This is a genomic window from Stutzerimonas frequens, from assembly GCF_024448335.1.
In the GTDB taxonomy this organism is placed as follows: Bacteria; Pseudomonadota; Gammaproteobacteria; order Pseudomonadales; family Pseudomonadaceae; genus Stutzerimonas; species Stutzerimonas frequens.
The window spans coordinates 1-55449 of the sequence record NZ_JAMOHM010000007.1 but is presented as its reverse complement, the minus strand read 5'-3'; the positions used below and the strand labels follow the sequence as shown (position 1 = coordinate 55449).

At 65.2% G+C, this 55449-nt stretch carries 54 protein-coding genes and 1 riboswitch; of the genes, 41 read left to right on the top strand and 13 right to left on the bottom strand.

The genetic code is table 11. From position 1 onward, the window contains the following. Positions 1-352 precede the first annotated feature (352 nt). From NAO55_RS11665 to NAO55_RS11545, 25 genes are all read left to right on the top strand, one after another. On the top strand, positions 353-1132 hold the full coding sequence (locus NAO55_RS11665; RefSeq protein ID WP_180981606.1) for a substrate-binding periplasmic protein: 780 nt from the start codon (positions 353-355) through the stop codon (positions 1130-1132). Positions 1133-1290: 158 nt separating this feature from the next. Next, positions 1291-1770 carry a thermonuclease family protein gene (locus NAO55_RS11660; protein WP_102839662.1) on the top strand — a complete coding sequence of 160 codons (480 nt, stop codon included), beginning with the start codon at positions 1291-1293 and terminating at the stop codon, positions 1768-1770. Between the two features lie 149 nt (positions 1771-1919). Then, entirely contained in the window at positions 1920-2684 is a 765-nt protein-coding gene (locus tag NAO55_RS11655; protein ID WP_102839002.1) for a substrate-binding periplasmic protein, read from the top strand. Positions 2685-2837: 153 nt separating this feature from the next. Next, the gene (locus NAO55_RS11650) at positions 2838-4895 is read left to right on the top strand and encodes a BCCT family transporter (protein ID WP_102839003.1); all 2058 of its coding nucleotides are present in this window, start codon (positions 2838-2840) and stop codon (positions 4893-4895) included. Between the two features lie 289 nt (positions 4896-5184). Then, positions 5185-5958: an ABC transporter ATP-binding protein gene (locus NAO55_RS11645; RefSeq protein WP_102839004.1), complete on the top strand. Its 774-nt coding sequence runs from the start codon at positions 5185-5187 to the stop codon at positions 5956-5958. A 14-nt stretch (positions 5959-5972) separates the two neighbouring features. Continuing rightward, positions 5973-6728 (top strand): ABC transporter substrate-binding protein, encoded by a 756-nt coding sequence (locus NAO55_RS11640; protein ID WP_102839005.1) that lies wholly within the window; start codon positions 5973-5975, stop codon positions 6726-6728. 63 nt (positions 6729-6791) lie between these two features. Then, positions 6792-7487, top strand: a complete 696-nt coding sequence (locus NAO55_RS11635) for an ABC transporter permease (RefSeq protein WP_063540140.1) — start codon at positions 6792-6794, stop codon at positions 7485-7487. Next, complete coding sequence (locus tag NAO55_RS11630) at positions 7484-8173, top strand: ABC transporter permease (RefSeq protein ID WP_102839006.1); 690 nt, start codon at positions 7484-7486, stop codon at positions 8171-8173. The genes NAO55_RS11635 and NAO55_RS11630 overlap by 4 nt, the downstream gene beginning before the upstream one ends. Before the next feature lie 114 nt (positions 8174-8287). After that, positions 8288-9190: a D-hexose-6-phosphate mutarotase gene (locus tag NAO55_RS11625; RefSeq protein WP_102839007.1), complete on the top strand. Its 903-nt coding sequence runs from the start codon at positions 8288-8290 to the stop codon at positions 9188-9190. Positions 9191-9570: 380 nt separating this feature from the next. Continuing rightward, the gene (tssA, locus tag NAO55_RS11620) at positions 9571-11133 is read left to right on the top strand and encodes a type VI secretion system protein TssA (RefSeq protein ID WP_102839008.1); all 1563 of its coding nucleotides are present in this window, start codon (positions 9571-9573) and stop codon (positions 11131-11133) included. A 17-nt stretch (positions 11134-11150) separates the two neighbouring features. Further along, a complete protein-coding gene (gene tssB, locus NAO55_RS11615) occupies positions 11151-11657 on the top strand; it encodes a type VI secretion system contractile sheath small subunit (protein ID WP_003303355.1) in 507 nt (168 codons plus the stop codon). 26 nt (positions 11658-11683) lie between these two features. Then, positions 11684-13162, top strand: coding sequence for a type VI secretion system contractile sheath large subunit (gene tssC / locus NAO55_RS11610; protein ID WP_102839009.1), 1479 nt, complete (start codon positions 11684-11686; stop codon positions 13160-13162). A gap of 4 nt (positions 13163-13166) precedes the next feature. Further along, entirely contained in the window at positions 13167-13574 is a 408-nt protein-coding gene (tssE, locus tag NAO55_RS11605; protein ID WP_003303358.1) for a type VI secretion system baseplate subunit TssE, read from the top strand. A gap of 11 nt (positions 13575-13585) precedes the next feature. After that, on the top strand, positions 13586-15502 hold the full coding sequence (locus tag NAO55_RS11600; RefSeq protein WP_102839010.1) for a PAAR domain-containing protein: 1917 nt from the start codon (positions 13586-13588) through the stop codon (positions 15500-15502). Beyond that, entirely contained in the window at positions 15499-16134 is a 636-nt protein-coding gene (locus tag NAO55_RS11595) for a DUF2931 family protein (protein ID WP_102839011.1), read from the top strand. Before NAO55_RS11600 ends, NAO55_RS11595 begins: the two co-directional genes overlap by 4 nt. Then, complete coding sequence (locus tag NAO55_RS11590) at positions 16121-16483, top strand: hypothetical protein (RefSeq protein ID WP_102839012.1); 363 nt, start codon at positions 16121-16123, stop codon at positions 16481-16483. Before NAO55_RS11595 ends, NAO55_RS11590 begins: the two co-directional genes overlap by 14 nt. 55 nt (positions 16484-16538) lie before the next feature. Continuing rightward, positions 16539-18329: a type VI secretion system baseplate subunit TssF gene (tssF, locus tag NAO55_RS11585; RefSeq protein WP_102839013.1), complete on the top strand. Its 1791-nt coding sequence runs from the start codon at positions 16539-16541 to the stop codon at positions 18327-18329. Continuing rightward, complete coding sequence (tssG, locus tag NAO55_RS11580; protein WP_102839014.1) at positions 18293-19300, top strand: type VI secretion system baseplate subunit TssG; 1008 nt, start codon at positions 18293-18295, stop codon at positions 19298-19300. The genes tssF and tssG overlap by 37 nt, the downstream gene beginning before the upstream one ends. Before the next feature lie 11 nt (positions 19301-19311). After that, positions 19312-21903: a type VI secretion system ATPase TssH gene (gene tssH, locus NAO55_RS11575; protein WP_102839015.1), complete on the top strand. Its 2592-nt coding sequence runs from the start codon at positions 19312-19314 to the stop codon at positions 21901-21903. Between the two features lie 10 nt (positions 21904-21913). Beyond that, a complete protein-coding gene (locus tag NAO55_RS11570) occupies positions 21914-23422 on the top strand; it encodes a sigma-54 interaction domain-containing protein (protein WP_102839663.1) in 1509 nt (502 codons plus the stop codon). A 15-nt stretch (positions 23423-23437) separates the two neighbouring features. Continuing rightward, positions 23438-25573 carry a type VI secretion system Vgr family protein gene (locus NAO55_RS11565; RefSeq protein ID WP_102839016.1) on the top strand — a complete coding sequence of 712 codons (2136 nt, stop codon included), beginning with the start codon at positions 23438-23440 and terminating at the stop codon, positions 25571-25573. Then, on the top strand, positions 25546-26400 hold the full coding sequence (locus NAO55_RS11560; RefSeq protein WP_003303899.1) for a DUF4123 domain-containing protein: 855 nt from the start codon (positions 25546-25548) through the stop codon (positions 26398-26400). Before NAO55_RS11565 ends, NAO55_RS11560 begins: the two co-directional genes overlap by 28 nt. Before the next feature lie 5 nt (positions 26401-26405). Further along, positions 26406-27653 carry a LysM peptidoglycan-binding domain-containing protein gene (locus tag NAO55_RS11555; protein WP_102839017.1) on the top strand — a complete coding sequence of 416 codons (1248 nt, stop codon included), beginning with the start codon at positions 26406-26408 and terminating at the stop codon, positions 27651-27653. Between the two features lie 496 nt (positions 27654-28149). Next, on the top strand, positions 28150-28356 hold the full coding sequence (locus tag NAO55_RS11550) for a hypothetical protein (RefSeq protein WP_013984451.1): 207 nt from the start codon (positions 28150-28152) through the stop codon (positions 28354-28356). 80 nt (positions 28357-28436) lie between these two features. Further along, complete coding sequence (locus NAO55_RS11545) at positions 28437-29384, top strand: LysR family transcriptional regulator (protein ID WP_102839018.1); 948 nt, start codon at positions 28437-28439, stop codon at positions 29382-29384. A gap of 116 nt (positions 29385-29500) precedes the next feature. Here the strand turns inward: NAO55_RS11545 and NAO55_RS11540 are convergent, their stop codons facing one another. The 11 genes from NAO55_RS11540 to NAO55_RS11490 form a co-directional block, all read right to left on the bottom strand. Beyond that, positions 29501-30760 (bottom strand): D-amino acid dehydrogenase, encoded by a 1260-nt coding sequence (locus tag NAO55_RS11540; RefSeq protein ID WP_102839019.1) that lies wholly within the window; start codon positions 30758-30760, stop codon positions 29501-29503. 160 nt (positions 30761-30920) lie between these two features. Then, a riboswitch (glycine riboswitch) is annotated at positions 30921-31008 on the bottom strand. Positions 31009-31269: 261 nt separating this feature from the next. Continuing rightward, on the bottom strand, positions 31270-32034 hold the full coding sequence (madM, locus tag NAO55_RS11535; protein WP_014818590.1) for a malonate transporter subunit MadM: 765 nt from the start codon (positions 32032-32034) through the stop codon (positions 31270-31272). 3 nt (positions 32035-32037) lie between these two features. Further along, positions 32038-32436, bottom strand: coding sequence for a malonate transporter subunit MadL (gene madL / locus NAO55_RS11530; RefSeq protein WP_102839020.1), 399 nt, complete (start codon positions 32434-32436; stop codon positions 32038-32040). A 120-nt stretch (positions 32437-32556) separates the two neighbouring features. Then, on the bottom strand, positions 32557-33483 hold the full coding sequence (gene mdcH, locus NAO55_RS11525; protein ID WP_102839021.1) for a malonate decarboxylase subunit epsilon: 927 nt from the start codon (positions 33481-33483) through the stop codon (positions 32557-32559). Beyond that, positions 33480-34097, bottom strand: coding sequence for a malonate decarboxylase holo-ACP synthase (locus tag NAO55_RS11520; RefSeq protein ID WP_102839022.1), 618 nt, complete (start codon positions 34095-34097; stop codon positions 33480-33482). The genes mdcH and NAO55_RS11520 overlap by 4 nt, the downstream gene beginning before the upstream one ends. Before the next feature lie 72 nt (positions 34098-34169). Further along, positions 34170-34955 (bottom strand): biotin-independent malonate decarboxylase subunit gamma, encoded by a 786-nt coding sequence (mdcE, locus tag NAO55_RS11515; RefSeq protein WP_102839023.1) that lies wholly within the window; start codon positions 34953-34955, stop codon positions 34170-34172. Then, positions 34952-35818, bottom strand: coding sequence for a biotin-independent malonate decarboxylase subunit beta (locus tag NAO55_RS11510; RefSeq protein WP_102839024.1), 867 nt, complete (start codon positions 35816-35818; stop codon positions 34952-34954). Before NAO55_RS11510 ends, mdcE begins: the two co-directional genes overlap by 4 nt. Continuing rightward, the gene (locus tag NAO55_RS11505; RefSeq protein ID WP_102839025.1) at positions 35811-36110 is read right to left on the bottom strand and encodes a malonate decarboxylase subunit delta; all 300 of its coding nucleotides are present in this window, start codon (positions 36108-36110) and stop codon (positions 35811-35813) included. Before NAO55_RS11505 ends, NAO55_RS11510 begins: the two co-directional genes overlap by 8 nt. Positions 36111-36112: 2 nt before the next feature. Beyond that, on the bottom strand, positions 36113-36985 hold the full coding sequence (locus NAO55_RS11500; RefSeq protein ID WP_102839026.1) for a triphosphoribosyl-dephospho-CoA synthase: 873 nt from the start codon (positions 36983-36985) through the stop codon (positions 36113-36115). After that, positions 36985-38652, bottom strand: a complete 1668-nt coding sequence (gene mdcA, locus NAO55_RS11495) for a malonate decarboxylase subunit alpha (protein WP_102839027.1) — start codon at positions 38650-38652, stop codon at positions 36985-36987. The genes NAO55_RS11500 and mdcA overlap by 1 nt, the downstream gene beginning before the upstream one ends. 174 nt (positions 38653-38826) lie before the next feature. Next, on the bottom strand, positions 38827-39591 hold the full coding sequence (locus NAO55_RS11490; RefSeq protein WP_046617401.1) for an SDR family oxidoreductase: 765 nt from the start codon (positions 39589-39591) through the stop codon (positions 38827-38829). A gap of 250 nt (positions 39592-39841) precedes the next feature. Between NAO55_RS11490 and phnC the strand changes: the two genes are divergently transcribed. The 13 genes from phnC (at position 39842) to phnP (ending at position 50416) form a co-directional block, all read left to right on the top strand. Next, on the top strand, positions 39842-40672 hold the full coding sequence (phnC, locus tag NAO55_RS11485) for a phosphonate ABC transporter ATP-binding protein (RefSeq protein ID WP_102839028.1): 831 nt from the start codon (positions 39842-39844) through the stop codon (positions 40670-40672). 48 nt (positions 40673-40720) lie between these two features. Then, complete coding sequence (gene phnD / locus NAO55_RS11480) at positions 40721-41725, top strand: phosphonate ABC transporter substrate-binding protein (RefSeq protein WP_102839029.1); 1005 nt, start codon at positions 40721-40723, stop codon at positions 41723-41725. Positions 41726-41787: 62 nt separating this feature from the next. Next, positions 41788-42582 carry a phosphonate ABC transporter, permease protein PhnE gene (gene phnE, locus NAO55_RS11475; RefSeq protein ID WP_102839030.1) on the top strand — a complete coding sequence of 265 codons (795 nt, stop codon included), beginning with the start codon at positions 41788-41790 and terminating at the stop codon, positions 42580-42582. Positions 42583-42616: 34 nt separating this feature from the next. Beyond that, positions 42617-43324, top strand: coding sequence for a phosphonate metabolism transcriptional regulator PhnF (gene phnF / locus NAO55_RS11470; RefSeq protein WP_102833585.1), 708 nt, complete (start codon positions 42617-42619; stop codon positions 43322-43324). A gap of 11 nt (positions 43325-43335) precedes the next feature. After that, positions 43336-43782: a phosphonate C-P lyase system protein PhnG gene (phnG, locus tag NAO55_RS11465; protein WP_102839031.1), complete on the top strand. Its 447-nt coding sequence runs from the start codon at positions 43336-43338 to the stop codon at positions 43780-43782. Continuing rightward, the gene (phnH, locus tag NAO55_RS11460) at positions 43782-44390 is read left to right on the top strand and encodes a phosphonate C-P lyase system protein PhnH (protein ID WP_102839032.1); all 609 of its coding nucleotides are present in this window, start codon (positions 43782-43784) and stop codon (positions 44388-44390) included. Before phnG ends, phnH begins: the two co-directional genes overlap by 1 nt. Continuing rightward, positions 44390-45499 carry a carbon-phosphorus lyase complex subunit gene (locus tag NAO55_RS11455; RefSeq protein ID WP_102839033.1) on the top strand — a complete coding sequence of 370 codons (1110 nt, stop codon included), beginning with the start codon at positions 44390-44392 and terminating at the stop codon, positions 45497-45499. The genes phnH and NAO55_RS11455 overlap by 1 nt, the downstream gene beginning before the upstream one ends. Then, the gene (locus tag NAO55_RS11450) at positions 45496-46365 is read left to right on the top strand and encodes an alpha-D-ribose 1-methylphosphonate 5-phosphate C-P-lyase PhnJ (protein WP_102839034.1); all 870 of its coding nucleotides are present in this window, start codon (positions 45496-45498) and stop codon (positions 46363-46365) included. Before NAO55_RS11455 ends, NAO55_RS11450 begins: the two co-directional genes overlap by 4 nt. After that, a complete protein-coding gene (gene phnK / locus NAO55_RS11445) occupies positions 46362-47174 on the top strand; it encodes a phosphonate C-P lyase system protein PhnK (protein ID WP_102839035.1) in 813 nt (270 codons plus the stop codon). The genes NAO55_RS11450 and phnK overlap by 4 nt, the downstream gene beginning before the upstream one ends. Before the next feature lie 11 nt (positions 47175-47185). After that, a complete protein-coding gene (gene phnL, locus NAO55_RS11440) occupies positions 47186-47890 on the top strand; it encodes a phosphonate C-P lyase system protein PhnL (protein WP_102839036.1) in 705 nt (234 codons plus the stop codon). Continuing rightward, positions 47880-49025 carry an alpha-D-ribose 1-methylphosphonate 5-triphosphate diphosphatase gene (locus NAO55_RS11435; RefSeq protein WP_102839037.1) on the top strand — a complete coding sequence of 382 codons (1146 nt, stop codon included), beginning with the start codon at positions 47880-47882 and terminating at the stop codon, positions 49023-49025. The genes phnL and NAO55_RS11435 overlap by 11 nt, the downstream gene beginning before the upstream one ends. Positions 49026-49121: 96 nt before the next feature. Continuing rightward, complete coding sequence (gene phnN / locus NAO55_RS11430) at positions 49122-49676, top strand: phosphonate metabolism protein/1,5-bisphosphokinase (PRPP-forming) PhnN (protein ID WP_102839038.1); 555 nt, start codon at positions 49122-49124, stop codon at positions 49674-49676. Continuing rightward, a complete protein-coding gene (gene phnP, locus NAO55_RS11425) occupies positions 49667-50416 on the top strand; it encodes a phosphonate metabolism protein PhnP (protein WP_102839039.1) in 750 nt (249 codons plus the stop codon). Before phnN ends, phnP begins: the two co-directional genes overlap by 10 nt. Before the next feature lie 135 nt (positions 50417-50551). Here phnP and NAO55_RS11420 read toward each other — a convergent pair whose 3' ends face one another. After that, the gene (locus NAO55_RS11420; RefSeq protein WP_102839040.1) at positions 50552-50788 is read right to left on the bottom strand and encodes a hypothetical protein; all 237 of its coding nucleotides are present in this window, start codon (positions 50786-50788) and stop codon (positions 50552-50554) included. Between the two features lie 71 nt (positions 50789-50859). Next, positions 50860-51288, bottom strand: coding sequence for a DNA methylase (locus NAO55_RS11415; RefSeq protein ID WP_102839041.1), 429 nt, complete (start codon positions 51286-51288; stop codon positions 50860-50862). Positions 51289-51659: 371 nt separating this feature from the next. On the opposite strand from NAO55_RS11415, the gene NAO55_RS11410 reads away from it, so the two are divergent. The 3 genes from NAO55_RS11410 (at position 51660) to NAO55_RS11400 (ending at position 55178) form a co-directional block, all read left to right on the top strand. Beyond that, a complete protein-coding gene (locus tag NAO55_RS11410; protein WP_102839042.1) occupies positions 51660-52613 on the top strand; it encodes a TAXI family TRAP transporter solute-binding subunit in 954 nt (317 codons plus the stop codon). Between the two features lie 136 nt (positions 52614-52749). Next, positions 52750-54774, top strand: a complete 2025-nt coding sequence (locus NAO55_RS11405) for a TRAP transporter permease (protein ID WP_102839043.1) — start codon at positions 52750-52752, stop codon at positions 54772-54774. Beyond that, the gene (locus NAO55_RS11400) at positions 54771-55178 is read left to right on the top strand and encodes a DUF1850 domain-containing protein (RefSeq protein WP_044313714.1); all 408 of its coding nucleotides are present in this window, start codon (positions 54771-54773) and stop codon (positions 55176-55178) included. Before NAO55_RS11405 ends, NAO55_RS11400 begins: the two co-directional genes overlap by 4 nt. Positions 55179-55449 lie beyond the last annotated feature (271 nt).

Genomic DNA, 55449 nt, shown 5'->3' with positions numbered 1-55449 from the left:
CGAAATTAATTTCCTTGGGGTTTTTTATTGCCTGTGATTTTTGCCGGCGGCGCGCGACGCTCGCCGGAACGGCCTTGACGGGATCACACGGAAGCACCCGCCCAGCATCGGCTGCATCCTGTGATCTCCCCCAAGCCACCCGCTGACTGAAGCTCCGATACCGAACGGCACCTACGCCGCAGCACGAGGACATAGCCGCAGGCAAGCTGCGCAGGGCCAGCAGTCCTTCATTCCCTTCATTGCTCCGACTTCATGCTGCGCTAGGCTGGTGTTAACCGGGCGGGCCTGAGCGGGATGTTGCCTGGCCGCGTCGAACTGCCAAGGGATGCTGCACAGCGCAAGGAGCCGGACGGTGCACAGGATTCTCTCGATTCTGCTGATATTGCTATTGTCGAACGCCGGCCCGGCCGGCGCGGCGCAGTGGCGTTTCGTGACCGAGGACTTCCCGCCGTTCACCTACCCGGCTGACGCCCCGGCCAGCGAAACCACAGGTGTTGGCGCAGCCGGCCCGTTCGTGGAGGTGGTACATACGATCTGCGCACGCCTGCAGCACCACTGCACGATCACCCTGTACCCCTGGCAGCGCGCATTCCGCCTGGCCGAGCACGGGCAGGTGGACGGAATATTCACGCTCACACCTTCACCGCAACGCGAGCAGATGTTCCACATCAGCCGGATGCTGGTCACTTCTCGCTACAGTGTTTTCGCCCAGACCGAGAGCAGCTTCGTCTTCAACCAGCCAAGCGATATGGCAGGACGACTGGTTGGCGTCTATGGTCCGTCCGGCACCTCCTATGTGCTGTCCGAGCGCCTCAAGTCGGTGCCAGACGTACGCCTACACCTGACTACCGACAACCGACGACTCTTACGCATGCTGCAGTCCGGACGCTTCGGCGTGGACGGCCTGGCAGTGCTCAATCAGGATGTCGCCTGGCACCTGATCGAACAAGAGCGCCTCGCCGGAGTGCGTGAGGCCGGCGAGATGGGTCCGATCCGCTATGGCATCGGCCTCTCGCGCAAGACGGTGAGCGAGGCACAGTTCGAGGCGTTCGAGCAAGCGCTGGACGCGGCGATAGCCGATGGCACGGTGCCGAGGATCCTGCACCGGCACCAACTCGAAGCCGCCTTCTGAGCGTTGCGCACGCCCGGCAAGCGGCGGCTCGGCGCATTTCTCGCCATGCGTGACCGGCCGCCATTTCGACAACGCAGACGGATCATCTGAGACCTGGCGCCGATTAGCGCAGCGACCAGCCTGTTACCCTCGCCCGCCCGAACCGCATGGACGCCCTCATGCTGCGCTACCTGCTTGCCGCCCTGCTCGCCACTGCCATGCCTGCCTCTGCCGAGTCGTTCGATTGCCGGGTGATCGGCATCGCCGACGGCAACACGTTCAGCTGCCGGACCAACGTGGGCGAACGGCTCCGGGTTCGGCTGGCGGAGATCGATGCCCCGGAACTCAAGCAACCCTACGGCAGCCAGGCCCGGCAAGCGCTCTCCGACCATATCTTCGGCAAGAACGTGACGCTCGAGGTCAAGGGCCGCGATGGCCTTGGGCGGACCCTGGCGCGAGTCGGCGTTGGCAATATCGACGTCAATTCGGAAATGGTCAGGGCGGGCGCCGCCTGGGCGTATCGCGCTCGCCTGGACGACCGCAGGCTGCTCGACCTGGAGGCTGTCGCCCGAGAGTTCCGGCGTGGCCTGTGGTCGTTGCACAAGACCGAACAGCAACCACCATGGGAATGGCGCGAGCAGATGCGCAAGAGCCGCTAGCTGGGGCACGCTCATCGGTCGACGTCACTAGCCGGGCGCCAGACCTGAGCTGACTGCCCTGATTCGGGGTCGCGCCGAGGACGGCGACAAGCTAGCCTGCAAGGGCGTGGAGCGTATTGCCGCTCTGCCGATCGCCTGGAGCTTGCAGCATGCCCACTCGATGGATTGCGATAGTCGCCGGCCTGACACTCATGGGCAATTGCCAGGCCGATGAGCTGCGCTTCGTTACCGAGGATTTTCCGCCGTTCACCTATGCATCAGCCACAGCGACCGCAGACCGTGCGGCCGGGCCTTTCGTCGAGATCGTCGAAGCCGTCTGTGCGCGGATGGGAGTCGACTGCCCGGTGCAGCTGCTGCCGTGGCGCCGTGCACTGGCGCTGGCCGAAATGGGCGAGGTGGACGGTATATTCACCGTGATTCGCTCGCCGGAGCGCGAGCGCGCCTTTCACCTCACCCGCATGCTGGTCACCTCACGCTATGGCGTCTATGCCCGCTCGAGCAGCCGCTTCGTTTTCCACCGCCCGCAGGACCTGGCCGGGCGCAGCGTCGCCGTCTACGGGCCGTCAGGTACCTCGTTCGTGCTCGGCCAGCACCTGGCCGAGGTCAGCGACGTGACACTGATCCTGAAGGCCGACAATCGGCGGCTGCTGCGCATGCTGGAAGCCGGCAGGTTCGGCGAACAGGGCGTCGCAGTGGTCAATCAGGACGTCGCCTGGCACCTGATCGACCAGGAAAGGCTGCTCGACATCCACGAAGCCGGCGAGCTGCAGGCCGTCTCCTACGCTATCGGGCTGTCTCGAGCGGCGGTCAGCGAAGCCGAGTTTGCCCGCTTCAACGATGCGCTGGAGGTGCTGATCGACGAGGGGAGCATCGCCACGATTCTGCGCCATCACGGGCTGGAGCCGGCTTTCTAGACGCTTCGCTACACCGGAGCAGAATCCTTCCTCACATTTTGCTGAATCATTCGGCGCTTCGAGCCGTCTACCAGAAGGCAGCGTTCGGGCAAATCCGAAGTCTCGCCGCATACATCCCGCTCATCACCCGCTCATAACGGAGGCTGACCGCCCATGGATGCCGCCAGGAAATTGCCCAAGGCCATCATTCTCTTCCCCGTGTTCATCCCAGCCGTGGTCGTCACGCTCCTGCTGGTGATCGGTACGATCAGCAATCCGGACCTGGCCGGTGAGGTGTTCAGCTCGACGCTGGCCTTCATCACTGCCAATTTCGGCTGGTTCTACATGCTCTCGGTGGCCTTTTTCCTGGTGTTCATCGTCGGCATCGCCATGACACCCTGGGGCAACATCAAGCTGGGTCCGGATCACGCCGAGCCGCAGTACAGCTTCCCGGCCTGGTTCGCGATGCTCTTCTCCGCCGGCTACGGCATCGCCCTGTTGTTCTTCGGCGTGGCCGAACCCGTACTGCACTACGCCTCGCCGCCCGCCGGAGCCGCGGAGACGGTCGACGCGGCCAAGCAGGCCATGCAGATCGCCTTCTTCCACTGGGGCTTTCATATCTGGGCCATCTACGGCCTGACCGGTCTGGTACTGGCGTACTTCTCGTTCCGCCACGGCCTGCCGCTGTCGATGCGCTCGGCGCTGTACCCGATCATCGGCGAGCGCATCCACGGGCCGATCGGCCATGTGGTGGATGTCTTCGCGATTCTCGGCACGCTGTTCGGTATCGCCACCACCCTGGGCCTGTCCGTTACCCAGATCAACGCGGGCATCAACTACCTCTGGCCGTCGATACCGATCAGCATCAACGTGCAGATCATCGCCATCGCGATCATTACCGCAATGGCGATCTGTTCGGTGGTTGCCGGGCTGGACAAGGGTGTGAAGAACCTGTCGCTGCTGAACATGATCCTGGCGATCGGTCTGATGCTCTTCGTGTTTCTGGCCGGCCCGAGCATCTTCATTCTCGAAACCTTCCTGCAGAACACCGGCAGCTACCTGAACAACATCATCGAGCGCACCTTCAACCTGCAGGCCTACAGCCGCAGCGACTGGATCGGCAACTGGACCCTGTTCATCTTCGGTTGGACCATCGCCTGGTCGCCGTTCGTCGGGCTGTTCATCGCCAAGATCAGCCGTGGTCGGACCATCCGCCAGTTCGTCTTCGGCGTGATGTTCGTGCCGACCATCTTCACCTTTCTCTGGTTCTCGGTGTTCGGTGATACCGCACTGCACATGATCATGGTCGAGGGCTACACCTCGCTGATCGGCGATGTGCAGGCGGACAACGCCATCGCGCTGTTCAAACTGTTCGAACTGCTGCCGATGACGTCCATCGCCTCGTTCCTGGCGGTTGTGCTTATCATCACCTTCTTCGTCACCTCGTCGGATTCCGGCTCCCTTGTCATCGACTCGCTGGCCGCAGGCGGCGCGCTACACACGCCGGTATGGCAACGGGTGTTCTGGGCCAGCATCGAGGGCGTAGTCGCATCCACCCTGCTGCTGGCCGGCGGCCTCAGTGCGCTGCAGACCATGACCATCGCCAGCGCGCTGCCCTTCGCGATCATCATGATGATCGCCGCGCTGGGCATGTGGCGCGCACTGGTGATCGAAGGCCACCACGAAACCAGTCTGCAAAGCCATATGCAGAGCAGTCGACTGGCGAGCAACGCCGGCCCTGGGCTGTGGAAGAAGCGCCTGGCCGGTTTGGTCAGCTTTCCCAACCGGGAGGAGGTCGACGGCTTCATGAACACCACGGTGCTCAAGGCCATGCGCCGGGTGCAGCGGGAACTCAGTGGCCAGGACTGGGCAGCCGAAGTGCACACCGATGAAGCCCATTCGCGGCTCTACCTGGAGGTCATCAAGGATGACCAGGTGGACTTCATCTACGAGATCCGTGCGGTCGGTTACGCCATGCCGGCGTTCGCCCTGACCGAGGGGCCGGAGGCGGACGAGCAGTATTACCGCGCCGAAGTGTTCCTGCGCCGCGGCGGCCAGCACTACGACGTCTACGGATACGACCAGGCGGACATCATCAGCGACATACTCGATCAGTTCGAGAAGTACCTGCATTTCCTGCACATCTCGCCGGGGAGCTTGCCGTGGAAGATGGCCGAACACGACGAAATGCTCTCCGACGATCAGGACGCACCCAAGCCGGAAGCGAGTTGAGAGCGAGGCCGCCTCGGGCCGCACGGAAGCGGGCCGAGCCTGCCGTTCGCGCAAGGCGTCGGAGTGCGCCTGCGCGTGCAGCGCCGATTTCATCTATATAGATAGGGGCGCATCGGTGGCCAGCGAAACATGACCGATCGGTCACAACGCTCAACGCCGCATCGCGCTTGGCGCATGCCGCATCGCATGCTAGGTTTGCGCCTCGCCAGGACGGCGAGCAGCTCGCGCGGAGCGCACCATCAGATATCTAGACCATGGCGGCCTTCGCCGGTCTGTAAGAGGACCCCTCATGGCCGAGGCCATCCCTGCACTGGAAATCCGCAACCTGCACAAGCGCTACGGCGATCTGGAAGTTCTCAAAGGCATTTCGCTGACCGCCCGCGATGGCGATGTGATTTCCATCCTCGGCTCTTCAGGCTCCGGCAAGTCAACCTTCCTGCGCTGCATCAACCTCTTGGAAAACCCCAATGAGGGTGAAATCCTGGTGGCCGGCGAGCAGCTCAAGCTCAAGCGCGACAAGCAGGGTGATCTGATTGCCGCTGACGGCAAGCAGCTCAACCGGGTTCGCAGCGAGCTGGGCTTCGTGTTCCAGAACTTCAACCTCTGGCCGCACATGACCATCCTCGACAACATCATCGAGGCACCGCGCCGCGTGCTCGGCCAGAGCAAGGCCGAAGCCACCGAGGTGGCCGAGGCGCTGCTGGCCAAGGTCGGCATCGCCGACAAACGCCACGTCTACCCCAACCAGCTTTCCGGCGGTCAGCAGCAGCGCGCGGCGATCGCTCGCACGCTGGCGATGCAGCCCAAGGTAATCCTGTTCGACGAACCCACCTCGGCGCTCGATCCGGAAATGGTACAAGAAGTGCTTGCAGTGATCCGGTCGCTCGCCGAGGAAGGCCGGACTATGCTGCTCGTCACCCACGAAATGAATTTCGCCAAGCAGGTTTCCAGCGAAGTGGTGTTCCTCCACCAGGGCCTGGTCGAGGAGCAGGGGACGCCCGAGCAGGTATTTGACAACCCTCAATCGGCGCGCTGTAAACAATTCATGTCCAGCCATCGCTAATGGAGCAACACCGCATGAAGAGCTATAAAAAGATCCTGCTGACCGCTGCTGCCTCGCTGATCATCGGCACCCAGGCATTCGCCGCGGAAAAACTACGGATTGGTACCGAAGGCGCCTACCCGCCCTTCAACCTGATCGATGCCAGCGGCAAGGTGGTCGGCTTCGACCTCGACATCGCCCACGCCCTCTGCGCCAAGATGAAAACCGAATGCGAAGTGGTCACCTCCGACTGGGACGGCATCATCCCGGCCCTGAATGCCGGCAAGTTCGATTTCCTCGCCGCCTCGATGTCGGTGACCGAAGAGCGCAAGAACGCCGTCGATTTCACCGATCACTACTACACCAACAAGCTGCAGTTCGTGGCGCCGAAGAGCGTCGAGTTCAAGACCGACAAGGACTATCTGGACGGCAAGGTCATCGGCGCGCAGCGCGCAACCATCGCTGGCACCTGGCTGGAAGACAACCTGGACGGCGTAGTCGATATCAAGCTCTATGACACTCAGGAGAACGCCTACCTGGACCTGGCCTCCGGCCGCGTCGACGGCATCCTGGCCGACACCTTCGTGCAGTGGGAATGGCTCAAGAGCGATGCCGGCAAGGACTTCGAGTTCAAGGGCGAGCCGGTGTTCGATGACGACAAGATCGCCATCGCCGTGCGCAAGGGCAACGACGAGCTGCGTGAGAAGCTGAACAAGGCGCTGGCCGAGATCATCGCTGACGGCACCTACAAGCAGATCAACGACAAGTATTTCCCGTTCAGCATTTACTGATCCAACCGAGCCGAAGCCCGGTCGCCTGAAACTGGCCGACCGGGCTTTGGTGTTTGAGCTTCTATGATTCCTGACCTTCACGGATTCGGTCCGGCGCTCATTGCCGGCACCTGGATGACCATCCAACTGGCCCTCGCCTCCCTGGCGCTGGGGCTGGTGCTCGGTCTGCTCGGCGCGCTCGCCAAGACCTCGCCCTACAGCGCGCTGCGCTGGCTCGGCGGCACCTACTCGACCATCGTGCGCGGTGTCCCTGAACTGCTCTGGGTGCTGCTGATCTACTTCGGCACCATCAGCCTGATTCGCGGTATCGGCGAGTTGTTCGGCATCGAGAACCTGGCGCTCAGTCCGTTCGCCGCCGGCACCATCGCCCTCGGCCTGTGCTTTGGCGCCTATGCGACCGAGGTCTTCCGCGGCGCGCTGCTGGCCATTCCCAAGGGTCACCGCGAGGCTGGCCTGGCCCTGGGCCTGGGCAAGCGGCGCATCTTCCTGCGGCTGATCCTGCCGCAGATGTGGCGCCTGGCCCTGCCGGGTCTGGGCAACCTGTTCATGATCCTGATGAAGGACACCGCGCTGGTTTCGGTGATCGGCCTGGAGGAAATCATGCGCCGCTCGCAGATCGCGGTGACCGCCAGCAAGGAGCCTTTCACCTTCTTCCTCGTGGCCGCCTTCATCTACCTGTGCCTGACCATCGTCGCCATGATCGGTATGCACTTCCTCGAAAAACGTGCCGGCCGCGGCTTCGTGCGGAGCGCAGCATGACCTGGGAAATCTTCATCAAGTGGCTGCCGAGCTTCATCGAGGGCGCCTGGCTGACCCTTCAGCTGGTCGGCGTTTCGGTCGTCGCCGGGCTGATCTTCGCCGTACCGCTGGGCATCGCCCGCTCCTCCCGACATCTAGCGGTGCGCGCGCTGCCTTATGGCTACATCTTCTTCTTCCGTGGCACACCACTGCTGGTGCAACTGTTCCTGGTCTACTACGGCATGGCGCAGTTCGAGGTGGTGCGCCAGAGTGCGCTCTGGCCGTATCTGCGTGACCCGTACTGGTGCGCCATCATCACCATGACCCTGCACACCGCCGCCTATATCGCCGAGATCATCCGCGGCGCGATCCAGAACGTGCCTCACGGTGAAGTCGAAGCCGCCCGCGCGCTGGGCATGTCACGCGCGCAGGCGCTGCTGCACATCATCCTGCCGCGTGCGACACGCATCGGCCTGCCGGCCTACAGCAACGAAGTGATCCTGATGCTCAAGGCCAGCGCCCTGGCCAGCACCATCACCCTGCTGGAACTGACCGGAATGGCACGCAAGATCGCCGCACGCACCTACCTGCACGAGGAAATGTTCCTCACCGCCGGCCTTATCTACCTGCTGATCGCCTTCATCCTGATGCAGGGCTTCAAGCTGCTGGAACGCTGGCTACGGGTCGACGCCTGCCAGGGCCGCTAAGCCCTGGCTGCCTCCTCGGCTCAGCGAGGAGGCATGCTCTGCCTGGCCACTTTGGCTGAATCCCGCCTCCGCTCCGCGGTCAGACGCAAACCCGAGCCCATCACGAGATTGCCCATGCCTGTCGATATTCAACGCATCGAAATGGACCAGCTCGCCTGCTGGCGAGTCCGCCGCGGTGAGGACGAACTGCTGATCGCCGAACAGGGCGCGCAGATCCTCAGCTATCGCCAGGGCGATGCGCCGCCGATCATCTGGCTCAGCGAGGAGGCCGCCTATCAGCAAGGGCAGTCGGTTCGCGGTGGCGTACCCGTGTGCTGGCCATGGTTCGGCGACCTGGCGCGCAACCCGCAAGGGGTCCAGGCAAGCTACCACGGCGAGCAACCCGCCCCGTTCCACGGCCTGGTGCGCGCCCTGCCCTGGCAACTGCGCGAACAGCGCAGCGAAGGCGATACGGCAGTTCTCGAATTCCATTGCCCGCAGGCGCTCGGCCAATTGCCGGGCTGGCCGCACCGGGTCGAACTGGCGCTGCAGATCCGCCTGGCCGACGAGCTGGAGCTCAGGCTCAGCAGCCGCAACGTCGGCACGGAGGCAGTCACCATCAGCCAGGCCCTGCACAGCTATTTCGCCGTCAGCGACATCCGTCAGGTGCGTGTGGAAGGCCTGGCCGGCTGCCCCTACATCGATACGCTGCTGGATTGGCAGCAGCGCCAGCAGCAGAACGGCGACCTGGCGTTCAACGGCGAAACCGACCGCATCTACTTGCAGCTCCCGACAACGCTGAGACTCGTCGACCCGGCATGGAAACGCAGCATCCAGCTGACCACCCGTGGCTCGCGATCAGCGGTGCTGTGGAACCCCTGGATCGACAAGGCCAAGCGCCTGTCCAGCTTCGCCGACGACGCCTGGCAGCGCATGGCCTGCATCGAGACGGCCAACGTGCTGGACGACGTGGTGGTATTGCAGCCCGGCCAGCAGCACCTGTTGGGCGTGTCAGTCACCGCAATCCCCGCGCTCTGAATTGCCGAATACGATCGGCTATAACAGCGCCAATCATCTTTCTGTGATCGAGTAGATAGTTGCATGTAAGTGATGACTTACATGCAACTGGACTATTTCGCACAAGTTCAAATAGATCGCAGAAGCAAATTTCCCGACAGTTTTGAATTAGTTCCGTCGGCCGCCGGCTAATATTTCCCACTGCAACAGAGATCACACTTCTCGCCTTGAATGAGGCATACCCCCCGTCTAGGATGCCCACCCCATAAGGCCCTGTGCAATTTGTTGCGCAGGGAAAGTGCGCAAAAAGTTGCACACCTCCTTTCTCGGAAACATGCCGCTCTTAAATATTCGGCAGTTTCAAAGTTCACGGATCGAACTTGAGCGTCACGGAAGACCCAATGCACGCCAGCGCACTCAGCAAGCATTATCTGGAACTTGCCAGAAAGCCGGTCAATGACAGCAATTTCGCTGGCGACGATATTCGCTACAGCAGCGAATTCGAATTGCTCGAGGCTGAACTGGCCAAGGCCGGAGCACTGCACCAAACCACCGGTATCGACTGGCAGAAGGTCCGCGAGGGCAGCGAGATGCTGCTCGCCTCGCTGTCCAAGGACCTGCGCGCCGCCGCCTGGCTGACCTGGAGCCTGTTCCAGCGCGAGTCTTTCGCTGGACTACAGGCCGGGCTGAATCTGCTGCAGTACCTGTGCAGCAATCACTGGGCCGAACTGCACCCACGCAAACCACGCACCCGCGCCGCCGCGATCAACTGGCTGCTGCCGCGCCTGGAACAGACCTTTTCCGAAGACGTCCCGGTCGGCGAACAGCTGCCGCTGTTCCGCAGCCTGGCCGAGCAACTGCATGCGCTGGAGCAGTGCCTATCCGGTCATCTCGGCGAAGACGCACCGCTGCTGTTGCCGCTTTGCCGCCAACTCGACGGCATGGTCAAACGCGCCAGCTCGGGGCAACCGCAGCCCGGGACAGTCGGCGCAGCCATCGCCCAGGTGAAGCAGGTCGCCAGCCAGGTCTTCGCCCCCGGCTCACCGATCGAGAACGACAAGGAAGCGCTCAAGGCCCTGCGCAACCTGCAGGAGCAGGCGCGCCCATTGACCGCCTGGTGGCTGAAGCAACGAACCAGCGATCTGCGGCCGCTGCGCCTGTCACGCACGCTCCTGTGGCTGAGCATCGACAGCCTGCCGGAGCACAACGGCGAGCAGGTCACCGCCCTGCGTGGGATACCTGCCGACAAGCTGGCCAACTACCGCGAGCGTTTCGCCCAGGGCCTGTACGCCGACCTGCTGGTGGACCTGGAGAACAGCACCGCGCGTGCCCCGTTCTGGCTGGACGGTCAGCGCCTGGCCTGGGAGTGCCTGCAGGAGCTGGACGCCGCGCAGGCCATGCGCGAAGTGGAGATCCAGCTCGCGCTTTTCCTGCAACGCGTACCGCGTCTGGAAGAGCTGTGCTTTCACGACGGCACCCCGTTCGCCGACGCCGAAACCCGCGCCTGGATCAGCGGCCAGGTCATGCCCCATGTACAGCCGGCCACGGCCGCCAGACAGGAAGAACCGCCTGTCACCGGCACCGCACAACCGAGCTGGGAGCTCGCGCTGCAAGAGGCCGTTCCGCTGTTGCGCAAAGAAGGCCTCAAGCCTGCCGTGCAACAGCTCAAGCAGGGCCTGGCTCGCGCCCGCGGCGGCCGCGAGCGCTTCTTCTGGCAGCTGAGCCTCGCCCGCCTGTGCTACCAGGCCAAGAAATACGAGCTGGCCAAAACCCAGCTCGAAGCACTCGACCAGCAGCTCGAGGCCAGTGGCCTGGGCAGCTGGGAGCCCGATCTCGCCCTCGAGGTACTGCGCCTGCTGCACAGCTGTTGCGAGCTGCTGCCGCAGAACCACGCCGTGCGTGAAAGCAAGGATGAGATTTACCGCAGGCTGTGCCACCTCGATCTCGAAGTGGTGCTGGACTAACCGCAAAGGAGAACACCATGGCCAAAGAAGGCTCGGTTGCACCCAAGGAACGCATCAACGTCACGTTCAAGCCGGCCACCGGCAATGCTCAGGAAGAGGTCGAGCTGCCCCTCAAGCTGATGGTGCTGGGCGATTTCACCCAGCGCGCCGACGACCGCAAGATCGAAGACCGCAAGCCCATCGCCATCGACAAGAACAGCTTCGACGAGGTCCTGGCCAAGCAGGAGCTGAGCCTGACCTTCGGCGTGCCGAACCGTCTGCAGGACGAGCAGACCGATGACGAACTGGCCGTGCAGCTGCGCATCAATTCGATGAAGGACTTCAACCCGGCCAATCTGGTCGAGCAGGTCCCGGAGCTGAAGAAACTGATGGAACTGCGCGACGCCCTGGTCGCCCTGAAGGGCCCGCTGGGCAACGCGCCGGCCTTCCGCAAGGCCATCGAAAGCGTACTCGCCGACGACGATTCGCGTGACCGCGTACTCGGCGAACTGGGCCTGGCGGCCAAAGAGAAGCTGGACGCCTGATATCACCGACAAGGAAGCACATCTACATGACCACTAGCGCAGCCGCCGTCGAGCACGGCAACCACCTCGCCGAAGGCGGCATCCTCGACCGCATCATCGCCGAAACCCGCCTGACCCCGGATGACGAGGCCTACGACATCGCCAAGCGCGGCGTCTCGGCCTTCATCGAAGAACTGCTCAAGCCGCATAACGAAAACGAGCCGGTGAAGAAGGCCATGGTCGACCGCATGATCGCGGAGATCGACGCCAAGCTCAGCCAGCAGATGGACGAAATCCTTCACCACCCGCAGTTCCAGGCCCTGGAGTCCTCCTGGCGCGGCCTGAAGCTGCTGGTGGATCGCACCAACTTCCGCGAGAACATCAAGCTCGAACTGCTCAACGCCTCCAAGCAGGATCTGCTGGATGACTTCGAGGACAGCCCGGAGATCGTCCAGTCCGGCCTGTACAAGCACATCTACACCGCCGAATACGGCCAGTTCGGCGGCCAGCCGGTCGGCGCACTGATCGCCAACTACTTCTTCGACCCCAGCGCGCCCGACGTGAAGACCATGCAGTACGTCGCCAGCGTCGCGAGCATGTCTCACGCGCCCTTCATCGCCGCTGCCGGCCCGAAATTCTTCGGCCTGGAGAGCTTCACCGGCCTGCCGGACCTGAAGGATCTCAAGGATCACTTCGAGGGCCCGCAGTTCACCAAGTGGCAGAGCTTCCGCGAGCAGGAAGATGCCCGCTACGTCGGCCTGACCGTTCCGCGCTTCCTGCTGCGCAACCCCTACGATCCGGAAGACAACCCGGTGAAGAGCTTCGTCTACAAGGAAAACGTCGCCGGCAGCCACGAGCACTACCTGTGGGGCAACACCGCCTACGCCTTCGCCAGCCGCCTGACCGACAGCTTCGCCAAGTTCCGCTGGTGTCCGAACATCATCGGCCCGCAGAGCGGTGGCGCGGTCGAGGATCTGCCGCTGCACCACTTCGAGAGCATGGGCGAGATCGAAACCAAGATCCCGACCGAGGTGCTGGTTTCCGACCGTCGCGAGTACGAGCTGGCCGAGGAAGGCTTTATCGCCCTGACCATGCGCAAGGGCAGCGACAACGCCGCGTTCTTCTCCGCCAACTCGGCGCAGAAGCCCAAGTTCTTCGGCAACAGCGAGGAAGGCAAGACCGCCGAGCTGAACTACAAGCTCGGCACCCAGCTGCCCTACCTGTTCATCGTCAACCGCCTGGCGCACTACCTGAAGGTGCTGCAGCGCGAGCAGATCGGTGCATGGAAGGAGCGCACCGACCTCGAGCTGGAACTGAACAAGTGGATCCGCCAGTTCGTCGCCGACCAGGAGAACCCCAGCGCCGAAGTCCGCAGCCGTCGCCCGCTGCGCGCCGCCCAGGTCAATGTCAGCGACGTCGAGGGCGAGCCGGGCTGGTACCGCGTCAGCCTCAGCGTGCGTCCGCACTTCAAGTACATGGGCGCGGATTTCACCCTGTCGCTGGTCGGCAAGCTGGACAAGGAATAAGCACTTGAACGGATACGGCAGCCTCTTCGAGCGCCTCGGCGGTGACGCCGCGCGACGTTCCGGCTGGAGCCGCGAAGTCGCGGCGATGGCCTCGGTGGCTGCCCATCTGGCCAAGATGCTCAGCACCCGAGCGGGCAGCGTGCAGACGCTGCCCGACTACGGGTTGCCCGATCTCAACGATATGCGCCTGTCGCTGCACGACTCGCTGCAGCAGGCGCGTATCGCCATCGAGCGCTTCATCGAAGCGTACGAACCCAGGTTGACCCAGGTGCGCGTGCTGTCGCTGCCGCGAACCCACGACCCGCTGACCCTCGCCTTCACCATCGAAGGCCTGCTGGAAGTGGATGGCCTCAAGCGCCAGGTCAGCTTTTCCGCCAGCCTGGATGGCAGCGGACAGGTCAAGGTCCAGTAAGGAGACAACGGATGTCCGGCAAACCTGCAGCCCGCCTCGGCGATCCTACCGCCTGCCCGAAGACCGGCCACGGCACCAACCCCATCGCCGCCGGCTCACCCGACGTGCTGTTCGACGGCCTGCCGGCCGCGCGCATGGGCGACGCTTCCGCCTGCGGCGGCGCAATGGCCAGCGCAGTGATCCCCAACGTGCTGATCGATGGCAAGCCGGCGGCGGTGGTGGGCAGTGTGGGGAGTCATGGCAATGTCGTGACCGCGGGTTCGGGGACGGTGGTCATCGGCAGCACCCACAACGCGGCCCCCTTCCTCGCGCCTACAGCCCTTGGAATTGCCAAGGCAGTTACTGCGGCGGCCGCCGCCGAGGCCTTTCGCTCATCTGAACCGATAGCCCGGGCCTGGCAGGAAGAGCCGGGTGACCTCGCGCCGTTGGGCCTGGAAGAGGAAGACGAAGAAGAGGAGCTGGCCGATCAGCCGCAGCAACAGGCGCGCCAGGGCATCACCCTGCGAATCGGCGTGTTCTTCGATGGCACCGGCAACAACCTGGCTAATGCTGCCGTGACCGAAAAGTGTCGTCAGGACGACCTGACCCTGCTGGACGAGCGCACCCTCGGGGAGGTCGTCGAGTATTGTAGGGCGCATGGTTTCGGCGGTAGCGAAGGCAACGGCTTCTTTACCCAGACACCGGACAACAGCTACGGCAACGCGCCGAGCAACGTAGCGCGGCTGTTCGACCTGTACAAGGACGATGCGACCCGGAGCCTGGCTAAGGACGAGCGTAGCGCCAGCATCAAGGCGTATCTCGAAGGCATCGGCACCAGCAGCGGGGAAGAAGACTCGGTGTACGGGCAGGGGACTGGTATGGGCGATACCGGCGTAGTGGCCCGGGTGATGCAAAGTCCGCAGAAGATCCAAGAGTCGCTGGGTCGCCTGCTGGGTAATAACCCCAATCTGGAAATCGAAGGGTTGGAACTCGACATCTTTGGATTCAGTCGCGGGGCTGCTGCGGCCCGTCACTTCGCCAACGAAATACTCAAATCGGAAAGCGGCATCCTGGCGAGTTTATTCAATGCGCAGGCGCCGGGGTTTAACGCGAAATTCGACTGGGCCACCAACGTTCAGATTAACTTCATCGGTCTGTTCGATACGGTGGCGGCCGTGGCCGACCCGTTGAGCTGGGACTTCAGCCCTGCGGACCACCACAATCCAGGTGTCAACCTGTACCTCCCACCAAATTGCGCGCGCAAAGTGCTTCAGCTGAAGGCTCGCGACGAGATGCGCTGGAACTTCGCGCTCAATAGCGTGGCCCCACATCATCAAGAGATAACCCTCCCCGGCGCGCACTCAGATATCGGTGGCGGCTATCTTCCGGTTGTGCAGGAAAAGCTGATCCTCAGTCGTCCGGTCAGCTCCACGGTGCCCGCGGACACACCAACTGAACGTACTCACGCCTGGCGCGAAACCGAGCGCCAATACGAAAAGTGGAAGGCTTTTGGGCTGCCGGAGGATCAGCTTAAAAAAGACGTTCGCCGCATCCGCAAACTCCACCCCCGCGGCGTCAACCATCCGCCGGAGGATTGGGTGTTAGGCCTGGTAGCCATTGAGCGCCCAATACGCAGTGAACTTGCGCTGGTGTATTTGCGTGTGATGCGAAACCTCGCTTCGCATCATGGAGTACCGTTACGGCCTATACAGGACAGAGATCCCGTATTGGCTCTCCCTTCCGAACTCCAGCAGATCCACTCCAAGTTAATGACTTATGCCGAGGGCGGCCGGTACGAGCTTGATGTACATGAGGAGCATCTGCTTCGGTCGCGCTATATCCACTTATCCGCGCACTGGAAACCCACCAGCGGACTGCTTATTAGCAAGCCGGCACCCAATGTACGGCTGGTCTACAACAATAAGCCACAGCAAGGCTATCCCGAATGAAGAAACTCCTTCTCGCCTGCATACTCGCTCTGCTCAGCGGCTGCACCAACAGCCACGCCCAGCCGAAACTCCCCTATAACGCCTGGTTTGTGGGTGTCTTTGCGCCTGAGCATATGGAAATCTGGGTGGAAAGCGTGGATGTGATCGACCGCAGGGGGCTGGCCTACGAGCGCGTCAGTGGCGGGATCCCTTCCTACTCCGGCAAGGTCAGCGGCTGGCCTGAACATCCAGCAGGAGGCGCAGGCAAGGACCTGCCAGGTATTGATCTGCCGGAGATCATTTTCGTGCGTTGGCAATCGCTGGTCGAACCGCAGACCTACAACGTACGCATCAATATTCCCGAGTGGGTGCGCGAGGAAATGCTCAAGCCTCAACGCGGCTATTGCCACTTTCAGGGCAAGTGGCTGGATAGACAATTTCGCAAAGACATCACCATTGGGCTGGCCCCCGGCGGTGTCGCCAAGGCCTGGGTCGGCGGTCCCTGCGTCCGGTCCATCGAAATCGGTCGGTTCCACGCCGCGATCAGCAAAGTCGGACCTTATGGCGGGAAATCCGATGGGCACTACTACTTCATCTCGGACGAGGCCAAGGCCTATGTCGAGCAACACGGGGTGCCCTATGGCTCGTGGTAAACCCTCCTCACGCTGCGCCCGCCTGGCGCTCGCCGCCCTCGCTCTGACATTGGCCGCCTGCACCAACACTTCCCCGCCGCCGCGCGAACTGGCCGGGCGCTACGAACTGGTCGGCGTGGTGGAAATGGGCTCACAGCTGCTGCTCCATGAACAGGGCACGTTCGAGGCGGCGCTCTACTACGGCAGCCTCGACATCCAGGGTCGAGGGCGCTGGGCAATGGTGGACGGGCAGATCGAGTTGCGCGAACGCGGGCCGAGGGCCTTCTTCGACAAGATGAGGCTGAAGCCACACGGCAACTGCCTGCTCGTGAACATGGACACCTCCACGGGATGCTACCGCCGACGCTAGGAGCCCTGCCGCGCAAGCGCGCCGGACACGAAACGACAAGGATGAATCGTTAGACATGTCTTTCAACCATTACTACCAGAGCGAGCTCACCGCCCTGCGCCAGCTCGGCAAGCGCTTCGCCGAGCGGAGTCCGGCACTGGCGCCGTTCCTCGGGCAGGCCGGACGCGACCCGGATGTCGAGCGTCTGCTCGAAGGCTTCGCCTTTCTCACCGGGCGGCTGCGGCAGAAGCTCGATGACGAGCTGCCGGAACTGACCCACTCGCTGATGCATCTGCTGTGGCCGAACTACATGCGTCCGCTGCCGGCTTTCAGCATGCTGCAGTTCGATCCGCTGAAGCGCCCTGGCCCGGCGCTGACAGTGCCGCGCAACACGCCAGTCGAATCCAATCCGGTGCAGGGCGTCAGCTGCTGCTTTCGTACCGCCTACGCCACCGAGGTGCTGCCTCTGGCGTTGCAGACGCTGGAGTATTCGGTCAAGGGCACCGGTGCGCTGCTCAGCCTGCGCCTGCAGATGAGCGCCGATGGCCATCTCGGCGAGATCGGCCTCAGTCATCTGCGCCTGCACCTGGCGGGCGAGCCCTATATCAGCCAGCTGCTCTACCTCAGCCTGTTGCGCCACCTGGGCGGCATCGAGCTGGTGCCGCTGGACGAGCAGGGCCACCCACTGACCAGCTCCGATGGCAGCCCGCTGACGCCCTTGCAGCTCACCGCCAAGCAGGTCGAACCGGTGGGATTCGCCGAGGATGAGGCGCTGATCCCTTACCCGCTCAATACCTTCCGCGGCTATCGCTACCTGCAGGAATATTTCGCCTTCCCGGACAAGTTTCTCTTCGTCGACCTCAAGGGCCTGGAGATCATTCAGCGCATTCCGGACGACCTGCTCAAGCAGGCCCGCGGCCTGGAGCTGCGCTTCGATATTCACAAGGCCGGCGTGCAGCGCATCCGCCCGACGCTGGACAACGTGCGCCTGTACTGTACGCCGGTGGTCAACCTGTTCCCGCACGATGCCATCCCGATCCGCCTGGACGGCAAGCAGGACCAGTACCTGCTGCTGCCGGCCGAGTACGATGCGCAGCAATGCGGTGTGTTTTCGGTGGATCGGGTCACCGGTTGGAAACCCGGCGGCATGGGCTACGAAGAGTACGTGCCGTTCGAATCCTTCGAGCATGACCCCAGCTTCGATGTGCCGGTGGCGCGCCCGCACTACAGTGTGCGCCAGCAGCCTTCACTGCTGGGCGAAGGCCAGGAAACCTGGCTCAGCTTCGGCCTGCGCAACCTCGACCAGCACGAGACGCTGTCCATCGAGCTGACCTGCACCAACCAGAACCTGCCGCGCCAGCTTAAGCTCGGCGACATCTGCAAGCCCTGCGAAGACACTCCCGAATTTCTCAGCTTCCGCAATATCTCGGCGGTCACCCCGAGCTACGCACCGCCGCTGCAGCGCGACTATCTGTGGAAGCTGATCAGCAACATGTCGCTGAACTACCTGTCATTGGCCAACGTCGAGGCGCTCAAGGTGATCCTCGAGACCTACGACCTACCACGCTATTACGACAAGCACGCCGAGAACGTCAGCCGGCGGCGCCTCGGCGGCCTGACTCACATCGCCCACCAGCACGTCGATCGCCTGCATCGCGGGCTGCCGGTGCGCGGCGTACGTACCGAACTGACCATGAATCAGGACGGCTTCATTGGTGAGGGCGATCTGTTCCTCTTCGCCTCGGTGCTCAACGAATTCTTCGCCCTCTACGCCAGCCTCAACTCGTATCACGAGCTGCGCGTGCAGAGCACACAGGGAGAGGTGTACCAATGGACGCCGCGCATGGGTCAGCAACCGCTGCTCTGAAACCGCTCAACCGCGGCATCCGCGAGTACAGCCTGTTCCAGGGTGTGCTGCTGGTGCTTGATCGCCTGCGCCAGCTCAATCCCGGTCTGGATGACGAGGCGCTCTATGAACGCCTGGAATTCCAGGCCAACCCGAGCCTGGGCTTTCCCGGCAGCGATATCGAGCAGGTGCAGTTCTTCCAGGAGCACGCCGAGTGGCGCGCGCGCCTGCGCATCAACCTGGTCAGCCTGTTCGGCGCCGGCTCGCCACTGCCGGCCTTCTACGGCGAACAGGCGCTTGGCGACAGCGAGGACGGCAACCCGACCCGCGACTTTCTCGACCTGTTCAACAACCGCCTGCAGCGCCTGCTGCTGCCGATCTGGCAGAAGTACCGCTACCGCGCCCGCTTCACCAGCGGCGCCCATGACCCCTTCTCGGAGCAGCTATTCGCCCTGGTCGGGCTCAGCGGTGAGGCCATCCGCAGCGCGCCGGAGCTGAACTGGAAGCGCCTGCTGCCCTATCTCGGCCTGCTCAGCCTGCGCGCGCACTCGGCAGCACTGATCGAGTCGGTGCTGCGCTACTACTTCAAGCACGCCGAGTTGAACATCGAGCAATGCCTGGAGCGCCAGGTGGAAATCCTTGACGAGCAACGCAACCGTCTCGGTATGGCCAACAGCCAGCTGGGCGAGAGCCTGGTGCTCGGCGAGCGGGTCCGCGACCGCGGCGGCAAGTTCCGCATCCATATCCGCCAGCTGGACTGGAATCGTTTTCACGAATTCCTGCCCATCGGCAGCGGCTACCAGCCGCTCTGTGCGCTGGTGCGCTTCACCCTGCGCGATCCGCTGGATTACGACCTGCGCCTGGAGCTTCGCCCGGACGAGATCCGTGAACTGCGCATCGGCGCCGACAACAACTGCCGCCTCGGCTGGACCAGCTGGCTCGGACGCGAACGCGCCGACGGCCTGGTCACCCTGGGCAGCAAGACTCATTAAGGAAGATGGACATGATCAACGTCGACTTACAGCAACTGGTGCTAGCCCTGGATGCCACCAGTAAACAGGATCTGGAAGGCGCAGCCGAACGCTGCGTGGTACGTGGCGGCAGCAAGATTCTCGTCGAGGATCTGCTGCTCGGCCTGCTCGAGCGTCCCGATGGACTGCTCAAGCGAGCCTTGCTGGATGCCGAAGTGGATGCCGGCGCACTGGCGCAGGCGCTGCAACCGCGAGGCGAGCACAGCGAGTCGCGTAACCCGGTGTTTTCCACCGAACTGGTGCAATGGCTGCAGGATGCCTTGCTGGTGGCCAGCCTGGAACTCGGCCAGAGCCAGATCGACCAGGCCGCGCTGATTCTCGCGCTGCTGCGCAATCCGCTGCGCTATGCCGGCAGTCATTACCAGCCATTGCTGGCCCGGCTGGACGCCGAGCGCCTGCGCGACTTCACCCTCAGCCAGCAGCCGCAGGCCGCGAACGGCAAGCCGACAGCCAGTGGCGAGTCGAATCTGGCGCGCTTTACCCACAACTTCACCCAGCAGGCCCGCGATGGCAAGCTCGATCCGGTGCTCTGCCGCGACTCGGCGATCCGCCAGATGATCGACATCCTCGCCCGGCGGCGGAAGAACAATCCGATCGTGGTCGGCGAGGCCGGGGTCGGCAAGACCGCCATCGTCGAAGGCCTGGCCCTGCGCATCGCCAGCGGGGAAGTGCCTGCGGCACTCAAGGGCGTCGAGCTGCTCTGCCTGGACCTCGGTCTGCTGCAGGCCGGCGCCAGTGTGAAGGGCGAATTCGAACGCCGTCTGCAGGGGGTGATCGACGAGGTGAAGGCCTCAGCCAAGCCGATCATCCTGTTCATCGACGAGGCGCACACCCTGATTGGCGCCGGCGGCCAGGCCGGCAGCGGCGATGCGGCCAATCTGCTCAAGCCGGCCCTGGCGCGCGGCGAGCTGCGCACCATCGCGGCGACGACCTGGAGCGAGTACAAGAAGTACTTCGAGAAGGACCCGGCCCTGGCCCGCCGTTTCCAGCCGGTGCAACTGCACGAGCCGAGCGTTCCGGAAGCCGTCACCATCCTGCGCGGGCTGGCGCCGGTCTACGAAAAGAGCCACGGCATCTACCTGCGCGACGATGCGGTCACGGCCGCCGCCGAACTGTCGGCGCGCTACCTGGCCGGCCGGCAGCTGCCGGACAAGGCCGTCGACGTGCTGGATACCGCCTGCGCGCGGGTGCGCATCAGCCTCGCCACCGCACCCGAGGCGCTGGAACGCCTGCGTGGCGAGGTCGCCGAAGGCGAGCGTCAACGTGAAGCCGTGCGCCGCGATCTGGCCGCTGGCCTGCCGGTCGACGCGGCTGTCCTCGAGCGGCTGGAGCAACGTCTGATCGCGGCGGGGGACGAGATCGAGCAGCTCGAATTCCGCTGGGCCAAGCAGCGCCAGCTCGCCGAGCGTCTGCTCGAGCTGCGCAAGCGCACGGCCGAAGCGCGCAGCGATGCAAACGAGGACGGCGAGGCTCCATCGTTCGCTGAGCTGGAGGCCGAGCTGCGCACCGTGCAGGCCGAACTCGCCGCCGCCCAGACCGAGCAACGACTGGTCAGCCATGAGGTCTGCCCGCGCCTGGTGGCCGAGGTGATCAGCCACTGGACCGGCGTGCCCCTGACGCAGCTGGCCCGGGAGCACAACGCCCAGGTCGCCAACTTCGCCACAGATCTGCGCGCCCGGGTGCGCGGTCAGGAGCAGGCCGTGGAAGCGCTGGATCGTGCCATGCGCGCAGCAGCGGCCGGGCTGAACAAACCCGACGCTCCGGTGGGCGTGTTCCTGCTGGTCGGCCCCAGCGGCGTCGGCAAGACCGAAACCGCCCTGGCGCTGGCCGACCTGCTGTACGGCGGTGAGCGCTTCCTCACCGTGATCAACATGTCCGAGTTCCAGGAGAGGCACAGCGTTTCCCGCCTGATCGGCGCGCCTCCAGGCTATGTCGGCTACGGCGAAGGCGGCATGCTCACCGAAGCGGTGCGGCAGAAACCCTACTCGGTGATCCTGCTCGACGAGGTGGAGAAGGCCGATCCGGATGTGATGAATGTCTTCTATCAGATCTTCGACAAGGGCGTGGCGAATGACGGCGAAGGCCGCGAGATCAACTTCCGCAACACCCTGATCCTGATGACCAGCAACCTCGCCAGCGAGCGCATCGCCAGTTTCTGCACCGCCGGGCAGCGACCGGCGGCCGAGGATCTGGAACTGGCCATCCGTCCGCAACTGTCGCAGCACTTCAAGCCGGCCCTGCTCGGGCGCATGCGCGTGGTGCCCTATTACCCGATCGCCGGCGAAGTGCTCGACGAGCTGGTCATACTCAAGCTGGCACGCTTCGGTGAGCGGCTGCAGCGTCGCCAGCTGCAGTTCAGCCACTGCCCGGCGCTGGTCACGCACCTCTCCGAGCGCTGCGGCGACAGCGACAGCGGTGCACGGCTGATCGACCATCTGATCGAGCAGCACCTGCAACCGCTGGTGGTGGACCGCCTGCTCGATGCCATGGCCAGTGGCGAGCCGCTGCAGCGGGTGCATGCCACGCTGGATGGCGACGGCGCGCTGATCTGTGAGTTCGCCTGAGATGTCCGCGATGTTCAATCAGGTGCCACAGCCACTGCGCTATGCCGAGGCCCTGCTGGGCCGCTTCGCCGGGCTGGCGCGCGCGGCGAATGCCGACAGCCTGCTCGGTGGGCTGGTGGAAACCGCGGCGCAGCTGAGCGATTGCCAGCTCAGCCAGCTCTATCTGCTGGACGCCACCCACACCCGCCTGACGCTCTCGGCCGAGTGGCACAACGGCCTGTTGCAGCCACGCGAAGCCACCAGCCTGCCGAGCGATTACGACGGCGAGCAGCTGCTGCAATACTGCCTGTGCCAGAACCAGACCCTCTGTCTCAGCGAACTGGACAGCAGCCTGCACGCATCGGGCTTTCTGCCGGACAGCCCGATTCCCTGGCGCAGCCTGCTCTGCCTGCCACTACAGGACGAGCAGCAGCGCGTCGCCGGCCTGCTGCTCACAGCCAGTACCGAGTCGCGCGAGCTGCACGGCTTCAGCGGCTCGCTGGCCCAGCTCGGCGCCTTCGGCCTCGCCCAGCTGCATCTGCTCCAACGCCTGCGCGCGCCCGGCAGCACCACGCCTCCTGCCGCGCCAGTCAGTCCCTGCGCCAGCGGTTACGGCCTGATCGGCGACAGTCCGCGCATGCGCGCGGTCTACCAACTGATCGGCAAGGTACTGCACAGCCCGGTCAACGTGCTGCTCACGGGAGAAACCGGCACTGGCAAGGAACTGGTGGCGCGCGCCATTCACGACTGCGGGTTTCGCCGCAGCAAGCCCTTCGTCGTGCAGAACTGCGCCTCGCTGCCTGAGCAGCTGCTGGAAAGCGAACTGTTCGGCTACCGCAAAGGCGCCTTCACCGGCGCCGACCGCGACCGCAGTGGCCTGCTCGACGCGGCGAACGGCGGCACGCTGTTTCTCGACGAGATCGGCGACATGCCGCTGCTGCTGCAGGCCAAGCTGTTGCGCGTGCTGCAGGAAGGCGAAGTACGCCCGCTGGGCTCCACCGAAACCCACAAGGTCGACGTGCGCATCGTCGCCGCTACCCATCGCGACCTGCGCAGCCAGGTGGAAAACGGCCTGTTTCGCGAGGACCTGTTCTACCGCCTCTCGCACTTCCCCATCGAACTGCCGCCGCTGCGCGAGCGTGACGAGGACATCCTGCGCCTGGCCCGGCATTTCGCCGACAAGGCCTGCGCCTTCCTCCAGCGCGATCTGTGTCGCTGGTCCGACGCCGCGCTCGAACGTCTGGCAGGCTATGCCTTCCCCGGCAACGTGCGGGAGTTGAAGGGTCTGGTGGAGCGCGCCGTGCTGCTCTGCGAGGGCGGTGAGCTGCTGCCGGAACACTTCAATCTGCATGTGGAAGCAAGCCTGGACAGCAGCCTGAACCTGCGCGAACGCATGGAGCGGGTCGAACGCAGCCTGCTCATGGATTGCCTGCGCAAGAACGGCGGCAACCAGAGCCAGGCCGCCCGCGAACTCGGTCTGCCGCGGCGTACGCTGCTGTATCGCATGGAACGGCTGAATATCAGCCCGGCCGATCTCTAAGGAAGGAAAGACGCCATGTTCAACCCAGCCAACCAGGCCCACTTCACGCTTTGCCTCGAAGGCGTCGAGCACGACTTCAAGATGCTCGAATTCCAGGGCCGAGAGGCCATCAGCCAGCCCTATCGCTTCGACCTGGAACTGATCAGCGAGCGCCCCGACCTGGATCTGGAAAGCCTGCTGCATCGCCCGGCGTTTCTCGCCTTTGCGCCGGGCGGCAGCGGCATCCACGGCCTGGTGCATCAGGCGGCCCAGGGTGAATCCGGCCAACGCCTGACCCGCTATCGCCTTACGCTGGTGCCGCAGCTGGCCTACCTCGCCCATCGCACCAACCAGCGCATCTTCCAGCACCTGAGCGTGCCGCAGATCGTTGCCCAAGTGCTCGAGGAACACGGCATCCAGGCCGATGCCTACCGCTTCCAACTCGGCCCGGTGATCTACCCAGAGCGTGAGTACTGCGTGCAGTACGACGAGACCGACCTGCACTTCATCCAGCGCCTATGCGAGGAAGAGGGCATCCACTATCACTTCCAGCACAGCTCGTCCGGTCATGTACTGGTCTTCGGCGATGACCAGACGATCTTCGCCAAGCTCACCGCCACCGCCTATCAGCAGGACAGCGGCCTGGTCGCCGACCAGCCGATGATCAAGCGTTTCGGCCTGCGCCTGGAAACCCGTACTAGCCGGGTCACGCGCCGCGACTACGATTTCGAGAAGCCACGCCTGATCATGGAGGCCGCGTTCCACAGCGAGTTCCAGCCGGATCTCGAAGACTACGACTACCCCGGCCGCTTCACCGAGCGCACCCGCGGCAAGCACCTATCGCAGCGTGCTCTGGAACGCCACCGCCACGACTACGAGCTGGCCGAAGGCGACAGCGACCAGCCGCGGCTGGTCAGCGGGCACTTCCTGCCGCTTGGCGAACACCCGCGCAGCGACTGGAACCAGCTCTGGCTGCTTACCGACGTGCTGCACGAAGGCAAGCAGCCGCAGGTATTGGAGGAGTCGATACTGGAGCTCCCCTCTCCCTCCGGGAGAGGGGCTGGGGGTGAGGGCGCTCCAGGCAACGCTCAGTTCCATCAGGGCTACCGCAACCGCTTCAGCGCCACGCCCTGGGACATCCCCTTCCGCCCAGCCCTTCACCATCCTAAACCGAAGGTGCTCGGAAGCCAGACCGCCGTGGTCACCGGCCCCGCCGGCGAAGAGATCCACTGCGACGAGTACGGCCGCGTAAAAGTCCAGTTCCACTGGGATCGCGAAGGCCAGGCCGACGACAAGACCAGCTGCTGGCTGCGCGTCTCCTCCAGCTGGGCCGGCGACCGCTACGGCGGCATCGCCATCCCGCGGGTCGGCATGGAAGTGCTGGTGACCTTCCTCGAAGGCGATCCCGATCAACCCTTGGTGACCGGCTGCCTGTACCACAAGGAACATCAGGTCCCCTACGACCTGCCGTCCAACAAGACCCGCACGGTGTTCAAGACTCTGAGCAGCCCGGGTGGTGGTGGCTACAACGAACTGCGTATCGAAGACCGCAAGGGCCAGGAACAGATCTACATCCACGCCCAGCGCGACTGGGATGAGAACATCGAGCACGACCAGAAGATCCGCGTCGGCCACGAGCGCCACGACACCGTCGAGGCCAACAGCTACGGCGAATTCAAGGCCGAGGAACACCGCACCACCCACGCCGATCGCAAGACCGAAGTCCGCGCCAACGACCACCTCACAGTCGGCAACAGCCAGCACATCAAGCTGGGCACCGGGCAGTTCGTCGAGGCGGGCAACGAAATCCACTACTACGCCGGCAGCAAGGTCGTGATCGACGCCGGCATGGAACTCACCGCCTCAGCCGGCGGCAGTTTCCTCAAGCTCGACCCCAGCGGAGTGACGCTGAGCGGTGCGACGATCCGGATGAATTCGGGTGGCGCTGCCGGAAAGGGCTCGGGGCTGAAGATCCTGGCGCCGGTAATGCCATGGCTGGCAACCAGCGCCATTGCCGGCAGCCTCACCTCGCCTGCCCTGATCAACATGTCGCGGCAACTCAAACAGGCCGCGGCCGCCAAGCTGCTGTTGGTCAAGCAATGCGCAATGCAAGCCGATGGCTCATGCCACTTGGAGGTTTGCCCATGCGGCAAGAACGCGAGCACGGCCTGATGCAGGCTGTAGAAGAACCGGACATCGAGCGAGACGACCTCTACCTGCTGCTCGATAGTGCTGCATTACCGGCTCTGCAGATCATCTACCAGCACGACGACGAACCCCACCTGGAGCTGCTGTACCGAGGCACGCGCCATGAGTCCATGCTGGAATGCAGCCCCGTGCTGTACAGCCTCGCGGGGCAGCATCTGATGTGGCAGAACCGGGAGCGCTGGCAATCGGCAGGGCTGCTGTTGGAAAGCGCGGCGAGCATCGATGATCTGGCGAACCATTTGCGCAGCCTTCTCAGCGTCAGATTGCCCTCCGGTGAACTGGCATTCTGCAGGTTCTACGACCCGGCCTTGAGCGAACGCTTCTTCGACAGCCTCACGCAAGAAGAGCTGGGCGCTTGGCTCGGCCCGATCAGCGGCATCTGGCTGACCAACGAGCAGAGCGAATGGCGAGGTTTCACCACAAACCAGATTTCTCTCGGCAGAACTGCTGACGACGAGGGCTGGTTTGCGCTCCGTCCCGAGCACCTTGCCCATTGGCAACAACAGGAGCGACAGCGTTTCATCCAGCGCCTGATCAGCCATTTTTCTGCAGACAACTTTCATGAAAAGGCCGCCCCGGAGCTGGAAGCGGTCGTCAAGCAGCGCGTGCACGAAGCCGAGGCATTCGGTATCGAGGCAGAACGGCACCTGTTCGCTTACGTTGAATTAGCGCTGCAGTTTCCCGATGCCATCGACAGCCCCGAGGTTCGAACGGGGCTGACCAACAAGGAAGAACCTGCCGAGCACCGGCTGGCTCGTATCGAAGCCTGCCTGCTTGGACTGCATGGATAAAGCGAATGGAATACACGATACAGAGGGGCGACACCCTGACCCGGATCGCCAGCGATCACGGCATCACTGTCAGCAGCCTGTTACGCCTGAACCCGCAGATTGAAAACCCAAACCAGATCCAGGCAGGCCAGATCTTGCGCATGCCCGCGTCGAGCAGCCCGGCACGCCCCGGCTGCACCGCGGGACAGATCATGCAGGACAGCCAGTGCAGCGGGGCTGCATTCGACGTCGCCTTCTACTGGAACGAAGAAGTGCAGAGCCGCCAGGCGATCTATGAGGCGATCTACGGACGTGAAATGCACTTCCTCCACCGCTCGTTGTTCCAGCGTAACAACGAGCATCTCAACGAGACGGTACTGCCTGGCGAGATTGTCATCATCTCCAACATGCCGCGCACCGACGCCGACCGACAACGCCTGGAAGCCCTCAGGGAACAGGCGCGACTCGCAAGTGAAGGCATTCAACAGCTGTCACCCGCCGAAGCCATGACGGTCAAGCGGCATCTGAAAGTTCTGGACTACGTCTCGTTGGAAACCGTCGCATCCCACCAGAGCACCGCGCTGGGTGTACTGAGTGCCGCAGCCGGACGCCAGCTAGGGGACGTCAGGAGCACGCTGGAAAAGATCAACGTCGCGTATGTCGACGAGCTCAGCCGCACCGGAAACCCCAACCGATTTTCGCCGGAGTTCTATGCGAAGCGTCAGCAGCTATTCGGCCAGCTGAATCATTCCCTTGGCCGCCTGACCCTTTCAACTGTCAATATCCGTAATTACGACAGCATCAAGACCACGCTCGGCCTATCGACCAAATCGATCCTGCATAACGCTTCTGCGATTACTGAAAGAGGCGAAGTTCCGCAGCTTGGGCAACGCATCAATACGGTTTCGAATTGGGCGAAGGGCGCCGGCCGCTTAGGTTACTTGGGTATCGCCATCGATGGTGGCGTTCGATTGAACAGAATCCATGACGCCTGTTCGTTAGAGGATAGCGGTAGCTGCAAGCAAGTCAGCTTTAAACAAATCGGCGGGTTCGTTGGTAGCGCAAGTGTCGGCGGGATAGGAGGCTTTCTAACTGCACAAGCAGCCACAGCCATTGTTGGTGGCATTGCATTAGCTCTCGGCGTAACTGTAGGAGCACCAGTTTTACTCGTAGTGGGGTTAGCTGGTGCCGGTCTTGGTGCCTATTATGGTGGGAGTGAAGGAGGCGAACTCGGCGAAATGCTAGGCGAAGTAATCTACGAAGGGGTGCAATAGATGCCCACTGCAATCTCCCTTAAAGCAATAATGCTATATGCATTATTTTCCATATTGGCACTCGGCACCATTAATAACTTGTACGTATCTTTTTTTGCGATACATAGGCTAGATCGTTATTTTTCAAAAAAACATGATCCTAACTGGGAATCCAATAGCCCATTCGAAAGTTTTTACCGGCTTCACAAATACAGCTTTCTATATTCGTTTGGCATAAACCGCCCAAAAGTTAATAAGGCTATCTCGCTTTGGTTGTATTTTTCCAGCTTCAGCCTTTCCTGCATATGGGTCAGCTTAGGCCTTGCAGCAGCGGGAAAATACTTCGACATCGGCCCGTTCTCATAGCTCAGCGTTTCAAGGAAGCCATTCGTAGCGTGGGTAACCGTTCGGCAGCCAAACGCTGGCGGCCGATGAACGGGCGAGGATTAAGCCCGCTGAAGTGACAAAATGACATCACAGCTGCGCCTGCAGCCTTTCGATGATCAGAGTCACTCACATGCCCGCCAATCGCCGCTATTCCATCATTCTCGAACACTCCGGGCAGGTCCTGCTGGAGCAGGCCTCGCTTGAGCAGGTCGAGGCGTTCTGGGATGCCAATGACGAAACCTATTTCGGCTTGCGTATCGAGGACGCCCAGAGCGAACACGCACGCGTGTACGTCACGGACGAGATTCCGGAAGACGAAGAACTCGCCCTGCCCTGATCGCCTGCACTGCTCCGCTTTCGCGCCCCGCCTGAGTACGAGTTCGGCATAATCGTCTGCCCGACCGCGGAGCAACGGCCATGCAGATCGACGAAGAGCTGACCCTGAAGAAGCTGGAGGTGTTTCTGGCCTTCATGCGCAGCGGCAATCTGGGCAAGGCCGCGGTGGAGCTGAACACCAGCAACGTCAGCGTGCACCGCGCCATCCACTCCCTGGAAAGCGCACTGCGCTGCCCGCTGTTCAAGCACGAGGGACGCAACCTGATCCCGCTGGAAAGCGCCTACGTGCTGGAAGAGCGCGCCCAGCAGCTGGTCAAGGACGTGCTCGAGACGGTGCGCCAGACCCGCGAAGCCGCCGGCTTCTCGGCCGAGCGTTTCAAGCTCGGCGCGCTGTATTCGCTGACGGTGAAGACCGTGCCGCAGCTGATCATGGGTTTGAAACTGCGCCGCAGCGAACTCAACATCGACCTGATCCTCGGCTCCAACGTCGACCTGCTCTACAAGCTGAAGAACATGGAGCTCGACGCCATTCTGGTGTCGCTCAACGAAAGCGTGGCCGATCCGGACTGCGCGCAGGTGCAGCTGTTTTCCGACGACATCTTCCTCGCCGCGCCGGCCGACTCGCCCTTCGCCAACCAGAGCGAAGTGGATCTCAGCGATCTGCGTGACGCCACTTTCATCACGCTGTCCCAGGGTTTCGCCACCCATCAGGACGGCAACCGGGTGTTCCAGCTAGCGGGTTTCGAGCCGAAGGTGGCGATGCAGGTGAACGATATCTTCACCCTGCTGAGCATGGTCAATTCGGGCGTGGGCTACGCGCTGCTGCCGGGGCGCGTGGGCATGGTCTACGAATCGCGGGTGCGGCTGATCCCGCTGCAGGCGCGTTATCACCTGCAGCAGCATATCGGCGTGGTGTTCCTCAAGGCCAAGGAGCGCGACCCGAACCTGCTGGCGCTGCTCGCCGAATGCCGGATGTATGCCCGGCGCGCGCTGGAGCAGAACGAGGATGCCAAGCCTGAAACGACGTAGGGTGGAAAACCCGCGCAGCGGTTTTCCACGCGTTGGCATATGGCCAGCCGGATCGGCATGATCGGCGCCGCAGGGGTGGAAGAGGCTTCGCCGTCTTCCACCCTACGACTGCATGACTAGGCGACGGCTGTCTGCCCAGACGCGACCGGAGCGGGCCGGCCCAGGCTTTGCGCCACCACGTCACCGACCATATCCGCGGTGATCGCGCTCAGCGTCCAGCCCAGGTGCCCGTGGCCGGTGTTGTAGAACACGCAGGGCGAGCTGCCGCGGCCAACCTTGGGCATCATGTTCGGCATCATCGGCCGCAGACCGGCCCACGGCACCACGCTGCGGGTGTTGACGCCGGGGAAGCACTGGTTGACCCAATCCACCAGCGGGCGGATGCGATCGGCGCGGATGTCGCGGTTGTAACCGTTGAACTCGGCGGTGCCGGCGACGCGGAAGCGGTCGTCGCCAAGGCGGCTGCTGACCAGCTTGGTTTCGTCATCGAGCAGGCTGACCGTCGGCGCCGAGGCACGGCTGATCTCGTCGGTCAGGTTGACGGTGATCGAGTAGCCCTTGACCGGGTAGATGTTCACCCGGTCGCCGAGCTGGGCTGCCAGTCCGCGGCTGGCGGTGCCGGCGCAAACCACCAAGCCGTCGAACTCCAGCCGCTCGTCACCGCCAACGCCAGCGAGGATCACGCTGGCACGCTTGCCGTCGCTGGCCACCGACTTCACGTCGGCACCGTAGCGGCAACGCACGCCGAGGCGCTCGATCGCCGTGGCCAGACCATGGGTGAACTTGTGGATGTCGCCGGTGGAGTCGCATTCGGTGTAGTAGCCGCCGTAATAGGTGCCGGCCAGGGTCGGCTCGATGGCACGCATTTCTTCCGGCGTCACGCTGCGCCGCGGCAGGCCGCCTTCGGCGAGCAGGCGCGAAACCTCAGCGGCATGCTCGAAGCCGGCCTTGTCGCGGTAGATATGCAGGATGCCCTTCTTCTTCAGGTCGAAGTCGATGCCTTCGGCTTCGGCCCAGGCGAACAGATGCTCGCGCGCGGCGATCGCCAGCCGCGCGGTTTCGATGGTGTTCTTGCGGTAATTGGGGATCGAGCCGATGAACTCGGCGAACCAGGAGAGCTTGTGCCAGCTGGGCTTGGGATTGACCAGCAGCGGCGCGTCGCTCTTGAGCATCCACTTGAGGCCCTTGACGATCGTCGACCAGTGGTTCCAGACCTCGGCATTGGAGGCCGACAGCTGGCCGCCGTTGGCGAAGGAGGTTTCCATCGCCGCGTAGCGGTGCTTTTCCAGCAGGGTGACCGAGAAGCCGCGCTTGGCCAGGGCATAGGCGGTGGTGACGCCGGTGATGCCGCCACCGATGACTGCGATTGTTTTCATTGTTGCGCTCCAGAACGTCGAGGGGTCATAGCCCGTGCGCCCAACGCGCGGCGGGCGCCCCCTCTGTTCTGGACCTGAGAGATTCACGAGCGCGTGACGCGGCTCGCTTGCTCCTTCGGTGCGCCCGGCGACGAAAACCGGGCGGCTCTTCAGAGTGTCAGCAGTGGTAGCGGTCCTTTTGCCTGAGAGTTTCCGGGGCGGTTGCTCCTTCGGCGCTGCCATGCGGCAGTCTCTCCCGCTAGCACATCGACCCGCGCCCGCTGCCTGCGGCAATCGGTCGCGAATCGAGGGTTACCCTGCCAGAAAAAACCGCCGCTGTAACCCCCCGGCTTTGGCCCGGGGCTACGCGGCGGTCTGGCGGGCCTGTGCCAGGGCGTGTAGCCGTCGTAGGGTGGATGGCCGCAGCTATCCACGCGGTGAGGGTTACGCGTGGAAAATCGCTGCGCGAGTTTTCCACCCTACGCATTCGTAGGGTGGAAAACGGCGCAGCCTTTTCCACCTTTACGACCTCAGCCCAACAGCCCGCGCATGACGAAGAACAGCAGCGACGGCCCGAGCAGGCAGCCCAGCGCGGTGTAGAACGCCGCAGTCAGGCAGCCATAGGGCACCAGGCGAGCATCGGTGGCCGCCAGGCCGCCGGCCACACCGCTGGAGGTGCCGATCAGGCCGCCGAAGATCACCGCGGCACGGGGGTTGTTCAGGCCGATCATCGGCGCCACGAACGGCGTCGCGATCATCACCAGAATCGCCTTGACCAGGCCTGCGGCGATCGACAGCGCCATGACTTCGGAGCTGGCGCCGATCGCCGCGCCAGTGACCGGGCCGACGATGTAGGTCACAGCGCCCGTGCCGATGGTGGTCAGGCTGACCGCGTCGGTGTAGCCGAACGCCATGGCCACCGCGACGCCGGCGATGAAGGAGGAGAACACACCGACGAACAGCGCCAGCACGCCGACCATGCCGGCGCGCTTGAGCTCTTCCACACTGACGCCGAAACCGGTGGCGACGATGGCGAAGTCACGCAGCATGGCGCCGCCGAGCAGGCCGATGCCGGAGAACAGCGCGATATCCACCAGGCCCTTCTGCCCGCCGGTCACCACGCCGCCGATGTACGACAGCAACAGGCCGATGAGGATGGCGACCGCCGAGCCGTGCAGGCGGCCCTTGGTGAGCTTGTCGGACAGCCAGTAGGAGATCCACATGGTCGCGCCGATGATGGCGAAGCCGCTGATCAGGCCGTAGCCGGAGATCACTTTCATCAGAGATTCGTACATGGTTCAACCCTCCGTGGTCAGTGGCTTGGCTTCATCGGCTTCATGCTTTTTTCGGCCGATCCGGTCGAGCACCGGCACCAGCGCGAAGGCCACGGCGACAGCCGCCACACCGGCGAGAATGGCCATCGGGCCGCCGCTGAGGGCGCCGTAGACGTTCTGTTGCGCCGCCATCGCGACCACGATCGGGATGTACACGGCACTCCAGAATTTCACCCCCTGTTCGGTCTCCATGTTGAACAGGCCGCGCTGCTTCAGGTAGCTGCCGAGCAGGATCAGCAGGACCATGGCGATACCCACGCCGCCGACGTTTGCCGGTACGCCCAGCAGCTTGCCGAGCAGCTCGCCGACGAAGATGCCGGTGAGGGTACACAAGGCCAGGAAGGCCACACCAAAGATGATCATTGTTCTTGTCCTTTTGGTTGCGCCGGCCTGCAGAGGGCGTGGCGCGTGTTGTCGAGGTCGTTGTTGTTATCCATCGATCAGCCGCGAGTAAGGCTTGCTCGCGCTGAATGTGCACGCGGTCTATCGGCTCTGGCTGCCCTCCTGACGCAGCAAGGCGTCCAGTGTGTCGAGCCGGGCGCCGTCGAAGGCGGCCAGCGTACCCTGTTCGAAAACCCGCCGCGCCAGGCCGGTGAGCACCTGGCCCGGGGGCAGTTCGATCTGCAGACGCACGCCACGTTCGTAGGCGGTGCGCAGAGTGCCGTGCCAGTCGACGACGCGGCACATGTTGAAGGCGAGGTCGTCGCGCAGGCGCTCGCTATCGAATATCGGGCGTGCGGACGAGCTGCTCAGATAGCGAACTTGCGGAGCGCGCAGGCTGACGCCGGCGAAGGCTTCGGCCAGCTCACGCGCCGGCTGCTCGAGCAACGCGCAGTGCGACGGCACGCTCATCGCCAGACGCCGCGCACAGGAGGCACCGAGGGCCTTGGCGCGGGCGGCGACCGCGGCCATGGCGGCATCGCTGCCGGCGATGACGAGCTGGTTGTCGGCGTTGATATTGGCCAGGTAGGCGGGCGCCTTGGCCTCCGCCAACAGGCCTTCGACCGTGCTCAGCGACAGACCGAGGATGGCGGTCATGCCATAGCCGTGCGGGTAGGCCTGCTGCATCAGCTCGCCACGCAGCGAGACCAGCCGCACCGCGTCGCGATAGTCCAGCGTCCCGGCGACCACCGCCGCGGCATAGGCGCCGATGGACAGCCCGGCGACATAATCCGGGCGCTGGCCATCGCGCATCAGCAGCCGCGCTCCGGCGACCCCGGCGATCAGCAGGCAGAGCTGCACCGCTCGGGTCGATTGCAACGCCTCGGCCGAATCGAGCAGCCGCGCATCCTCGCCGAGCACCGCACTGGCCTGCGCCAGGCATTCGAGGACTTCAGGCTCCTGTGGCAGACGCTGGAGCATGCCGGGCTTCTGCGCGCCCTGGCCGGGAAAGGCGAACAGGCTACTCATGCCGCACGCTCCGTGGCCCAGGGATCGCTCACCAGACGCGGTCCTTCGGCAGCCTTGACCAGCACCCGCGCGCCGCCACCGGCCCATTCGCCGAGCGCCACACCACCCAGCGGGGTTTCCAGTTGCAGGTCGACGCGGCAGGCGCGGCCTTCGAGCAGCTGTAGCAGCGGGCGCGCCTCGCTGCGTGGCAGCGGGCGCTCGGCCCTGAGCAGCAGATCCAGATCGCTGTCCGGGTGCGCCGTCGGCAGCCCGGTGGCAAGTTGAAAACCCGCCGAGCCGGTGACGCCCCAGGCGTGGCCCAGCGCATCGAGCAAGGGGCGTAGCTCGGCCAGCACGCGGAACACCGGCAGATCCTCACTGGCCTGACGACCGAGCAGATCTTCCGGTGCCAACCGATGAGCGATCGCCTCGATCGGCATCAGCGCGGCCAGGCGTTGATCACGCGTCGCCCCGCGCAACCCGACCGCAACCAGGCCGGCGGCCACACGCGCACGCCGCACCACCACCGGCTGGCCAGCGGCGAGCACAGCGATCGCCCAGGCGGGCGCATCGGCCGGCAGCTGGGCCGGGGTCATGCCCCAGAGCAGGTCGTGGGGGCGAGGTGTGTCGTGCATCTACAGCCTCCTCGTGATTGTTGTTGTCGAGTCGCTGATCGCTGTGGCGAATAGGGCCGCGTCAGGTGTTCGCTACCACTGCGCGCGCAGCAGCTCGCGTACCCGCGACGACGCCTCGCGGTTCGGCGCGCCGAGACGACCGCGCAGGTCGCTGCTGTCGCCAATGTCCGCCACAGCCTTGCTCAGGCAGTCGCGTACACGCGCCAGATCATCCGCCGAGGGCTGCTCGATGCTGTCCACCGAGAGGGTTTCCCAGAGCAGGCCGAGGGTCGCGTAGTTGTCGATGTCGTAAGCCATCGGCGGCACCGATTCGGCCAGGGCTTCCAGCTCCTCGACGCTGCGCAGGGTGATGCGCGCCGCGGCGGCCTTGCCCATGGCGTGCACCATCACGCCCGGATCGCGCAGGGCGATGATCCGCTGGGCCTGATAGCCGTGGGCGAGAAAGGCGCCGGACATGGCCTTGCCCACCAGCAGCGCGATCACCGGGTGCCCGGCCAGCCGTGCGCGGGCATAGCCGTCCACCGCACCGGCGAGCGCCTGATGAATGCCGAGGGCTTCTTCGCGGCGGCCATAGGCCTGGCTCGGCACGTCGACCACGGCGACCAGCACACGCTTGTCCGCCTTGTCGCGATCGGCCGCGATCACCTCATCCAGCGCCTGGCCCAGGGCCCAGCCTTCGAGCAGACCGACCTCGCCGTTGCGCGCGCGCGGGAAGGGATTCTCGGCGTCCGGCACCACGGCGATATAGCGGGCGGTGCGCGCTCCGAGCGTGCCGTCGACCACCTTCACCGAGGCCGGATAGCCCGCCAGTGCCTGGCCGCCGGCCAGGGCTTGCAACCAGTTCAGTCCACGGCTCATTGGGCATCTCCTCTGTAGATGGCACGCACGGCGGCGGCATCGAGCTGCGTGCGAGTGTCGACGTCGGCCAGGCGCTGGAGGTACCAGGCGTGGCGGCGGCTGCGCGGCTGCAGCGGCTTGCCGAGGGCGAACAGTTCGTGCAGTTGCGCGCGAATGGCGTCGGTGTCGTCGGCCACGTAGGCGTCCACCAGCCCCGAGGCGTAGCGTTGCTCGCCGCCGGTCAGGCTCCAGATGAAGGGGCGGTCACGCGAGTCGTACTCGTCGAGCCCGGCTTCCTGCTCGATCACCTGCGGACCATTGAGGCCGACGCGGGCTTCGCGGGTGACGACCAGGTAGCTGCACAGCCCGGCGGCGATGGACATGCCGCCGAAACAGCCGACGGAACCGGCGACCACGCCGATCACTGGCTGGTAGTCGCGCAGCTCGACGATGGCCGCCTGGATTTCGGCGATGGCAGCCAGGCCCAGGTTGGCTTCCTGCAGACGCACGCCGCCGGTTTCCAGCAGGAGCACGGCGCGGGTCGGGATGCCGTTGCGGTTGTCTTCGGCAGCCAGTTCCAGTGCGCCGGCGATCTTCGCGCCGCCGACCTCGCCCATGCTGCCGCCCTGGAAGGCGCCTTCGATGGCGGCAATCACCGCTGGCTGGCCGTCAATGCTGCCCTTGGCGACCACCACGCCGTCGTCGGCCTGGGTGACGATGCCCTGCTTCGGCAGCCAGGGCGAGGTGACGCGATCGAACGGATCGAGCAGTTCGCGGAAGCTGCCCTCGTCCAGCAGTGCGCGGGCACGCTGGCGGGCACCGAGTTCGACGAAGCTGCGCGACTCGAGTAAACGGGCCACGGTGTTAGCGGACACATCAGTCATGGCCGACCTCCTCCAGTCCCTGCTCCAGGCGCAGACGCACTACGCCGGGTGTGGCCCCAAAATCGTGAATATCGATGTTCAATGCCGGTGGCGTCTGCTCGCGGAACATCCGCTCGAACAGGCTCTTCCAGCGTTGCTCGGCGCCATTGACCGAGGTGACCACCTGGATCGCCAGCTTGCCGGCCTGGCCGGGTTCCAGCAGCACTTCCAGATCGCCCGAGCCGACCACGCCGACCAGGGCCTTGCCGCGGGCGGGTTGCCCGGCGGTGAATTCGAAAGACAGGGTTTCCATGTTCAGTTGCTCCCAGTCGGCGCCGGCGCATGCGGCGCCAGACGGTCGAGGAAAAGGGTGGCGGCCAGGAGGTCGGCGGCGCCCCCCGGCGAGGCGTTGAGGGCGAGCATGTCGCGATCGAGCAAGCGCAGCTGGCGACGACCGGCGAGGCTGGCGGCACCACCGGCTCTGAGCACGGCGCGGGCGCCGGCCTGCATGCGGGTCAGCCCTTCAAGACCGGCGCGATGCAGCACGCAGGTGTCGGTCAGGCTGCTCATGATCGCCAGCAATGCATCGAGCCTGGCGTTCTGCTCGCCGGCGCCGGCGCGGCGACTGGCCAGCAGCTGCGGCAAGCCGTGCTCGATGACCGCGGGAAAGCCGTGCTGCGCCTGTTCGCGGGCGCCGAGCACGCCGTAGCGGCGGCAAACCCGCGCGCCATGGCTGTCCGGGTTGTGCGGCGCGGCCGGGTCATCCAGCCGCGCCAGGGCGGCCGCGCTGGCGGCGATCCCGCCGGCCGAAGCGCCGCTTTCCAGCATGGCCGCCGCGCTGAGCAGCCCCAGCGCCCAGATCGCGCCGCGATGGGTGTTGACCCCGGCGGTGACGCGCAACATCTCCGCTTCGCCGTCGCGGCCCAGCTGGCCGAGGGTTTCACGCAGCGCCTGGCTGACCCGACCTTCGCACCGCGCGGCATCGGCCATGGCGGCGAACGCCGGCCACAGCGACTGCGCCGAGGCGTGCATCAGCCCCAGGTGCAGATCGCTGTGCGCGCCACTGCCGCGCCGGTCGACCAGCCCCGGCTTGGGCGACAGATCGGCCTCGTCGACCAGCGCCTGCACCGCCAGATCGGCCAGGCGCTCGGCCGCGGTCGGCGCCTGTCGTGCAATGAGTGCGCTCATCACCAGCTCCTGAACTTGGCAGGCGGGTTGTAGAGGCCGCCGGACCACTCCACCAACTCGGCGATGCTCTTGGCGGCGAGCAGTTCGCGGGTGGCGTCGTTGCGGCGGATGCCGAGGTCTTCCGGCAGGGCGATCAGCCCTTCGCGGCGCATGCGCTCGGTGTCCTTCGGGTTGTGCCGCAAACCGATGCTGGTGACGCCGGCCACCGCGGCGATCATCGCCTGGCGTTCCTCCAGCGAACGGGCCTTGTACAGGTAGGCGATGCCTTCCTCGGTGAGCAGGTGGGTGACGTCGTCGCCGTAGATCATGATCGGCGCCAGCGGCATGCCGCTCTTCTTCGCCACCTCCACCGCGTCGAGCTGCTCGACGAAGGTGGGTTTGCCACCCTCCTGGAAGGTCTCGACCATCTGCACCACGAGCTTCTTGCCGCGCTCGAGCATGGTCACCGGGGCCTCGCCGCCGGGCATGGCCATGTCCAGCCAGGCCGGCGTGGGATGACGGCGACCGCGCGGGTCGTGGCCCATGTTCGGTGCGCCGCCGAAGCCCGCCAGGCGGCCGCGGGTGACGGTGGAGGAATGCCCGTCGCCATCGACCTGCAGCGTGGCGCCGATGAACAGGTCCACGGCGTACTGCCCGGCCAGCTGGCACATCATGCGGTTGGAGCGCATCGAGCCATCGCGGCCGGTGAAGAACACGTCCGGGCGCTGGGCGATGTAGTTCTCCATGCCCAGTTCGGTGCCGAAGCAATGCACGCTTTCCACCCAGCCAGTCTCGATCGCCGGGATCAGCGTCGGGTGCGGGTTGAGCGTCCAGTTGCGGCAGATCTTGCCTTTCAGGCCGAGGGATTCGCCGTAGGTCGGCAGGATCAGCTCGATGGCCGCGGTGTTGAAACCGATGCCGTGGTTGAGCGACTGCACGTTGTGTTTTTCGTAGATGCCGCGGATCGCCATCATCGCCATCAGCACGTGCACCGGCTTGATGTGGCGCGGGTCGCGGGTGAACAGCGGCTCGATGTAGAACGGCTTGTCCGCCACCACGACGAAATCGACCCAGCTCGCCGGGATGTCCACGCGCGGCAGCTCGTCGACGATCTCGTTGACCTGGACGATGACGATGCCATCGCTGAAGGCGGTCGGCTCGACCAGCGCCGGGGTGTCTTCGGTGCTGGGGCCGGTGTAGATGTTGCCGTGGCGGTCGGCCTGAAAGCCGGCCACCAGCGCGACGTTGGGGATCAGGTCCACCAACAGGCGCGAATAGAGTTCGATGTAGGTGTGGATGGCGCCGACTTCCAGCAGGCCGTCTTCGAGCAGCTGGCTGATGCGCAGGCTCTGCGGGCCGGCAAAGGAGAAGTCGAGCTTGCGGGCGATCTGCCGTTCGAACAGATCCAGGTGCTCGGCGCGGCTGACGCTCGGCATGATCATGTGCAGGTCATGCAGCTTGCCGGGGTCGGCCTTGGCCAGCGAGCGGGAGAGGAAGTCCGCCTGCTTCTGGTTGTTGCCCTCGAGCACCACCCGGTCGCCAGGGGCGATCAAGAGTTCCAGGGCCTCGACGATCCGCTCGCTGGGCAGCACCACGCCATCGGCGAGGCTGCGCACCTGATCGAGACGACGGGCCTTTTCGGCTCGACGACGCGACCACTGCGGCGGTGGGGAGATTGTTGTTGTCATGGCGACTCCACAGTTTTTCCGCTTGTGGAGCGCACAGTAGGGAGGTGACCGAAGGGTCATCAATCAAGCAGCAGGCGCGACCGTTACGCTTGGGTTAACGATATGTCTGAACGGCCGGTTTGCGAGGCATGCAGCAGGCGCGGCGCATTGCACGCCACGCCCTCCTGGAGCCGATTACTTGTCGCGATCGATATTGAACGGCGACCAGGCCTGACGCGTCGGCATCACTTCCAGGCGGTTGATGTTGATGTGATCCGGCAGGGTGGCGACGTAGAAGATCTGCTCGGCGATGTCCTCGGCGGTCAGCGGCGTGGTGCCGCGGTAGAGCCGGTCGCTGGCGTCCTGATCGCCCTTGGTACGCACCAGGGTGAACTCGGTTTCGGCCATGCCCGGGGCGATGTCGGTAACGCGCACGCCGGTGCCAAGCAGGTCGCAGCGCAGGTTGTAGCCGAACTGCTCGACGAAGGCCTTGGTCGCGCCGTAGACGTGGCCGCCCGGATACGGCCAGTGGCCGGCCACCGAGCCGATGTTGACGATGCTGGCGCCCTTGCCGGTGGCGATCAGCGTCGGCAGCAGCGCGTGGGTGACGTTGACCAGACCGGTGATGTTGGTATCGATCATGGTGTGCCAGTCGGCGAGGTCGACCTGCTGCGCCGGCTGCGGCGCCAGCGCCAGGCCGGCGTTGTTGACCAGGCAATCGATCTGGCTGAACTCGCTGGGCAGCTGCTCGACCACCTCCTTTACCGCGCCGGCATGACGCACGTCGAGGGTGGCGATGTGCACCGGCACCTTCGCCGACAGCTCGCTCTGCAGCGCTTCCAGGCGCTCGCTGCGCCGCCCGGTGAGGACCAGCGCCCAGCCGGCCTCGGCGAAGCGGCGGGCAGTGGCGCGGCCGAAGCCGGAGGTGGCGCCGGTGATGAATACGATCTTCTGTTTCATGCTCTTCCTCTTTTCTGACAGGCCCGACCGACGTGTAGGCGACGCGGCAGCTCGCTGACCAGCTTAGGGGCGCGCGCCGCGAAGGCAAAGCCTTGCGTGCGCCGACTGGCCGCTGCGCTGACCGTCGAAGCTTCACCGAATGGTCATCGCAGGTTCACGGACGCTTAGCGGGACTGCAACAGAGCCTGACTACCTTCTCGTCTAGACAAGTTGGCCGACCTCCCCGGCCGCGCAGACGAGAGGGCAAGACATGAATGCGGCTATTCGAGTCGAGCGACTGAACAAGACCTTCGCCGGCAAGCAGGCGCTGTTCGACCTGGGCCTGGCGATACAGCCGGGCGAGATGGTGGCGCTGATCGGCGCGTCCGGTTCCGGCAAGTCCACGCTGTTGCGCCACCTGGCCGGCCTGGCCTGCTGCGACCGCTCCGCCGGCGGGCGCATCGAGGTGCTCGGCCGCGAGGTTCAGGCCACCGGCCGTCTGCACGGCGAGGTGCGCCGCCTGCGCGCCGACATCGGCTACATCTTCCAGCAGTTCAACCTGGTCAACCGCCTCAGCGTGCTGGACAACGTGCTGCTCGGCTTTCTCGGCCGCATGCCGCGCTGGCGCGGCTCGCTGGGCATGTTCAGCGACGAGCAGAAGCGCCAGGCCATGGCCGCACTGGAGCGCGTCGGCCTGGCCGAGCGCGCCGCGCAGCGCGCCTCGACCCTCTCCGGCGGCCAGCAGCAGCGGGTGGCGATCGCCCGCGCGCTGACCCAGCAGGCCGAGGTGATCCTCGCCGACGAACCCATCGCCTCGCTCGACCCGGAGTCGGCGCGCAAGGTCATGGAAATCCTCGCCGACATCAACCGCCAGGACGGCAAGACCGTGGTGGTAACCCTGCATCAGGTCGACTACGCCCTGCGCTACTGCTCCCGCGCCGTGGCGCTCAAGGGCGGGCGCATTCATTACGACGGCCCCTCGGCGGCACTCAGCGACCACCTGCTCAACGATCTCTACGGCGCCGATCTGGACGCCAGCCTGCTGTTCTCCGATCGCGCCCGCAGCGCCGAGCCGCGTCAGCTGCAGCTGGTCAACGGCTGAGCCGCAGGTCAACCCGACAACCAACGCCACACCTCAGGAGTGACCTCCATGTTGAAACGCTTCAGCCGCGCCCTCGCCGCCTCCACGCTGCTCGCCGGTGCGATGTTCGGCACCGCGCAGGCCGCCGAGACCATCACCTTCGGCATCATTTCCACCGAGTCCTCGCAGAACCTGCGCAGCGTCTGGGACCCCTTCCTCGCCGACATGAGCAAGCAGACCGGCTACGAGGTGAAGGCCTTCTTCGCCCCCGACTACGCCGGGGTCATCCAGGGCATGCGCTTCGACAAGGTCGATCTGGCCTGGTACGGCAACAAGTCGGCGATGGAGGCGGTGGATCGCGCCGGCGGCGAAATCTTCGCCCAGACCGTCGCCGCGAACGGCAGCCCGGGCTACTACAGCCATCTGATCGTGCACAAGGACAGCGCCCTGAACTCGGTCGAGGACGTGCTGAAGAACGCCAAGAGCCTGACCTTCGCCAACGGCGACCCGAACTCCACCTCCGGCTATCTGGTGCCCGGCTACTACGTGTTCGCCAAGAACAAGGTCGACGCTAGCCAGGCCTTCAAGCGCAGCCTCAACGGCAGCCACGAAGTGAACGCGCTGTCGGTGGCAAACAAGCAGGTCGATGTCGGCACCTTCAACAGCGAAGGCATGGAGCGCCTTGAGATCACCGCGCCGGACAAGGCGGCCCAACTCAAGGTGATCTGGACCTCGCCGTTGATCCCGGCCGACCCGCTGGTGTGGCGCAAGAGTCTGAGCGACGAGCAGAAGAACAGGCTGCGCGAGTTCTTCATGAGCTATGGCGCCAAGCCGGCCGAGAAGGAAATTCTCGCCGCGCTGCAGTGGGCTCCGTTCCGTGCCTCGGATAACGACCAGCTGCTGCCGATCCGCCAGCTGGAACTGTTCAAGAAGCGCAGCGAAGTCGCCGCCGACAGCAAGCTCTCCGACAGCGATCGCCAGGCCAAGCTGCAGGGCATCGACGACGAGCTGGCCAAGCTGGAGCAGCGCATGGCCGAGCGCGAGCAGAAGAACGCCGCCGCCAAGGCCAGCTGAGCAACGCCGGGCGTGGCGCGCTGGCGCCACGCCCCCGTCCGTGTCGTTTGTGAGAACCGAACATGACCACTCTGAGCACCACACCGCCACTCGCGGGCAACGACAAGCGCAGCTGGTTGCGCCTGCTCGGCTGGGGCCTGTGCCTAGCCGTGCTGGCCTGGTCCTGGCAAGGCGCGGAGATGAATCCGCTGCTGCTGATTCGCGACAGCGCCAACATGGCGACCTTTGCCGCCGACTTCTTCCCGCCGGACTTCAGCAACTGGCAGCTGTACCTCAAGGAGATGGTCACCACGGTGCACATCGCCCTCTGGGGCACCCTGCTGGCGATCGTCTGCGCCATTCCGCTGGGCATTCTCAGCTCCGAGAACATCGTGCCCTGGTGGGTCTACCAGCCGGTGCGCCGACTGATGGATGCCTGCCGGTCGATCAACGAGATGGTCTTCGCCATGCTCTTCGTCGTCGCCGTCGGCCTCGGCCCCTTCGCCGGCGTGCTGGCGCTGTGGATCAGCACCACCGGCGTCCTCGCCAAGCTGTTCGCCGAAGCGGTGGAAGCCATCGAGCCGGGCCCGGTGGAAGGCGTGCGTGCCACCGGCGCCAGTGCGCTGCAGGAAGTCATCTTCGGGGTGATTCCGCAGGTGCTGCCGCTGTGGATTTCCTACTCGTTGTACCGCTTCGAATCCAACGTGCGCTCGGCCACGGTGGTCGGCATGGTCGGCGCCGGCGGTATCGGCGTGATCCTCTGGGAAGCCATTCGCGGCTTCCAGTTCGGCCAGACCGCCGCCCTGCTGCTGATCATCATCGCCGTGGTGAGCCTGATCGACCTGCTCTCCCAGCGCCTGCGCAAGCGCTTCATCTGACGGAGCGAGGCGCCGTGCGCCTCTCGAAAAAACCATGCAGTTGTCTAGACAACCCAGCGAACCGCTCTACCTCGAACTGGCCCAGGTGCTGCGCGGCGAGTTGCGCCACTATCGCATCGGCGACTTCCTGCCTGGCGAAATGCAGCTGGCGCGCCGCTTCGCGGTCAACCGCCACACCCTGCGCCGCGCCGTCGACGAGCTGGTACAGGAAGGCCGCCTGCTGCGCCGCCAGGGCAAGGGAACCCAGGTGCTGCAACGCCCGCTGGTCTATCCGCTGCAGGCCGACAGCGCCTACAGCGATGCGCTTGCCGCCCTCGGCGTGCGCACCGAGGCGCGCCTGCTCGCGCGTCGCCAGCTCAGCGCCAGCGCCGAGGAGGCACGCCACCTGCAACTGGCCGAAGGCGCCGCGCTTATCGAGCTGAGCACCCTGCGCCTGCTCGACGGCGAGCCGGTCAGCCTGATCCGCCACCGCTACTGCGCCAGCCACGCCGAACGGCTCGCCGATTACCAGGGCGGATCGCTGCGCCGCTACCTCGGCGAACGCGGCCTGCCGCTGACGCGCCGTTTCAGCCTGATCGGCGCACGCCTGGCCGATCGCGACGAGGCCGCACAGCTGCTGATGCCCCTGCGCATGCCGCTGCTGTCGGTATTCACCCTGTCCTGCGATGCCGCCGGGCGACCGGTGGAGATCGCCCTCTCGGCCAGCCGTTCCGACCGCTTTCAGTACCAGGTCGCCACCTGATGGAGAACCCCATGCACACCCGCGAACGATCCCCCCGCCAGCGCTGGATGGCCGTGCTGGCCCGCGCCAGCGCCGCCGACCTGGCGCCTTTCGAAAGTGACCTGCGCGACTGCGCCTACCAGCTGATCCGCCCCGCGGAAATCGGCATGACCCTGGTGCGCGGCCGCATGGGCGGCACCGGTGCGCCGTTCAACCTCGGCGAGATGAGCGCCACCCGCTGCGTGGTGCGCCTGGCCGACGGCAGCACGGGCTACAGCTACCGCGCCGGCCGCGACAAGCGCCAGGCCGAGCTCGCCGCGCTCGCCGACGCCCACCTACAGGGCCCACAGCAGAGCCGCTGGGTCAATGAACTGATCGAACCGCTGGCCGCCGCGCAGGCCCGACGCGCCGCGCAAAAGGCTGCCGAAACCGCCACTACCCGCGTGGAGTTCTTCACGCTGCTGCGAGGAGAAGACTGATGAATCGCGCCCCATCCGACCTGTTGCAGGCCGCATTCGCCGACCCGGTGCTGGACGCGCAGAAGTGCTTCCGCGCCGCGCTCAAGGCTTTGTCCGAGCCGGGCACGCGCCAGCCTCTGGTCAGCGTCGCCGCCATCGACCATCTGCAGGCCGCCAGCTACGCGCTGTGCCTGAGCCTGCTGGATAACGACACACCACTGTGGCTGGCGCCGGCCTTCGATACCCCGGCGATTCGCGCCAACCTGGCCTTTCACTGCGGCTGCCCGATCGTCGAGGCGCGTGAGGAGGCCATGTTCGCCCTGCTCGACGCCGCCGCGCTGGACGACCTCTCCGGCTTCTACAACGGCAGCGAGCGCTACCCGGACCAGTCCTGCACGCTGCTGATCCAGCTCGACCGACTCGACCGCGGCCCGGCGCTGAGCTGGCAGGGCCCGGGCATCGACGGCAGCCGCCTGGTCGGCCTGCCGCTGAAACCGGCGTTCTGGCAGCAGCGCGCCGCACGCAACGACTTCCCGCGTGGGCTCGACGCACTGTTCTGCACTGAAGGCGAAGTGCTCGGCCTGCCGCGTAGCACGCGCATCGGCGATTCGCTGCAGGAGGTGGCCTGATGTACGTCGCGGTCAAGGGTGGCGAACAGGCCATCGACAACGCGCACGCGCTGCTGGCGAAGAAGCGCCGCGGCGATACCGGCATCGCCGAGCTCGGCGTCGAGCAGATTCGCCAGCAACTGCCACTCGCCGTGGCGCGGGTGATGAGCGAAGGCTCGCTGTACGACGAGGAACTCGCCGCGCTGGCGATCAAGCAGGCCGCCGGCGATCTGGTCGAGGCGATCTTCCTCTTGCGCGCCTACCGCACCACGCTGCCGCGCTTCGCCGAAAGCCTGCCGCTGGACACCGGTGCCATGCAGCTCAGCCGGCGCATCTCGGCGACCTTCAAGGACGTGCCCGGCGGCCAGCTGCTCGGCCCAACCTTCGACTACACCCACCGCCTGCTCGATTTCGCCCTGCTCGCCGAAGGCGAACGCCCCGGCCCGCCGGTGAATGACAGCGCCACGCTGGGCAACTGCCCGCGGGTACTCGGCCTGCTCGGCGAGGAAGGCCTGATGACGCCGGAAATCGACCGCGGCGAGCCGGTGCCGGACCTCACCCGCGAGCCGCTGGAGCTGCCGGCGAGCCGCGCCGAACGCCTGCAGGCGCTGGCTCGCGGCGACGAGGGCTTCCTGCTGGCGCTGGGCTACTCGACCCAGCGTGGCTACGGCCGCAACCACCCGTTCGCCGGCGAGATTCGCATCGGCACCGCCGAGGTCTGGATCGAGCCGCAGGAGCTGGGCTTTCCGGTCTGCCTCGGCGAGATCGAGCTGACCGAGTGCGAGATGGTCAACCAGTTCGTCGGCGAGAGTGCCGCGCAGGCGCAGTTCACCCGCGGCTACGGCCTGGCCTTCGGCTATGCCGAGCGCAAGGCGATGGGCATGGCGCTGGTCGACCGCGCGCTGCGTGCCGGCGAGTACGGCGAGGAGGTGCAGGGCCCGGCGCAGCAGGAAGAATTCGTCCTGATGCACTGCGACAACGTCGAGGCCGCCGGTTTCGTCTCGCACCTGAAGTTGCCGCACTACGTCGACTTCCAGTCCGAGCTGGAGCTGATCCGCAAGCTGCGCCAGCCGCAGGCCGAGCAGACCGAAGCAGACGCCGAGACGCCTGCGAAGGAGAAACGCGCATGAATGCCCACGCCATTCCCGCCCGCGAGGCGGGCTACAACTTCGCCTACCTCGACGAGCAGACCAAGCGCATGATTCGCCGCGCGCTGCTCAAGGCGGTCGCCATTCCCGGCTATCAGGTGCCCTTCGGCGGCCGCGAGATGCCGCTGCCCTACGGCTGGGGCACCGGCGGCATGCAGCTGACCGCGGCCATTCTCGGCGCCGACGACGTGCTCAAGGTGATCGACCAGGGCGCCGACGATACCACCAACGCGGTGTCGATCCGCCGCTTCTTCGCCCGCACTGCCGGGGTCGCCACCACCGAACGCACCCCGGAAGCGACGGTGATCCAGACGCGCCACCGCATCCCGGAAACCCCGCTCGCCGCCGGGCAGATCATGGTCTATCAGGTGCCGATCCCCGAGCCGCTGCGCTTCATCGAGCCGTCGGAAACCGAGACACGCACCATGCACGCGCTGGGCGACTACGGCGTGATGCACGTGAAGCTCTACGAGGACATCGCCACCTTCGGCCACATCGCCACCAGCTACGCCTACCCGGTGACGGTGGACGGGCGCTACGTGATGGACCCCTCGCCGATTCCCAAATTCGACAACCCCAAGCTGGACCTGAGCCCGGCGCTGATGCTGTTCGGCGCCGGCCGCGAGAAGCGCCTCTACGCCGTGCCGCCGTACACCCGCGTGGTCAGCCTGGATTTCGAGGATCACCCCTTCCAGATCCAGCAATGGGAGCAGTGCTGCGCCATCTGTGGCAGCGGCGATTCCTACCTCGACGAGCTGATCGTCGACGACGCCGGCAGCAAGCAGTTCGTCTGCTCGGATACCGACTATTGCGCGCAGCGCGCCCAGCCCCAGGAGAGCCGCCCATGAGCGCCGCCGAACAATTGCTGCCCGCCGCGACCGCCTGCGCCGAACCGCTGCTGACGGTGCGCGAGCTGACCCGCCTGTACGGCCCGGACAAGGGCTGCCAGGGCGTGTCCTTCGAGCTCTACCCCGGCGAAGTGCTGGGCATCGTCGGCGAGTCCGGCTCCGGCAAGTCCACCCTGCTCTCGCTGCTCTGCGGCCGCTGTCCGCCGGATCGCGGCAGCGTGCAGTACCGCGATGCTGCCGGCGACTGGCTCGACCTCTACGCCGCCAGCGAGGCCGAGCGGCGCACGCTGCTGCGCACCGAATGGGGCTTCGTCGAACAGAACCCGCGCGACGGCCTGCGCATGGGCGTTTCCGCCGGCGCCAACATCGGCGAGCGGCTGATGGCCCAGGGCGTACGCCATTACGGCCAGCTGCGCGCCGCCGGGCTGGACTGGCTGCAACAGGTGGAGATCGACCCGGCGCGCATCGACGACCTGCCGCGGACCTTCTCCGGCGGCATGCAGCAGCGCCTGCAGATCGCCCGCAACCTGGTTTCCAGCCCGAAGCTGGTGTTCATGGACGAACCCACCGGCGGCCTCGACGTGTCGGTGCAGGCACGCCTGCTCGACCTCCTGCGCGGGCTGGTGCGCGAGCTGGACCTGGCGGTGGTGATCGTCACCCACGACCTCGCCGTGGCACGCCTGCTGGCCGACCGGCTGATGGTGATGCGCCGCTCGCGGGTGGTGGAGTCGGGTCTGACCGACCAGATCCTCGACGACCCGCAGCACCCCTACACGCAGCTCTTGGTGTCCTCGGTGCTGCAGCCATGAAGGAATCCGCCATGAACACGCTGATCGAGGTCCGTGACCTCGCCAAGACCTTCACCCTGCACCAGCAGCACGGCGTCAGCCTGCAGGTGCTGCGCGGGCTGAACTTCACCGTCGCCGCCGGCGAATGCCTGGTGCTGCACGGCCAGTCCGGTGCCGGCAAGTCGACCCTGCTGCGCACGCTGTACGGCAACTACCTGCCGGCCAGCGGCAGCATCCGTATCCGCCATGCCGGTGACTGGCTGGAGCTGGTCGGTGCCGAGCCGCGCCAGGTCCTCGCCGTGCGCCGGCAGATGCTGGGCTATGTCAGCCAGTTCCTGCGGGTGATCCCGCGAGTGCCGGCGCTCGACGTGGTGATGGAACCGGCGCTGGCGCGCGGCTGGAGCCGTGTCGATGCCGAGGTGCGGGCGGAGGCGCTGCTGACCCGGCTGAACATTCCCGAGCGGCTCTGGCAGCTCGCCCCCGGCACCTTTTCCGGCGGCGAGCAGCAGCGCGTCAACCTGGCGCGCGGCTTCATGGTCAGCTGGCCGGTGATGCTGCTCGACGAGCCCACCGCCTCGCTGGACGAAGCCAACGCCGGCGTGGTGCTGGAACTGATCGACGAAGCCAAGGCGGCCGGCAGCGCGCTGATCGGCATCTTCCACGACCGCGCGATCCGCGAGGCAGTCGCCGATCGTTACCTGGACATGACGCAGGAGGACCTGGCCCATGCCAGCTGAACAGATACTCAGCAACGCCCGCCTGGTGCTGGCCGATCAGGTGATCCACGGCAGCCTGCTGATCCGCGACGGCCTGATCGCCGACATCAGCGCAGGCGCCAGCAGCCTGCCGCAGGCCCAAGATCTGGGTGGCGACCTGCTGCTGCCGGGGCTGGTGGAACTGCACACCGACAATCTGGAAAAGCACATGAGCCCGCGCCCCGGGGTGGACTGGCCGTCCGCCTCGGCGGTGCTGACCCATGACGCGCAGATCGTCGCCGCCGGCATCACCACGGTGTTCGATGCGCTGTCGATCGGCGACATCAATCCCAAGGGCAAGCGCATGCAGCAGCTCGGCGTGATGCTCGAGGCCATCGCCGAGGCCGAAGCCGCCGGACAGACCCGCGCCGAACACCGCCTGCACCTGCGCTGCGAAGTCAGCCACCCGCAGTGCCTGGAGCTGTTCCGCGAGCTGGTCGAGCAGCCGCTGGTGCAGCTGGTCTCGGTGATGGACCATGCGCCGGGCCAGCGCCAGTTCGCGCGCATGGAGAAGTACCGCGAGTACTACATGGGCAAGTACCACCTGAGTCCGGCGGAGATGGATGCCTTCGTCACCGAGCAGCTGGCCAACTCGGCGCGGCACAGCGACCAGCAGCGCGACGCCATCGTCGACATCTGCCGCAGCCGCGACCTGGCGCTGGCCAGCCACGACGATGCGACCCTGGAGCACGTCAGCGAGTCAGCGGACTACGGCATGGCCATCGCCGAATTCCCGACCACCTTCGAGGCCGCCGAGGCCAGCCACGCGCGCGGGCTGAAGGTGCTGATGGGTGCGCCGAACATCGTCCGTGGCGGCTCGCACTCGGGCAATATCGCCGCTGCCGACCTGGCCCGGCGCGGCGTGCTGGACATCCTCTCCAGCGACTACTACCCGGCCAGTCTGCTGCAGGCCGCGCTGGGCCTGGCCGAACAGGACAACGGCTACGACCTGCCGCGCGCCATTGCCACCATCAGCCTGGCGCCGGCACGCGCGGCCGGACTGGATGATCGCGGCGAGATCGCCGTCGGGCTGCGCGCCGACCTGGTCCAGGCGCAGGTGCACAAGGGCCAGCCGGTGATCGGCCAGGTCTGGCGCCAGGGCCGGCGCGTGTTCTGATGCATTCGCGCTCGCACCATGATGTCCCCTGCGGGGCGGCTTGCCGCTACCATGCCGGTCCACACCCCGCGTTCTCCCGTCTCTGGAGGTGATCTGATGCAAGGCCGCCTGATCTACCTGATCGGCCCGTCCGGCGCTGGCAAGGACAGCCTGCTCGACGCTGCCCGCGCGCCGCTAGCCGAGCGTGGCGTGCGCATCGCCCGGCGGGTCATCACCCGCTCGGCCGAAGCCATCGGCGAAGCCGCACACTCGGTGAGCATCGAACAGTTCGAGCGCCTGGAGGCCGAGCGGGCGTTCGCCCTCGCCTGGCGCGCGAACGGGCTGGCCTACGGCATTCCCGCCGAAATCGACGCCTGGCTGGCGGCTGGCGAGGATGTGCTGGTCAACGGCTCGCGCGGCTATCTGCCCGAGGCGCGGCAGCGCTACCCGGACCTGCTGGCGGTATTGCTGACCGTCGAGCAGGACGTGCTGCGCGAGCGCCTGCTGACCCGCGGCCGGGAGACGCCCGAGCAGATCGAGGCGCGCCTGGCGCGCAATGCACTGTTCAGCGGTGAGCTGGACGACTACGTCCGCGTGGACAATTCCGCTTCGCTGCAGAGCAGCGTCGAACGCCTGCTGCAGCTGCTCGACGAGCACCGCCAATGCGGCTGACCCTGCTCGGCACCGGCGGCGCCGCACAGGTGCCGGTGTATAACTGCGCCTGTCCGGCGTGCCGCGCCGCGCAGCTCGACCCGCGTCGCCGCCGCCGTGCCTGCTCGGCGCTGGTGGAATGTGGCGATCAACGCTGGCTGCTCGACAGCGGTCTGCCTGATCTCTGCGAGCGCTTCGCCCCGGGCAGCTTCAACGGCATCCTGCAGACCCATTACCACGCCGACCACGCCCAGGGCCTGCTGCAGCTGCGCTGGGGCGTGGGACTGCGCATCCCGGTGCACGGCCCGGACGATCCCGACGGCCTCGCCGACCTCTACAAGCATCCCGGCATCCTCGATTTCAGCGAGCCGTTCGCCGCCTTCGAACAACGCATGCTCGGCACGCTACGGGTCACCGCGCTGCCACTGGTGCATTCGAAACCCACCTTCGGCTATCTGCTGGAAGGCAACGGACGCCGTATCGCCTACCTCACCGACACCGTCGGCCTGCCGGACAGCACGCGCGAACTGCTGCAGGACACCGTGCTGGACGTGCTGGTGCTGGACTGTTCGACACCGCCGCGCGACGCGCCACCGCGCAACCACAACGACCTGACCCGCGCGCTGCAGAGCATCGACGACCTGCAGCCGGCGCAAGCCGTGCTGACCCACATCGGCCACGAGCTGGATGCCTGGTTCATGCAGGCGTCACGGGAACTGCCGGGCAACGTGTGCCTGGCATACGACGGGATGGCGCTCTAGCGCTTCGCAGATAGGCGTTTCCATGGACCAGAGGCGGGAGAACACCGAGCCGCCTGCTCGCGACGCGTGGAAAACGCTGCGCGGTTTTCCACCCTACGGCCATGAAGCATGGAGCGGATTCCGGGCTGACGCCGGCTAGCGCCCCGGCTGCGGGCGGAAACCCGGCACGCTGCTCGGGCGTTCGACCCGCGCGGCCGGCATGCTGCAGTTGAGATCACGGAACGGGCGACCGTCGAGTTTCTGCCAACCCTCGCCCGGTGAGGTCTGGCGGCAGATGATGGTGCCGTCGACTTTGCTCTGCCATTGGTAATAGGGCGCCGGCGCGGCGCTGGCGGCGATGGGCAGGAACAGACTGAGCAGAACGATGCGCATGGCGGACTTCGGCGTTGCGATGGCGCCACTCTAACCCTTCGGCCGCGCTACGCAAGCGCCGTCCGGCGCACTCAGTACCAGACCCTGGCGGCCTCGCGCATGAAGATTTCAACGGTCTTCGGCCCGATCCCCTCGAATTCCGCCAGCCGCCGCTCCAGCTCCTTGCGGTTCTCGCTGAGTTCATGGATGCGCCCGAGCTTGCCACCATATTCGTGGTTGAGCTTCTCGCAGAGCTTGAGCAGCCGCTCGGCGGTGGACTCGTCGTAGCGTACGTAGTGTCCTTCACCGAGCATGTCCACCAGTTGCTGCCAGCTGCAGTTGCCCAGTTTTCGTGGCGTATCGCGCTTGTGCTTGTCGGCGATCACGCGATACGCCTCGGCGGCGATGTCCTGCTGGATGCGCTTACCGAACAGAAAGCTGGCGAGAAACCACTTGAACAGCGCGTGCTCGCCGTCATTCATGTCGATGCCCAGATCCTTGGCGCTGATTTCCGCGCTCATGGCGAGCCCTCCATCGAACGATTCGTCTGCATTCGAAGCCCGCGCGCCAGGCAAGTTTCGCACTCACCTCAACCCCGATAAGCGGTTTCTTGCCGAGACCCCTCGTCACATAGGCGGATTTTTGCCTATCGCGCCTGTCCATGCAGGCAGCAGCCCTTGTAGCAGGGGCTATGCGTGCCTGGCACGGCTTCTGCTACTAGCAATCTGCTCGATGCGATTCCAACGACAAGAAGAGCTGCCAGCGATATCCATCCTCCGGATCTTTCCGGTGCCATCGCCCCTCTGCTTGCTCGTCTGGCGCGTTCCCGAACGCGGCATCGTCTATCGTCAACATGCTGCGTCAACCAATAAAAACGAAACGGAGATCCACCATGAGACTGACCAAACGCCTGGGCCTGCTCGCTGCCGCTGCGGCCTTCACTGCCAGCACCGCGGCCGTCGCTGCGCCGACCTTCATCAACATCCTCACCGGCGGTACCAGCGGTGTGTACTACCCGATCGGCGTGGCCCTGTCGCAGCAGTACAACAAGATCGACGGCGCCAAGACTTCCGTGCAAGCCACCAAGGCTTCGGTGGAAAACCTCAACCTGCTGCAGGCCGGCCGTGGCGAACTGGCCTTCTCCCTGGGTGACTCGGTTGCCGACGCCTGGAACGGTGTCGAGGACGCCGGCTTCAAGGCTCCGCTCAAGCGCCTGCGCGCCATCGCCGGTACCTACAACAACTACATCCAGATCGTTGCCAGCGAAGAGTCCGGCATCAAGACCCTGGAAGACCTCAAGGGCAAGCGCATCTCCGTCGGCGCGCCGAAGTCCGGCACCGAGCTGAACGCCCGCGCGATCTTCAAGGCCGCCGGCCTGAGCTACGAGGACATGGGCCGCGTCGAGTTCCTGCCCTACGCCGAGTCGGTCGAGCTGATCAAGAACCGCCAGCTGGACGCCACCCTGCAGTCCTCGGGCCTGGGCATGGCCGCCATCCGCGACCTGGCCAGCACCATGCCGGTGACCTTCGTCGAGATTCCGGCCGCCGTGGTCGAGAAGATCGAGAGCGACGCCTATCAGGCCGGCGTGATTCCGGCCGGCACCTACGACGGTCAGGATGCCGACGTGCCGACCGTGGCCATCACCAACATCCTGGTCAGCCATGAGAAGGTTTCCGACGAAGTGGCCTACCAGATGACCAAGCTGATGTTCGACAACCTGGCCGCCCTGGGTAACGCCCACTCCGCCGCCAAGGACATCAAGCTGGAAAACGCCACCAAGAACCTGCCGATCCCGCTGCACCCGGGCGCCGAGCGCTTCTACAAGGAAGCCGGGGTTCTCAAGTAACCCAGCGCTGACAGACGGGCGGAGCGGGCCCTGCGGCCTGCTCCAGCCCGCTCCTTGTAGCAGCAGGCTTGCCCGCGTTGCCTCGTTGGCAAGCCTGCTTCTACAGGCCCCCACCTTGCAGTGAGAGAGTGATTCCATGAGCGAAAGCCAAGGGCTGCACGCCAGTCCCAGCGAATGGCCGAGGGCGCTGTTCTACGTCGCCCTGCTGTTCTCCATCTACCAGATCGTCACCGCCGCCTTTCACCCGGTGTCCAGCCAGGTACTGCGGGCCGGTCACGTCGGCTTCCTGTTGCTGCTGGTGTTCCTCTGCTACCCGGCGCGCGGCAACGGCAAGCCGTTCCAGCCCGTGGCTTGGCTGCTCGGCCTGGCCGGTTTCGCCACCTTCATCTACCAGTGGTATTTCGAGGCGGACCTGATCCAGCGTTCCGGCGACATGACCACCACCGACATGGTGGTCGGCCTGACGTTGATTGTGCTGGTGTTCGAGGCCGCCCGCCGGGTGATGGGCATCGCCCTGCCGGTCATCTGCGGGCTGTTCCTCGCCTACGGCCTGCTCGGCGAATACCTGCCCGGTGATCTCGCGCACCGCGGCTATTACCTGGACCAGATCGTCAACCAGCTGTCGTTCGGCACCGAAGGCCTGTACGGCACGCCGACCTACGTTTCGGCGACCTACATCTTCCTGTTCATCCTGTTCGGCTCGTTCCTCGAGCAGGCGGGGATGATCAAGCTGTTCACCGACTTCGCCATGGGCCTGTTCGGCCACAAGCTCGGCGGCCCGGCCAAGGTGTCGGTGGTGTCTTCGGCATTGATGGGCACCATCACCGGTTCCGGCGTGGCCAACGTGGTCACCACCGGCCAGTTCACCATCCCGCTGATGAAGCGCTTCGGCTATCGACCGGCCTTCGCCGGCGGCGTCGAGGCCACGTCCTCGATGGGCAGCCAGATCATGCCGCCGGTGATGGGTGCGGTGGCCTTCATCATGGCCGAGACCATCAACGTGCCCTTCGTCGAGATCGCCAAGGCCGCGCTGATTCCGGCGCTGCTGTACTTCGGCTCGGTGTTCTGGATGGTCCACCTGGAAGCCAAGCACGCCGGTCTCAAGGGCCTGCCGAAAGACGAATGCCCGAGTGCCTGGGCCGCGGTGAAGGAGCGCTGGTACCTGCTGATCCCGCTCCTGGTACTGGTCTGGCTGCTGTTCTCCGGGCGCACGCCGATGTTCGCCGGCACCATCGGCCTGGCGCTGACGGCGATCGTCATCCTCGGCTCGGCGATCATCCTCAAGGTGTCGTCGTTCGGCCTGCGCATCGCCTTCTGGATCGCCCTCGGCCTGCTCTGCGCCGGGTTCTTCCAGCTCGGCATCGGGGTGATCTTCGGCGTCATCGCCGCGCTGGTGGCCGTGTGCTGGTTCATCAAGGGCGGCCGCGACACCCTGACCATCTGCCTGCACGCGCTGGTCGAAGGTGCGCGCCATGCGGTGCCGGTGGGTATCGCCTGCGCCCTGGTCGGCGTGATCATCGGCATCGTTTCGCTGACTGGCGTGGCCTCGACCTTTGCTGGCTACATCCTCGCGGTCGGCGAGAACAACCTGTTCCTTTCGCTGATCCTGACCATGCTGACCTGCCTGGTGCTGGGCATGGGCATCCCGACCATTCCCAACTACATCATCACCAGCTCGATCGCCGCACCCGCGCTGCTGGATCTCGGCGTGCCGCTGATCGTCTCGCACATGTTCGTCTTCTACTTCGGCATCATGGCCGACCTGACTCCGCCGGTGGCGCTGGCCTGCTTCGCCGCCGCGCCGATCGCCAAGGAGAAGGGCCTGAAGATCAGCATGTGGGCCATCCGCATCGCCATCGCCGGTTTCATCGTGCCGTTCATGGCGGTGTACAACCCGGCGCTGATGATGCAGGGCGGGGACTGGGGCGCCACGCTGTACATGCTGTTCAAGGCGGCCTTCGCCATCGGCCTGTGGGGCGCGGTGTTCACCGGCTACCTGCAGCGGCCCATGGCGCTGTGGGAAAAAGTGCTGGGCTTCGTCGCCGGTGCGGCGATGATCCTCGCCACACCGATGAGTGACGAGATCGGTTTCGCCCTCGGCGCGATCTTTCTCGCTCAACACATCTGGCGCGCCCGTCGCGCCGAGCCGGCGGCGGCGTGATCGGTCTGTGCCTGGGGCTGGCAGGCGTGGTGTGGGCCGAAGTGCCCGCCCCCGCCTTCACCCTGGCGTGGAACCACACGATCGAGAAGATCCGCTGGGAAGAGGATTACCGCGTGACGCCGGACGGGCTGCTGCTCGGCGAAGCGCGGGTCAAGGGTTCTGGTGCCGGGATGGAGATCCCGGATGACGCCGAACTGCGCGACGGGGCCTGGCACTACCAGCGCCAGATGCCGGCGTTGCCACTCCTGCGCCTGGGGCGAACCCCCGAGGCAGGGGATTACCAACTGTGTTTTGACCAGCGTTGCCACGCGATGAGCGAATGGCTAGGCCCGCCACAAGCGGACCAGCCGGCGCTGGAAGTCTGGGGCTGTACCGTGCAAGCGGCGAGTGTCGGGAACGATTGACCGGCTGGCCGGTGATCGTTGAGGAGGGGTGTTCGCGCAGGCGGCACCCCTTTTTCTTTTTGGTTCTTCGATTGGTTCGAGGAAATAACTGTAGCGATGGCTGGATTGGATGGATGCAGGTTCAGATCGCATAACCATTTCCGAGCTGCTTGGAAGCATAGTTTCGCCCTGCTGGGCGACCCACTTTTTCCAGTCGCGGAAAAAGTAGGCAAAAACGCTTGCCCCTCCATCCGGGTCTCGCTGCGCTCGACTTCCCTCGTTCCATCGCCGC

What these genes read in the sequence shown, in the direction of transcription:
- NAO55_RS11505 (WP_102839025.1), bottom strand. Translation starts at nt 36,110, where the DNA reads ATGGAAACCCTGTCTTTCGAATTCACCGCCGGGCAACCCGCCCGCGGC.
- mdcE (WP_102839023.1), bottom strand. Translation starts at nt 34,955, where the DNA reads ATGAGCCGTGGACTGAACTGGTTGCAAGCCCTGGCCGGCGGCCAGGCA.
- NAO55_RS11625 (WP_102839007.1), top strand. Translation starts at nt 8,288, where the DNA reads ATGCCTGTCGATATTCAACGCATCGAAATGGACCAGCTCGCCTGCTGG.
- phnL (WP_102839036.1), top strand. Translation starts at nt 47,186, where the DNA reads ATGAACACGCTGATCGAGGTCCGTGACCTCGCCAAGACCTTCACCCTG.
- NAO55_RS11635 (WP_063540140.1), top strand. Translation starts at nt 6,792, where the DNA reads ATGATTCCTGACCTTCACGGATTCGGTCCGGCGCTCATTGCCGGCACC.
- NAO55_RS11590 (WP_102839012.1), top strand. Translation starts at nt 16,121, where the DNA reads ATGGCTCGTGGTAAACCCTCCTCACGCTGCGCCCGCCTGGCGCTCGCC.
- NAO55_RS11650 (WP_102839003.1), top strand. Translation starts at nt 2,838, where the DNA reads ATGGATGCCGCCAGGAAATTGCCCAAGGCCATCATTCTCTTCCCCGTG.
- mdcH (WP_102839021.1), bottom strand. Translation starts at nt 33,483, where the DNA reads ATGAGTAGCCTGTTCGCCTTTCCCGGCCAGGGCGCGCAGAAGCCCGGC.
- tssA (WP_102839008.1), top strand. Translation starts at nt 9,571, where the DNA reads ATGCACGCCAGCGCACTCAGCAAGCATTATCTGGAACTTGCCAGAAAG.
- NAO55_RS11410 (WP_102839042.1), top strand. Translation starts at nt 51,660, where the DNA reads ATGAGACTGACCAAACGCCTGGGCCTGCTCGCTGCCGCTGCGGCCTTC.
- NAO55_RS11660 (WP_102839662.1), top strand. Translation starts at nt 1,291, where the DNA reads ATGCTGCGCTACCTGCTTGCCGCCCTGCTCGCCACTGCCATGCCTGCC.
- tssB (WP_003303355.1), top strand. Translation starts at nt 11,151, where the DNA reads ATGGCCAAAGAAGGCTCGGTTGCACCCAAGGAACGCATCAACGTCACG.
- NAO55_RS11455 (WP_102839033.1), top strand. Translation starts at nt 44,390, where the DNA reads ATGTACGTCGCGGTCAAGGGTGGCGAACAGGCCATCGACAACGCGCAC.
- phnF (WP_102833585.1), top strand. Translation starts at nt 42,617, where the DNA reads ATGCAGTTGTCTAGACAACCCAGCGAACCGCTCTACCTCGAACTGGCC.
- NAO55_RS11565 (WP_102839016.1), top strand. Translation starts at nt 23,438, where the DNA reads ATGTTCAACCCAGCCAACCAGGCCCACTTCACGCTTTGCCTCGAAGGC.
- tssF (WP_102839013.1), top strand. Translation starts at nt 16,539, where the DNA reads ATGTCTTTCAACCATTACTACCAGAGCGAGCTCACCGCCCTGCGCCAG.
- NAO55_RS11545 (WP_102839018.1), top strand. Translation starts at nt 28,437, where the DNA reads ATGCAGATCGACGAAGAGCTGACCCTGAAGAAGCTGGAGGTGTTTCTG.
- NAO55_RS11500 (WP_102839026.1), bottom strand. Translation starts at nt 36,985, where the DNA reads ATGAGCGCACTCATTGCACGACAGGCGCCGACCGCGGCCGAGCGCCTG.
- NAO55_RS11420 (WP_102839040.1), bottom strand. Translation starts at nt 50,788, where the DNA reads ATGCGCATCGTTCTGCTCAGTCTGTTCCTGCCCATCGCCGCCAGCGCC.
- NAO55_RS11655 (WP_102839002.1), top strand. Translation starts at nt 1,920, where the DNA reads ATGCCCACTCGATGGATTGCGATAGTCGCCGGCCTGACACTCATGGGC.
- NAO55_RS11450 (WP_102839034.1), top strand. Translation starts at nt 45,496, where the DNA reads ATGAATGCCCACGCCATTCCCGCCCGCGAGGCGGGCTACAACTTCGCC.
- phnP (WP_102839039.1), top strand. Translation starts at nt 49,667, where the DNA reads ATGCGGCTGACCCTGCTCGGCACCGGCGGCGCCGCACAGGTGCCGGTG.
- NAO55_RS11405 (WP_102839043.1), top strand. Translation starts at nt 52,750, where the DNA reads ATGAGCGAAAGCCAAGGGCTGCACGCCAGTCCCAGCGAATGGCCGAGG.
- phnH (WP_102839032.1), top strand. Translation starts at nt 43,782, where the DNA reads ATGAATCGCGCCCCATCCGACCTGTTGCAGGCCGCATTCGCCGACCCG.
- NAO55_RS11415 (WP_102839041.1), bottom strand. Translation starts at nt 51,288, where the DNA reads ATGAGCGCGGAAATCAGCGCCAAGGATCTGGGCATCGACATGAATGAC.
- phnD (WP_102839029.1), top strand. Translation starts at nt 40,721, where the DNA reads ATGTTGAAACGCTTCAGCCGCGCCCTCGCCGCCTCCACGCTGCTCGCC.
- phnG (WP_102839031.1), top strand. Translation starts at nt 43,336, where the DNA reads ATGCACACCCGCGAACGATCCCCCCGCCAGCGCTGGATGGCCGTGCTG.
- NAO55_RS11510 (WP_102839024.1), bottom strand. Translation starts at nt 35,818, where the DNA reads ATGACTGATGTGTCCGCTAACACCGTGGCCCGTTTACTCGAGTCGCGC.
- madM (WP_014818590.1), bottom strand. Translation starts at nt 32,034, where the DNA reads ATGTACGAATCTCTGATGAAAGTGATCTCCGGCTACGGCCTGATCAGC.
- NAO55_RS11435 (WP_102839037.1), top strand. Translation starts at nt 47,880, where the DNA reads ATGCCAGCTGAACAGATACTCAGCAACGCCCGCCTGGTGCTGGCCGAT.
- tssH (WP_102839015.1), top strand. Translation starts at nt 19,312, where the DNA reads ATGATCAACGTCGACTTACAGCAACTGGTGCTAGCCCTGGATGCCACC.
- phnC (WP_102839028.1), top strand. Translation starts at nt 39,842, where the DNA reads ATGAATGCGGCTATTCGAGTCGAGCGACTGAACAAGACCTTCGCCGGC.
- NAO55_RS11560 (WP_003303899.1), top strand. Translation starts at nt 25,546, where the DNA reads ATGCGGCAAGAACGCGAGCACGGCCTGATGCAGGCTGTAGAAGAACCG.
- madL (WP_102839020.1), bottom strand. Translation starts at nt 32,436, where the DNA reads ATGATCATCTTTGGTGTGGCCTTCCTGGCCTTGTGTACCCTCACCGGC.
- NAO55_RS11595 (WP_102839011.1), top strand. Translation starts at nt 15,499, where the DNA reads ATGAAGAAACTCCTTCTCGCCTGCATACTCGCTCTGCTCAGCGGCTGC.
- NAO55_RS11555 (WP_102839017.1), top strand. Translation starts at nt 26,406, where the DNA reads ATGGAATACACGATACAGAGGGGCGACACCCTGACCCGGATCGCCAGC.
- phnN (WP_102839038.1), top strand. Translation starts at nt 49,122, where the DNA reads ATGCAAGGCCGCCTGATCTACCTGATCGGCCCGTCCGGCGCTGGCAAG.
- NAO55_RS11645 (WP_102839004.1), top strand. Translation starts at nt 5,185, where the DNA reads ATGGCCGAGGCCATCCCTGCACTGGAAATCCGCAACCTGCACAAGCGC.
- NAO55_RS11570 (WP_102839663.1), top strand. Translation starts at nt 21,914, where the DNA reads ATGTTCAATCAGGTGCCACAGCCACTGCGCTATGCCGAGGCCCTGCTG.
- NAO55_RS11640 (WP_102839005.1), top strand. Translation starts at nt 5,973, where the DNA reads ATGAAGAGCTATAAAAAGATCCTGCTGACCGCTGCTGCCTCGCTGATC.
- NAO55_RS11520 (WP_102839022.1), bottom strand. Translation starts at nt 34,097, where the DNA reads ATGCACGACACACCTCGCCCCCACGACCTGCTCTGGGGCATGACCCCG.
- NAO55_RS11490 (WP_046617401.1), bottom strand. Translation starts at nt 39,591, where the DNA reads ATGAAACAGAAGATCGTATTCATCACCGGCGCCACCTCCGGCTTCGGC.
- tssG (WP_102839014.1), top strand. Translation starts at nt 18,293, where the DNA reads ATGGACGCCGCGCATGGGTCAGCAACCGCTGCTCTGAAACCGCTCAAC.
- phnK (WP_102839035.1), top strand. Translation starts at nt 46,362, where the DNA reads ATGAGCGCCGCCGAACAATTGCTGCCCGCCGCGACCGCCTGCGCCGAA.
- NAO55_RS11540 (WP_102839019.1), bottom strand. Translation starts at nt 30,760, where the DNA reads ATGAAAACAATCGCAGTCATCGGTGGCGGCATCACCGGCGTCACCACC.
- NAO55_RS11600 (WP_102839010.1), top strand. Translation starts at nt 13,586, where the DNA reads ATGTCCGGCAAACCTGCAGCCCGCCTCGGCGATCCTACCGCCTGCCCG.
- NAO55_RS11550 (WP_013984451.1), top strand. Translation starts at nt 28,150, where the DNA reads ATGCCCGCCAATCGCCGCTATTCCATCATTCTCGAACACTCCGGGCAG.
- tssC (WP_102839009.1), top strand. Translation starts at nt 11,684, where the DNA reads ATGACCACTAGCGCAGCCGCCGTCGAGCACGGCAACCACCTCGCCGAA.
- phnE (WP_102839030.1), top strand. Translation starts at nt 41,788, where the DNA reads ATGACCACTCTGAGCACCACACCGCCACTCGCGGGCAACGACAAGCGC.
- mdcA (WP_102839027.1), bottom strand. Translation starts at nt 38,652, where the DNA reads ATGACAACAACAATCTCCCCACCGCCGCAGTGGTCGCGTCGTCGAGCC.
- NAO55_RS11630 (WP_102839006.1), top strand. Translation starts at nt 7,484, where the DNA reads ATGACCTGGGAAATCTTCATCAAGTGGCTGCCGAGCTTCATCGAGGGC.